The sequence below is a fragment of the Bacillus sp. EKM202B genome (assembly GCF_011066025.1).
GTDB lineage: Bacteria > Bacillota > Bacilli > Bacillales > Bacillaceae_G > Bacillus_A > Bacillus_A toyonensis.
On sequence record NZ_JAAMNK010000015.1, the window covers coordinates 57672 to 115342 of the forward strand.

The window sequence follows — 57671 nt, forward strand, 5'->3', positions numbered from 1 at the left end:
TGTATAATATTTAATTTAAACGTTCGTATCTCCTTAGCAGCTCGCTCTGCCTCTTTTGAGAATGCAATGAGATTGACAGTATGAATTTTATTTAAAAAGTCTGTAAACGTCTCAACAAAATAAGTAGCTTTCTTTATATCTTCCTTCTCCTTTGGAGCTAACGCATCAAGTAAAAATTGCGCATGATCACTAAGTACCTTTAGCCAAAACTTATGCTCAAACAACGCACTTTCTTCGTAATTTCTCTCCATCAAATCGCCTCCCTATGTTCCTTTCTTTCTATCACTTGAACTTTATATCCATCTGGGTCTTGTACTACAATACTCTTCGTACACTCATTTTCTGTATATACAATTTCATAAAAATCTAATTTCTTCTTTAACTTCTCTATGTTAGAAATTGAGAATTTTAGTACATCACACAAAGCTGTAATACTCTTCTCACGTCCACCTAAACTTCGATTCATTACAAAACTAACTCTCATTGAATCAGCATCATACCAAACCCCTGTTACATCTAATTGGGGTCTTTCTAAACTAGGCTTGATTCCTAAAATCCCTTCATAAAAATACAAAGTTTCCTTTAAGTTTTTCACTTCCAATACAATGAATTGTTTCACAGTCTCCACATTCATTCCCCCCGTACCTATTACTTTTTTATATGTGTCATAAATGCCTATTATGTCTGAATACAATACGTAGTGATGAAGAGTTAAGGAGGTTTATTCATGAATAAATATATGAGATCATTCGTGCCATACCATAGCCCTCAAGATCCTTGTCCTCCTATCGGAAAAAAATATTATTCTACTCCTCCTAATTTATTTTTAGGTTTTCAACCGCCAAATTTACCGCAATTCACACCAAAAGAGGCATTACAAAAAGGGACTTTATGGCCTGTTTTTTATGACTATTATGAAAATCCTTATAAAAAAGGGCGGTGACTACTGACGTGACTCAATCGCTACCAGAAGAATATTATCAACTTTTACTGGAGCTTCAAGAACTAGACTTTGTACTAGTTGAACTAACTCTTTATTTAAATACACATCCAGATGACACTGCTGCGATTAATCAATTTAATGACTTCTCCTATAAACGAAGGGTATTAAAACAAAAGATGGAAGAAAAATACGGACCACTTCAGCAGTTTGGAAATAGTTATTCTAACGCTCCATGGGAATGGAGCAAAGGTCCTTGGCCATGGCAAATATGAAGGAGAGAAAATATGTGGATTTATGAGAAGAAATTACAATACCCGGTTAAAGTAAGCACCTGTAATCCAGCCCTTGCCAAATTATTAGTTGAACAGTACGGTGGTGCTGACGGCGAACTAGCTGCTGCCCTTCGTTACTTAAATCAGCGTTATACTATCCCTGACAAAGTCGTTGGCTTGCTAACCGATATCGGCACCGAAGAATTCGCACACCTAGAAATGATCGCTACAATGATTTATAAATTAACAAAAGATGCAACACCGGAACAAATGAAAGCTGCCGGATTAGACGCACAGTACGCTAATCACGATAGCGCTTTATTTTATCATAATGCAGGTGGTGTTCCTTTTACTGCTACTTATATTCAGGCAAAAGGAGACCCTATCGCAGATTTATACGAAGATATTGCAGCTGAAGAAAAAGCGCGCGCAACATATCAATGGCTCATTAACTTATCCGATGATCCAGATATAAATGACAGCTTACGCTTTTTACGTGAACGAGAAATTGTGCATTCACAACGCTTCCGAGAAGCAGTTGAAATTTTAAAAGAAGAACGTGATAAAAAGATTTTCTTTTAACACACATATCGTAACGATATGTGTGTTTTTTTATATGTAAAGTTAAATCCTTCCTAATTAACATATAAATAGTATATTTATTCAATTTAATGCATTATTTTTTAATTTTTATAAAATTCCCTCTTGCTTTCTAGTCATCAGACCTTTAAAATAATAACAGTTACTCGACAAATTATTTGAATTTTCGACAAAAATACTCATTAGGAGGATTTTCTTTATATGCGTACAACTTTAAAACCAGCGCAAATACTTTCGATTAGTTTACTACTATTCGCAGTTTTCTTCGGTGCTGGTAATATGATTTTCCCGCCCCTTCTCGGTCTTTCTTCCGGAGAGAACATGTGGGTTTCCATTACAGGATTTATTATTACAGACGTCGGTTTATCTTTACTAGCTATCGTCGCTGTTGCCCTTGCCGGTGGTAGTTTTAACACTTTAGCAAGCCGTGTTCATCCAAAATTCGCAGCAGTATTCGCTATCATTATTTATCTTTCAATCGGCCCACTATTTGTTATTCCACGAACTGGATCTGTATCTTACGAAATTGGGATTGCACCACTTTTCCCAGATCAATGGTATTCTATGTTGGCTTTTAGCGCTATTTTCTTTACAGTCGTTTACTTCCTATCATTAAATCCATCCAAATTAGTAGATCATATCGGTAAAATATTAACGCCAATTTTACTTGTAATTATTGCAATTATGGCAACAAAAGCGATTCTTTCACCAGGATCATTCACAGAACCTATCGGTGACTATAAAGACATCCCATTTTTCAAAGGATTTCTTGAAGGGTTTTTAACGTTAGATGCAATTGGGGCGCTCGTATTATCAACAATTGTTGTAAATGCAATTCGCCAAAACGGTATACAAGATAAAAAATCCATCGCAAAATATACAATTATTTGCGGAAGCATTGCTGCCCTTTTCTTAACAATTGTTTATTTCTTACTCGGTTATATCGGGGCTTCAAACGGAAACTTAGGACAATTTGAAAACGGTGGTCAGCTATTAGCTACGATTATGTATCAATTCTTTGGGACAAGCGGTAATGTTTTATTAAGTATTGCAATTATTTTCGCTTGTTTAACGACTGCAATCGGTGTTGTAAGTGCATTCGCAAACTATTTCGCAACAGTGTTAACGAATGTTTCATACAAGAAATTGGTACTATACGTTTGTATATTTAGCTCCATCATTTCAAACTTAGGCTTAAGCTTATTAATTAAAATTACATTACCTGTATTAATTATTTTATATCCAATTACAATCATTTTAATTTTCGTATCATTTATTGATAAATATACGAAACGTAAACCTTCTGTCTATATCGGAGCAATGATTGCTGCATTCCTTATTAGCTGTATTCATGCACTTGATAATGTGGAAATGATTCCAAACTTTATCGCTAATATCGTACACACAATTCCTTTTTATAACTTAGGGATCGGCTGGATTGTTCCGGCAATTATCGGTGGTATAATCGGATACTTTATTCCGCAAACAGAAGCTGAAGGTGAAGTTTCTACGAAATAAAAAAAGAAGCAGGCATTGATTATGCTTGCTTCTTCTTTATTTTCACATCGTATGTTTAAAAGTAAATAACTCTTCTTTTGACTGCACAACAGATTGTTCTTCTTCTACAACTGGCTTCTTTATCTCTCCGCCTAACCTTACTTTTAACATCGCCTCTTCTATACTTTTTACAATCATATTTCCTGAAAAAATAGTAAGCCCGAAAAATGTAATTGGGACGAGAGGAATCCACGGATGCACTGTTAATGATCTAAAATAGACTCCTATTAACCCTGACCATTCATGTGTGTAAGAGTCTATTTCTTTTATCCCTATCGGTCCACCAAACTGGACTGTCCCTCCAAAAAACACCTCAAGTAACCCTAAATGAAGTAAAATGGTCAAGGTTTGAGTAAACTGTTGAAGAAATACAAGTATAAACGTCATATAGAGATGCGGAAAAAGATGCTTTATAACAATGTGCCTTCTCGATCCACCTAATATGCGCGCGGCATCAACAAATTCTTCTGTTTGTAATTTACGAACTTCCTTCGCAACATACAGTGCAATAACTGGCATCACAAGCATTACAAGTAATACAACTTGAAACGAAGCCCTTTCAAAAAAGCTTGTTGTTTCCTCCCCGCTTCCAAATAGATTTGCAAATTGAAGAAAAAAATACGCAATCATAACTGTTGGAATAACTGTGAAACTATCAAAAAAAGCCTCAATCTTTGAAAAACCTCTTCTTACATATGTTCCAAGTACAACACCAAAGAACACACCTATTACCATTCTAAGTGCCGCAATTAAAATAGATATACCAATCGTCCACTTCGCGCCTTCAATAACTAAATGTAAAAGGTCGTATCCTTTCCGATCTGTCCCGAGTAAAAATTGGAATGAAGGTGAAAACGGTGGCACTTGTGGATTTTCATCCGCATCATATTGCAATGTAACTTGCCTAATGTGTCCATCATTCCATAACGTATTTCCGATGCTCAAAAGAACTAATATGAGAAGAAACCCAATGCTTATCCAAAATCTTTTATCACGTTTTATATACGTCCACATATTATAATCTCTCCTTCATCGCAGCCGGAATGAGATAATGAAACAATTTAAATAAAATAAAAATCGGAATATAAATAAGCAGTACACTAACGATGAAAACCTCCACCCTAATACCTTCGTACGATTTTAAAAACATGAAAATACCACCCGTATTAAAAATCCATTCTATAATATATAAATTAGATAACATAAAAAAGATATTCGTTTTCGCAAAGAAAAGTGTACTAAGCAACACATTTCGTAAAATATGACGATTTAAAATATGAAAACGCCCCAAACCTTTCGCCTTAGCAAATAGTACATAATCTTTTTCTAATTCATTTTCAAAACGAAGCACTACCATTTTTACAAACATAATCGTAGTCGGGATGCTCAAACAAAGTATCGGCAATCCTCTAATCGACTCGCCTCCAATTGAAGCAATTTTAAAAGGTAAAAAACCTGTTTGTTTAAAAAACCATACAACTAAAATTTGTGATACTAAAATAAGAAGAATATCTGGAATGGATTCTAGGAAGATAAGAAATGATTTAATTCGATGTTGTATACGCGGTGAACTACTCATAATTACATAAACGATACAAAATGCTACAAATAATGAAATGAAAAAAGCAGCCAAAAAAATAATAATCGTTTCTTTATAATGGGCGAACAACTGTGGAAATAAAAATTTACCTCTCACATATTGCAAATTGGAAATATCCATTAAGTTCACAAACACTTCTTTTAAACTCTGTATGTACTTTGATACATCCACCTTAAATCCATAAAATAATTTCGGCAAAGCCCCTAAAATAATAATCCCCAAAATCGAAATAAGAAATTGAATCGTCACTTCCATCCCATTCAAAAATACTTTTTTGACCATTTTTCCCCTTCTCTCTCTATGATTTACCCTTTAATTTTATTCTTAATTTTCTGAATTGTAAATATTCAAACATAAAAAATCACTAGGTTATGATCCTAGTGATTCTTTATGTACATGTTTTTCTCTTTTCGCAAACGGCATATACACAATAAAACATCCAGTAAGCGCTGCGAGTTCTAATGAAATAATGTAGTAAGGATGCGGTCCTAACATATCGAGTAATGAGGCAGTTTCTGGCTTATGAGCTAAAAACATATAATTTCCACCCGTTTTGTAATTCACAAACGAAACAATTGGAATCAATATGTTTAAAAATATCATTGTGCGTTTAATAGATTGTACTGTCGGACGATACCCTTCTACCCAGGTCATAAAGAGCGGTGCCCAAATGAGCAATACATGCGCAATGAAATATTCAATGAAACGAAAATGTGGAAAAGCATACTGCAAGTTTGGCGTTAAAATGGCTTGTGATGCACCGATAATTCCTGTGAAAAACACAATCTCATATATGCGATAACTTTTCGTTACAATCATAATTGACGCTAATAATAAACTAATCGTACATAACTCAAATGGTAATGAAGTGCCTAGGTCAAAAATCCCGGCTTTCCATTCCCACATATGAAGCCCAATTTCACTTCCTATAAATAGAAATGCAATCGCATATCGAACCGTTATATTCCACTCAATTTGACGTAATACATCTTGGTATTGATATAAAAAAAAGATCCCCACCAACATAATAAATAATATAATGGCATGTTGCCTTGAGTATGGAATAAATGGTTTTAATGGGTGTGCGCTAAAATAAGTTTCCATCTTCCTTCCTCCTCTCCTTCCTACAATATTATTGTAGGAAAGAAACAACGAGTCAATTCATTTGCTTAAGCTAGGACAACCTCTACCTTACATTTACATATTCATACCTTACAAAACTGTAAGGTTATTGTAAGCTAAAACGATTTGTCAGATTCTTCACCTCTTCTATACTTAATGTAGATACTAAAACGAACGAAAAGGTGATAAATAGATGAAGAAGAAAAATAAAGTGTTAATTACTAGTGTAGTAGCAATCGGAATTGCAGCTGGATCATACTTTGCATTTGCTGGTGGTGGTGGTTCAGATGTTGCAATGGCATATAGCAGTTATAAAGTAACAGAAAAACAAATCGAAAACGCGCAAAAATTTGGCGGTGAAGTTATTCCAAACGGAATTGAAACTATTTCATTTGATCCAACAAAAGGCACGTATGAATTAGCGGTTAAAAAAGGCGATGAAGTGAAAAAAGGGCAGCTTCTGTTTAAATATAATGACCCTACTGCTAAACAAGGTGTAACGGAAGCAGAAATGCAAAAGAAAATCGCACAAAAAGAAGTAACATTGTTCCAAAAACAAATTGATGCAGCGAAACAAAAATTACAAAAAGATAAAAATGCAGGTCTTCCTCAGGAAGCATTAAAAGCATCGGAAGTCGAAGTGCAACAATTAGAATCACAACTTGAAATGAAAAAGTTTGAAGTTGAAAAATCTGATGAAATGATTAAAGCAGCAAAAGAGAAAGTAAACACTCTTTCTGTAACAAGTCCTGTTGATGGTGTAATTGATGATATCGTGAAAACTGCTGATGAAAAAACAGGTATGAGTGGCATTACTCTTCGTCATGCTGGTCAATTTAAAGTAAAAGGTCAACTTTCTGAATATGAGCTTGCTAGTATGAAAGTTGGGCAAGAAGTAACTGTTTCATCAAAAACGGTCGCTGGTAAGACTTGGACAGGAAAAGTAACGGAAATTGGTTCTACACCATTAAAGAGTATGGACGAAAATAAAACTATTTCTAACTATCAATTCACTGTCACATTAGATAATAGTGAAGAATTACAAAACGGCTTCCACGTTTATGTAACAAGTAAATCTGGCGAAGCAACTGGTACAATTGTTCCGAAAAGCAGCATCGTGAAAAAAGGTGACAAAAATGTTGTCTTCGTTGTAAAAGATGGTAAAGCGAAAGAACAAGCGATTACTGTTGAATTCGAGACAGATAGCGAAGCAAAAGTTTCTGGAGTGAAAAAAGGAGAACAAATTATCTCTAAACCTGAAAAAGACTTAAAAGATGGTATGGAGGTTGTCGCCCAGTGATTAACTTAAAAGGCATCACGAAGTCCTTCCAAAATGGTGCAGAGTCCGTTCAAATATTACACGGAATTGACGTAACACTAAACCAAGGAGAATTCACTTCTATAATGGGACCTTCTGGTTCTGGTAAATCAACTTTAATGAACATTATCGGTTGCTTAGATAAACCAACGACAGGTGCGTATGAATTAGCGGGACAAAATATTTCAAACATGTCTGAAACCGAACTTGCACGCGTTCGTAATAAAGAGATCGGGTTTGTATTTCAAAACTTCATGTTATTACCGAGACTTACAGCACTTCAAAATGTAGAACTACCTCTTATTTACGCTGGAGTCGATAAAAAAGAAAGACGTGAACGCTCATTAGCCGCTTTAACAAAAGTTGGTTTAGCGGATCGAGCTACTCACTTACCGAACGAATTATCCGGTGGTCAAAAGCAGCGTGTTGCCGTTGCCCGTGCAATTGTAAATAACCCAAAATTCATTTTAGCTGATGAACCAACGGGTGCACTTGATACGAAAACGAGTACACAAATTATGGACCTCTTTTACGAATTAAACAAACAAGGCTCAACAATCATTATGATTACCCATGATCGTGAAATCGGGGAAGCTGCAGCACGTCAAATTGTAATTCGTGACGGAAATATCGTCCAAGATTGGAGAGGTTAATTTTGAACACGAGTGAAAATATACGCATGGCCCTTTCCTCTATCTTTGCTCATAAAATGCGTTCTATATTAACAATGCTAGGTATTATTATTGGTATTAGCGCCATTATTACTATCATTTCAATGGGTGATGGTACAAATGCAAAGTTTAAAAAAGAGTTAGGCCAAGGAAAAGATACAGAAGTAACGATTTACTACAACAACCCTGATTACGGAACTGATAGTGCCAAAATTACAGCTGATATGTTAAAACGTCTTCAAACTGTGCCAGGCGTTAAAGATGTTTATCCAGATGTAAGTATGAAAGTAAAAGCATCTTCTGGTTCAAAAGATGTCTCTCTTGATTTAAGAGGTGGAACAGGCGCCTTCATGACAGATGCAAAAATAAAATTAGTTCACGGTCGTGAATTAAATGATAGTGAATTAAAGCAAGCGATTCCTGCTGTTATTTTAAATGAAGAAGCTTTCAATAAATTATTTAACGGCTGGGAATCAAATTTATACACTGATATAAAAGGAAAGCCATATAAAGTAGTCGGTGTGTATGAAACGAAAAACGATTTCGGAATGGCTATGTCAGAAGGTTATACATCACTTGAAAACGCTCCTGTAATCTCAGGAGTAACTGAGTATGACTCTGTAAGATTAATATTAACTTCACCAGCAGAACGTAAAAGTGTAGAAAAACAAGCCGCTTCTGTTTTAAACGATATGAAAGCTCCTAAATTTGAGCATAAATTTGAAGCTCAAGATATGGGTGAATTTACGAAGCAACTAGATGAATCAATCGGTATGATGAAAATGGTATTCGGTGGTATCGCTGCTATTTCATTACTTGTTGGTGGTATTGGTGTAATGAACATCATGCTTGTATCTGTAACAGAACGTACACGTGAGATCGGTATTCGTAAAGCTCTTGGTGCAACACGCGGTAAAGTATTAACGCAATTCTTAATCGAATCTTGTATTTTAACGGGACTAGGTGGTTTTATCGGATTCATGCTCGGTATCTTCTTCGCTTGGATCGTCTCAATCTTTGCCGGATGGCCACTTGTTATCTCAAAAGAACTTGGACTTCTTTCAGTAGGTATTTCAATGCTAATCGGTATTGCATTCGGACTACTACCAGCTAACAAAGCTGCAAAACTTGATCCAATTGAATGTTTACGATATGAGTAAATAAAAAACGTAGGAGTGTACACTCCTACGTTTTTTATTTACCTATCAAATTGCGTTTCTTCTATTATATATGTTTCACGTTACAACTATCTTTCTAATACTCTTCATTCTTTATAGATACTCGGGCTATTATCGAATCCTATTATTGCAAAAATAATATGTAATAGACAAAATACAAGGCGTAATTTTTTCCATGCATCGACTTATTTTGTAACAATTCTATCGATATTTCATTAAATTTCACCTCATTTATATATTTCCACAGACAAAAATATTATTATTTTATAACTAAATTTTCGTTTTGACAGTAAAACACACCATTTTTGTAATACTACAGAAAACAATCAGAAATATTACTGTAATACTATTAACGTTATAGAAATTGAAATACCACTCATTTTATGTTTCACACGCTCTAATCCTCCAAAAAACAATAAGGAAGCGCTATCAGGTTATTTATGGAATTATTACAGAATATTAATGCCCCATTACGAAAGCTTTGTAATTTTATGTTTTTCGCAAATAAGAAAATAATGGTTGCTATAATGAGGTCAACGAAAACAAATGCAATGGAGGCTATTATGAAAAAATTTATGGGTATAGCAACAGCAGCGGTTTTTGGTCTTGGGATTTTCACAACATCTGCTAAAGCAGAAACAATCGTAACGACTGACGTACTAAACGTACGAGAAAACCCAACTACTGAATCAAAAGTTGTAGGAAAATTATTAGATGGATATAAAGTAAATGTTTTACATACAGAAAACGGATGGTCAAAAGTTAAATTGAATAGCGGTAAAGAAGCTTTCATAAGCGCTGACTATACGAAAGATACTTACTACGTAACAGCAAACGTATTAAACGTACGTGCTGGAGCAAACACAGACTCAGAAATTCTTGGTAAGTTGAAACAAGATGATGTAATCGAAACAACACACGAAGTGCAAAATGACTGGATTCAATTTGAATATAACGGAAAAACAGCTTATGTTCATGTTCCTTACTTAACAGGTAAAGCACCAGTTAAAGTTCAACCAGTAGCTAAAGTTGAAAAAACGACTACAGTTCAAGATACAGCTAAAGCTCAGGAAGTAGCTGAAACTCAAGCAAAAGCTAAAGCCGCGGAAGCAACTAAAGCTCGCGAAGCAGCTGAAGCTCAAGCAGAAGTTAAAGCTCAAGAAGCGGCTAAAGCTCGTGAAGCAGCTAAGGCTCAAGCAGCAGCTAAAGCTCAGGCAGATGCTGAAGCTCAAGCAGAAGTTAAAGCTCAAGAGGCGGCTAAAGCTCGTGAAGCAGCTAAAGCTCAAGCAGATGCTGAAGCTCAAGCAGCGGCTAAGGCTCAAGAAGCAGCTAAAGCTCGTGAAGCGGCTAAAGCTCAAGCAGATGCTGAAGCTCGTGAAGCAGCTAAGGCTCAAGCAGCAGCTGAAGCTCATGAAGCGGCTAAGGCTCAAGAAGCAGCTAAAGCTCAAAAACCAGCCACACAAAAACCTGTTGCAAAAGAAACTGAAACAAGTGCACCATCATCTTCTCGTGAGTTACGTGTTGTAGCAACAGCTTATACAGCAGATCCACTTGAAAATGGTTATAAAGCAGGCGACCAAGTAAAATCAGCTTTAGGCCACAACTTAACAGCTAATCCAAACATGAAACTAATTGCAGTTGATCCAAGTGTCATTCCATTAGGTTCAAAAGTATGGGTTGAAGGTTACGGAGTAGCAATCGCTGGTGATACTGGTGGAGCTATTAAAGGAAATAAAATTGATGTTTTAATGCCAGATAAAGGTTCATCAAGTAGCTGGGGACGTAAAACAGTTACAGTTAAAGTATTAAACTAGTTACTATAAAAAAAAGAGTCAGTCTCATTGTTGAGGCTGACTCTTTTTTTACTCTATTAAACTACTGAAAAATGTCACAGTAAATGAAATTATATCAACGATTTTTCAAATATATCTATCGTAACCTACAATATATCAACGATTTTTCGAATATATCTATCGTAACTTATAATATATCAACGATTCGACAAGAAATATCGATTTATCGACAAATTTTCACATTAAAAGCACTTTACTATTAAAAAGGCGTTCCAAAATTTAGAACGCCCCCTATCTTCCCTATTCCACACAAGTAAACTGCGTCCAAGCTCCTACATAATCTAGTAAGAATAACTCCTCTTCTGCAATTGTACCGACAATATTTTTCCGTTCATCTATCGGCATTTCTTTTAGAATGATTTGCAGCTCACCTTTATACTTTCCGAATGAGTTGTTACCAATTACAACTTGCCCTCTTTCCTGTAATACACTTTCGCGCACCGGGAAGTCATAGTCTTTGTACTTTTTACGCACTTCTGTAGAACGTACCATATACTCTGTTATGTCGCCGCGTCTTACATGTAATTCTTGCAGTGTCGCTCTCTTCTCTACTTCAGTCGCTTCGTCTACAAAGTGCACTTTTAGCTGTAACATGTAGCGATTTAAATTTCCTAGTTTTTCTAACTCTTCCTCACTCGCATAAGCATTTCCGATAATGACATCATCGATTAGCCCTGTTACCCATAAATGCTTCGCTTGTACTTCAATTGGTAAATTACGATGCTCTTCTAACGTACATAATCCGTCGTTAATATCCCATGGACCGATGTTTGCGACATGTGATGTAATAAAGGCTGCACTGCGAATACCATGCTTTTTAAAGCGTTCACTGCAGCGAATGAAATAATCGTACGGAAGACCAGTGAATTTTTGCGGATAAAAATTATGGCAACCGATTAAAGCTGATTTATTCGCTTGATGCGAAAGAATATTTTCTAAGTACGCAATATCGTTACTTACATTTAACTCAATTTTTAAACCGTACGGATTATTCGTCATTTTCGCTTCCGTTAACCCGTCAAAGCCTACATCTAAACGAATACCGTCTGCGCCTAATTCTGCGAAAAATGATAGATCGCTATAACTAATACCAAGCTGATCAAATACAGCCAGAGCTACATCTAAAATAACTTCCATATTGTTATCTTTTGCATGATTAATAATCTCTTTAAATTCAGCTACAATTTCTTCTTTCGGACGATTCACAGATAATAGACATGTGAATATTCTTGAAAAACCGTGGCGTGCCGCTGCCGAAATATATGCCATATCTTTTTCTTTCGTTGAATGCTCTGGATAAAGTGAAATTCCTAATTTACGCTCCATGCTTTTGCATCTCCTTCACACGTTGTATTAATGCCATGCTCGTAAATCTATATTTTGCAGATAAACATGTTGCACATAAAATGGTCGGTATAATAATTACGTAAGGTGATTGTAAGCTTAGCATTACATATGCACCCATTGAACAACCGATAAACAAAACTGATACGAGTAGTAAGACTAATAAAGATTTACTTTGTACCCATTTCGAATAATGAGCAATGCATTGTCCGATCACAAATGTAATTAAGATGATAATTGCTCCGAGCATTCTGTTTTCTCCTCTCCTGCTATTTGTTGTTTCTCATACATTTTGAAGAATGGATAGTAAATAATAAATGAGATTACAAAGTTAATAATTACAAGTACGCCAGCCATAATTGTCCAGTCCGTACTAATCACTGCTGCAATTGGCGCTAACATCGTAAATGGCAACTTTGCCATCATAAGTGGAATCATACCTGAAACAACTGCGAAATATGATACCGTCGTTGTAACTAACGGTGTAATAACGAACGGAATAATTAAGATTGGGTTCATTACAATCGGTGCCCCGAAAATAATTGGCTCGTTAATATTGAATAAACCTGGCACGAATGATAATCTACCTAACTCTTTTAAGAACTTAGATTTAGAGAACATAAACATAATGACTAAAGCTAACGTTGAACCCGACCCACCAATCCATACGAACCATTGAATAAATTGCTCTGTAAATAAGTTTGGTAACTGATGTGCATTTCCTGTAGCTGTGAACACTTCCATATTTTCAAGAATTGCTGAATCCCACATCGGACGAATGATTGGTCCTAAAATCGCTGGGCCATGAATACCGAATGACCAGAAGAACACGATTAAAAATACTGTTAATAAACCGCCGAATAAATTGTTTCCTACTAATACTGACTTTAATGGTGCGATTAAATATGTGATCGTTGTATTTACATCAAATTTTAAACCGTAACGAATACCCCAGAATAAAAGAATAACTACTAGAGTTGGAATTAATGCTGCAAACGAGTTTGCAACTGCTGGTGGTACACTTTCTGGTAATTTAATCGAAATATTATGCTTAATCATAAAATGATAAATTTCTACTGCAATTAATGCAGTAACAATTGCGCCGAATAAAGACGTGGCACTTAATGTTCCTACTGAAATGTATCTACCCGCATCAATAACACCTGGTACAGCTTTCGTAATTTGAATTGGTTCAACTGATGCTAATAAAAAGGCGAGTACAGAGAGTAATCCTGCGCTTAATTGATTGAGCTGATAAAAATTAGCGAGCGAAGCCCCTACCCCAAAAGCTGCGTATAATGCCATTAAGCCTACTGTAAATCGGAATGGAATATCTAAAATATGACGAAACGGTGCAATCCACTCCATATATGCATCAATTGGTAAGTTTAAAAAGATAACGAAAAATGATCCGACGATCGTTAATGGTAATGTAGAAATAACCCCGTTTCGAATTGCTAATAAATGTCGCTGTCCTGCAATCTTTTGCGTTGTTGGCATAATCTTCTGTTCCATAAAACTCATAAACCCATTCATCAATAGCCCTCCTTTGTTCAATATAACCAAAAGTTATAACATTATAATGTTTATGTTTAAAAAAATATAATTACGCTAAAACTAATTCTTCTGCCTGCTTAAGTACTTTCAAACCGTCACACATGCCATAATCTCGTTGGTTTATAATAGCAACTGGTATATCGTATGACTTTGCAAGAAACGCTACGGCCGGAAATAAATATTTCACTTGCGGACCAATTAAAACGACATCTGCTTCCTTAATTTCAAGCTTCACAAGTTCTGAATCAACTGCCTTAATTTTATAATCCTTCCCTTGTTTCTCCGCCTCTTCTTGCATTTTTCTTACAACCATACTCGTTGACATACCTGCAGCACAACATAATAAAATGTACATATTATTATACTGTCACTTTCTCTTCCACACGTTTATGAAGAGCGATAAATTCTTCAGCAAGTTCTTTCACTGTAATTGCATTCATTAAATGATCTTGTGCATGCACTAACAGTAAACTTATTTCTGCATGATTTCCTCTTGCTTCCTCTTGAATTAAATCCGTCTGAATACGATGAGCTGCTGAAATTTCTTCACTAGCAAGTTCCGTCTTTTCACTCGCATTCTCAAAATCTCCTTGTCTTGCAAAAGCGATTGCTTCAAGCGCCGCGCTTCTCGCGTTGCCACCATGTAAAATTAACGCAAATGGAGTTTGCATATCAGTCATTTTAACTTCCCCCAAGCTTTGTTTTTCTATATGTTCATCTTATTATGAAAGCGCATACAATTAAACATAAAAAACTTCCGTTATGTAACGGAAGTTTTTATATACTTTTTCAATACGATAATAAAATCTCTTGAAAACCTTCAATTAATTCAGCCTGAGTTAATTTCTCTATCGTATTCTGATTAGACATAATATCATATAAAAAATCATAAAGTCGTTGCAAATCTTCATTATTATTGCGCTTCACACTAAATAAAATAATCAATTGTACTTTTTTATCTCCCCACTCAACAGCCTTATCAAGTGTACAAAACATCAAAAATGTTTCCTCACTTAATAACTGCATCGGATGCGGAATCGCCACTAAATTTCCAACCGCTGTCGGAGATGTATTTTCTCTTTCCATAACAGAAGCATAAAAATTTTCTGGCACATAGTTTTTCTCAGCGGCTTTCTCACATAAAAATTGAATAACTTCTTCTTTCGTAGAAGCACTACAATTTAAAAAGATTAAATCTTCTTTTATATATTGCTGCACACTATTATTCACATGCGTAAACAATTGCTGACCAATCGATTTAATCTCTTTATCATCAAATATTGAGTTCACTTTTATAACTGGAACAGGCAAACCACTCGGTATATGAATCGTACTAATAATACAATCTATTTTGTCTTTATAAAGGTCTTCTACTTTCAATTGATAATAGCCTGTAATACCTACAATCTCTAATTTATCTCTAAACTGTGATAAAATTTTATATTTTAATAGTTGTGCACTCCCTTGACCAGTCGCACAAACTAATAAACATCTTTTCTTTTGATTCTGCTCCTGCAAACGGCTCATCGCTCCGCCGAAATGAATAGCAATATAACCAATTTCACTTTCCGGAATCGTTTCACCCGTATATTCACCAATTATATCTCCAACGAGAACCGCAATTTCAAAAGCATACGGATAATTCTTTTTCACTTCTGCCAAAAGAGGATTTCTCGTATTTAACTTATACTTCAAACGATTTAATAACGTTTTTAAATGAACACCAAATCCAAATAATAATTCTTCATCATAATAAAAAATAAGATTCCGTTCTTCCGCTACTTTAAAAAGAATATGTTGCATAAATGCATATATATCTTTTCCTAATAGCTCTTCTACATTTTCATAGCGATCTCTCGCTGTAACAGCAGTACTTAACAAATGCACCGTCACATATAATACTTCTTCTTCTGGAAATAAAAGTTTTAACTCTTTCTCTAAATCTCCTAAAATCTGCTTAGCAATTGTATATTCTTTCTTTATTATAAGTTCTGATTGCTCTACATGCAGTCCTGTCATATAACGTTGACTTTGACAACGCTTTAATGCGATTGCAATATGAATAACTAGATTATCAATTTCTATATCAGATAAATATATTGTTCCACCCTCAATATACTTTAATATAATTGAACGAATGAGTGATATATGAGGTAACGATACATATGTATCCGTCTGCTCAAATTGCTCATGAAACGGAGTATGTTCATAACGTGGTAAACCATATTGTGATAAACAAGAACGAATATTAAATTCCTCTCCCACAATACGTATACCATAATACGGTCTCTTTTCAATTTGCAATGTATAGCGACCGCATATATCTGTAACATCTTTCATAATTAAATTTACAGTTGATTTACTCACGTAAATCTCTTCTGCTAACTGCGAAAGCTTCACATATCCTTCTGTCGTTAAAACACGTTGTAAAATATACGCAACTCTTTCTTCATAAGAAGTTGGGATCTTTTCCGTCTGTTTTTGAAATAGACTCACACAAAACTCTTCAAATATCTTCGTCTGTATAATTTCTAGTTCATATCCAGTCCCTCTTTGCGATTCGATTTTCGCTCCGTTTTCTTCCAATATATCATTTAATAATTTTATATCCTTTTGAATCGTCTTCGTTGATACATGTAATCGGTTCGCTAAAAAAGCTCGATTTAACATCGATTTCTCTTCTAAAAACTCCTCTAAAATAGAAATTAATCGCTGATGCACCTTTGTCATAGCTCTTCCTCTCGCTCTTTATATATAAAGGGGGAAAAGCTGCTGAAATCAGTAGTTTTTCCCCTTTATATTCTCTCTATTTCTTTAATGTAAATCCGAATTTATCCCAAGCTTGTAAATAATCTAGTAAGAAAATTTCTTCTTCTATAATTCGACCAACTACATTTGTTTTTCCTGTATTCACCATATCTTTTAATGCAATTTGTAATTCACCTTTATACTGGCCATATTGCTCATTATCAATTAAAAGATCGCCACGCTTAATTTCACGCGTATTATGAGGTTTAAACTCTTCTTTTTTATATTTCACACGACTTTGTGTAGAACGAATCATATATTCAGATACATCCCCGCGATAAAAATGAGGTTCTTCTAATATGATAATTCTTTCTAAATTTGTCGTTGTATCGTATAGTTCTATATCAAATGTTTGTTTCTCTTTATTTAACGCACCTAGTGCTTGTAATTCTTCTTCTGAAGCATAAGCGTTCGCAATGATAACATCATCAATTAATTCTGTCGCAAATAAATGCTTCGCTTGCGTTGTCATCGGTAATTCACGATGCTCTTCTAACGTACATAAACCTTCTGTTACTGGCCAAGGTCCGTATGTTGCATCAAATGATGAAATAAATGCAGCTGTTCTCATGCCGTAATCTTTAAATTGTTTCGAGCATGTAATGAAATGATCGTATGATAACCCAGAATAGCGGTGCGGATAAAAATTATGACAGCCAATTAAATTTTCACGATTTGGTCTATGACTCATAATGTTATCTACATACTTTGTGCCGTTACTCATATTGATTTCAATTTTTAAGCCGTACGGATTGTACGTCATAATCGATTCTTCTAATCCTGAGAACCCGACATCTAAACGAATACCGTACGCACCTAGTTCATGGAAGAACGATAAATCGTTATATGAGATACCAAGCTGTTCAAAAACAGATGGACTAATATCAACTAATACTTGGAACCCTAATGCATTCGCATGAGAAATCGTTTCTTTAAATTCTTCAATAATTTTCTCTTTTTCTCCATCCACAGATAGTAAACATGTGAACACACGTGTAAATCCGTATTTACTTGCTAATGTTACATATTCCTTATCTTTCTCTACCGTTGAATGTTCTGGATAAATAGAAATACCTAATCGTCTCATATGTACACGCCTCTTTCTTCATTGTTTTGTAAACCTTTTCAAATATATGTAGCGAAAAAGTATATATCCCCTTCTCATTCACTACCTTTTGAATCCGCTTTCTTTAAAGAAAAAACAATTTCTATCATTCATAACAACTACAAGTCTATACATCTATACTTTACATCTTTTTTTCATAGTTGTGTAGCGTTTACACAAATTTGTCAGTTTTCATCTTAAAAATTGTTATCCGCTTTCAAGACACCTTCCTTGACTGTTACATTGACCAATACATATACTCGAAAGAAAAGAGATAAAGTGAAACTTTAATCAGTGGGGGTTTTGTTCATCCCTCCACTGATTATTAGCCTTCACCAATCGGGCGTTTACGAGCAGTAGGGCTTCCACCTAACTTCTTTGCTCCAGCCAGATTTTGAGGTGGGAATTTTACTGTCCGCAAATAGCGGGAAAAAATTTATATAGGGGATGAATATATGGGAGAGGCAATACTCGTAAAACGAGAACCGTTATGGACAAAAGAGTTTGTTGCTTTAATTTTTGCAAACTTATGTATGTTTTTAGGGTTTCAAATGTTAATTCCAACTTTACCTGTTTATGTGAAAGAAATCGGTGGCACAAGTTCAAATATCGGATTGGTTGTCGGTATGTTTACCGTTGCGGCACTTTTTGTTAGACCGCTAACTGGAAACGCCTTGCAGAAATTTAATAAAAAAATCATTTTAATGATCGGTACTGCTATTTGTTTACTCGCTATGGGCAGTTACCTTTTCGCCTCTACCATTTTTCTCTTGCTTGCCGTTCGTATTTTACACGGAGCTGGCTTCGGTATTACAACGACTACATATGGAACTGTCGTTTCTGATTTAATTCCAGCAGCTCGCCGCGGAGAAGGCATGGGATATTTCGGCCTTTCTGGAACCATTGCAATGGCTCTCGGCCCACTAATCGGACTATGGCTTATGCAAGCATATAATTTCAACGTTCTTTTTTTATGTGCACTCTCATGCACAATCGTTTCATTAATTTTAACGAAACTACTTCAAATCCAAAAAACGAAACAACCACCAAAACAATCATCTGGTACTTTTCTCGATGGATTTATTGAGCGCAAAGCTTTACTTCCTTCATTATTAATATTATGTATTACATTAATGTACGGAGGAATCGGCAGCTTTATCACACTATTTGCTACCGAAGTTGGCATTGCTGATATTAGTCTCTTCTTTTTATGTAACGCGCTAGCAATCGCTGTAACTCGTCCATTTTCCGGAAAGTTATATGATGCGAAAGGCCATACATTCGTCATCATTCCAGGGGTTATTATAACGTTCGCAGGTATTATTTTATTGTCGTATACAACGACAATTCCGAGCTTAATTATTGCGGCAGCCTGTTATGGAAGTGGTTTCGGAGCGATTCAGCCTGCGCTACAAGCATGGATGATCGACCGAGTAGCACCGCACCGACGAGGAGTCGCAACAGCTACATTCTTCTCAGCATTTGACCTTGGAATTGGTGCGGGAGCGATTATTTTCGGATTCATTGCACATTTTACAAACTATGCGACTGTATATCGTTATTCTTCCCTATTACTTATTGCTTTTCTGTTCATTTACATTACAAGTATAAGAAAACAAAAGCACGGAGATAAAAATACAGAAAAAGCTGCTGGATAATTTAGCGGCTTTTTTTTCTTGCAAAAAAAGACTACTTAATAAATATTAAACCCCATGTTGGCTTTATAAAACTACATGCATTTCCCTACATATTTTTTTAACTATCATCAAAAAATATACAGTGAACTTGTAGAAGATTTCTTTGATATACAATTGAATAATACTATTCTAAAAAGTGTGATTTCTTTACAAAAACACTATTTACAAAAGACGAAAACCATTAAAATACAGCTGTTTCTTTAAAGAATTGTAAACTTTTCACCTCTTTGTAAATTTAGTGTAAATTTTACTAGCAAACCGTTTACAGTGCCTCAAGGTTTAGTTAATAATTACATCGTACATGAAATTTAAGGAGTGGAATGCGTGGAATATAATGTTCAAGAAATGATCTTCCAATTCATTGGTGGATTAGGTATTTTCTTATTCGGGATTAAATACATGGGCGATGGACTGCAACAAGCAGCTGGAGATCGTCTTCGCGATATTTTAGATCGTTTTACAACGAACCCACTTATGGGTGTACTAGCAGGTATGTTAGTTACTGTATTAATTCAATCAAGTTCAGGAACAACCGCTTTAACAGTTGGACTTGTAAGTGCCGGATTTATGACATTAAGACAAGCAATTGGTGTTATTATGGGTGCGAACATCGGTACGACAGTTACTGCATTTATTATCGGGATTAAAATCGGAGAATACGCTCTCCCAGTTATGGCAGTTGGAGCGATTTTACTATTCTTCTTTAAAAATAAAAAAGTACATTCTGTAGGTCAAGTTGTATTCGGTTTTGGTATGTTATTCTTCGGTTTAGAATTAATGAGCGCAGGTATGAAACCTCTTCGTTCATTAGAGGCATTCCAAGATTTAATGATTAGCATGAGTGATAATCCAATTTTAGGAATTATTGTCGGTACAGTCTTCACTTTAATTGTACAAAGCTCAAGCGCAACAATCGGTATTTTACAAGAATTATTCGGTCAAGGTGCAATCGATTTACAAGCTGCCCTTCCTGTATTATTCGGTGATAACATCGGTACGACAATTACAGCAGTATTAGCAGCAATCGGTACTTCAATTGCAGCAAGACGTGCAGCATTAGTTCACGTTATCTTTAATATTATCGGTACCATTATCTTTACGATTATATTGATACCATTTACAAATTTAATTCAATATTTCCAAACGTCATTAAACTTGAATCCAGAAATGACAATTGCATTTGCACATGGAACATTTAACGTAACGAATACAATCATTCAGTTCCCATTCATTGCAGTATTAGCCTGGATTGTAACAAAAATTATTCGTGGTGAAGATGCATCTATTAACTTCAAACCACAACATTTAAATCCAATCTTTATTGAACAATCTCCAGCTATTGCTTTAACAGAAGCTCAAAAAGAGATTATCCGTATGGCGGAGTTTTCATTAGATGGATTAAAAGAAGCAAACCAATTTTTAAATACACAAGACAAAAAACACGCTAATATGGCTACTCAATTAGAAGGAGCTATTAACAATTTAGATAAAAAAATTACCGAGTATTTAGTTTTACTATCAGAAAAACCACTTTCATCAGCAGATTCTGAGAAGCATTCTGTTTTAGCTGGTGTTGTTGGAGATATTGAACGTGTCGGTGATCATGTAGAAAACCTTGTAGAACTTGTAGATTTCCAAATTTCAAACCGCGTTTCACTATCAGACGACGCACTAACTGAATTAAATGAAATGCTTGAATTAACAATTTCAACATTACAAGATGCAATCAATGCTTTAACAAACTTTGACACTGAACTAGCTCAAACTGTTATTGCAAAAGAACGTAAAATCGACCAAATGGAACGTGTTCTTCGCAAACGTCACGTAATACGTCTAAACGAACGCAGCTGTTCAGGCGATGCAAGTATCATCTTCGTTGACATGGTAAGTAACTTAGAGCGTATCGGTGATCACGCTGTAAATATCGCTGACGGTGTTTTAGGTGAACAAGGAAAAATCAATTTAAAACAATCATTATAATAGGAAAGAGACGCTCAAGTTAGCGTCTCTTTTTTATTTCATATTTACAACTGTTCTTCCTTTTAACTTTCCTTGCAATATGAGCGAAAACTTCTCATCTAATTTTTCTAATGTACATTCTTCTGTATAAGATAATAGTTCTAAGTTTTTCCACTCTGTCGCTAACAATGCCCACACTTCTCTTCTCATATCTACTGGACATTGTACGGAATCTATTCCTACAAGGCTAATACCTCGCAAAATAAACGGATATACTGTTGTGTGTAATTCATGCCCTGCCACATTACCACATGTCGTTACACAACCGGCATATCGTACCAATTTCAATGCTGTTTCTAACATCTTTCCGCCCACAGTATCGATAACCCCGGCGTATATTCCTTTAAGCATTGGCCTTCCTGATTCATCACTCAACTCTTCACGCTGAATTACCTTCTTTGCTCCTAAACGTAGTAACATCTCTTCTTCTTCCAATTTCCCTGTTGCTCCGACTACGTTATATCCTAACTTACTTAAAATACTAACCGCTACACTACCTACACCGCCCGTAGCACCCGTTACTAAAACATCTCCCATATTAGGCATAATTCCTGCTCCAATGAGCTTATATACCGATAGTGCAGCTGTAAAACCAGCTGTCCCATACATCATACTTTCATTCAAAGACATTCCTTCTGGTAAAGAAACAATCCAAGATGGTGGCACGCGAATATATTCTCCGAATCCACCAGACGTATTCATACCTAAATCATACCCCGTTACAATAACTTGATCCCCTACCTTAAAGGAACCATCTTCACTACTCACAACTTCTCCTGCAGCATCGATTCCTGGCGTATGAGGATATGTTCTCGTTACACCTTTATTACCAGTAGCTGAAAGCGCATCTTTATAATTTAATGAAGAGTAATGAACTCGTATTAGCACATCTCCTTCAGGTAAACGATTGATTTCTCTCTCAACAAGCTTTCTTTCAAATTGATTATTTTCTTTTTCTTTCACGACGATTGCTCGGAATGATGTATGACCCATTATGCTCTCTCCTTCATCCGTAAAATTCTTCTTTATTATATAGAAGAAATAAGTAGTACTACCAATTTCTTATTGGCTATATTTCAACAAATCTTACTTCTCTCTCACTTTCTCACAATATATATTTTCATTTCTACTAAAAAAACATATACTTATCCTACATCTGAAAAATAACATATAGAAAATCTGACTTTTTATAAATAAATTGAATTTTTACGAAATGTAAATGATTTGTAATGTTTTTTTTCGTCAAATTTCATTATAATAAGTGGATGTGAGTGTCGTATTTCAATCCAAATGAAGGAGTACAAGAAATGGAGCAAAACCCATCTTTGCAAGAAAATACACGCAATAAACCGAAAAAAAGTAAGAAAAAAACAAAAATTATTATAAGCGTCATTCTATTCTTTTTAATAGTAGGAGGCGGTTATACGTGGTTTTTAGTAAATAAAGCATCTTCTGCTGTTCGAAATGCCGCACACGATTTAGCACGCGGTGATAAATCTGATTTACGTGATAAAGCTGTAAAACCTATTACGAACAATGTCTCTGTCTTAATAATGGGTGTTGATGAAAGCGATGTCCGAGGAAAAGAATATGGTGAAGCTATAAGAACAGATGCGCTGTTGCTTGCAACTTTTAATAAAGACAGCAAAACTGTTAAACTATTAAGTATTCCACGTGACACATATACTTACATTCCAGTAGAAAAGAAAAAAGATAAAATTACACACGCTCATGCATTCGGTTCTGCTAAAAACGGTAAAAAGGGTGGACCACAAGCAAGTATCGATGCAGTTGAAAAATTAATGAATGTTCCTGTCGATTACTTTGTAAAATTTAACTTTAAATCATTTATAAAAATTGTCGATGATTTAGGCGGCATTGAAGTCGATGTACCTGTTGAATTTTCAGAACAAGATAGTAATGATAATGCCGATGCAATTCACCTGAAAAAAGGTGTCCAAAAGTTAAATGGCGAAGAGGCTCTTGCTCTTGCTAGAACGCGACACATCGATAGTGATGCAATGCGTGGGCAACGTCAACAACTCGTTATTGAAGCTATTTTAAAGAAAATAACAAACGTTGGATCTGTAACAAAAGTTGGCAACATCATTGATGATATTAACGGACAATTCGTTACAAACTTAACATTCGATGATATGCTTTCATTCTATAAATATGGCGCAGATTCTTCAGTTGAAAAGTTACAAATTCAAGGTGATGACTGCTATATGGAAAAAGGTGATGATACATGTAGCAAATCTGCTGGTGGCGGTCGAACATATTACTACAATCCAGATAAAAAAGCACTAGCAAATGTTACGAACGAACTTCGTACTCACCTTGGACTACCTGCCTATACAAAAACTGACTTTGATTCGAAAAAAACAGATTCAGAGAAAACGAAAGACACTAACTCTGAGAGAACAAAAGACACTGACTCTGAGAAAACAAAAGACACTGACTCTGAGAGAACAAAAGACACTAACTCTGAGAGAATAAAAGACACTAACTCTGAGAGAATAAAAGACACTGACTCTGAGAGAATAAAAGACACTGACTCTGAAAATACAAACAAACGTGAGTCAAGTAACAACAACCATAATGATAATAACAATGAAGATATAAAAACATCATCTAATAACAATGAATAAAAAGAAACCGTACTCTATGGAGGTAGAGTGCGGCTTCTTTTTTTAAACATAAAAAATCAGAACTTTCCAACTATCTTTTTTAATATTTTTAAATTATAATAAATAATAGTAATCTATTCCAATTATCAGGGGGCTCATACATATGAAAGCTGCAGTAAAACATAACATTTCAGATTTTAAAGACTACTTAAAATCCAACGATATATACATGGAAGAAAATATAGATGAAAATGATGGTTCGGTACATTTTTCAGTAGGATTAGAAACAGAAGCTGGCGCAAAAATTCAACTTATCGCTGCTTTCGAAAATGAAAATCCGACTGTGGATATATACTGCTTCAATGTTGCTCACGTACCTGACGAAACATCAACAAATGACATTTTACATGTCATCAATGAATTAAACACATCTTACCGATTTGCAAAATTCACACTAAATAAGCAAAATGCAATTGATATTTCAACATCTCTTGCATTCTCAGAACCAAACTTTAATCCGGCACTTGTTTTTGAGCATACGAGAATGCTGTATAAATTAGCGAACGACGAATATAAAAACTTAATGAAAGTTATTTGGGCATAAAGTAAAACTATAATCAGTGACGTTTTACTACCCACAATTAGCGGGATAAACAAAAGGATGGGCTGCAAGCAGCACCATCCTTTTACTTCGATATCATATCAACCCACATTTTAACAGCAGTTCCTACAATTAAAGTGGACAATACATATTGCAGTACTTTTTGATTTAGCCTCTTCCCGACTCGTGCTCCAAGTGGCGCAGCAAATATACTTGCAACCGCAATAATTAGAGCTGGAATGATAACTACTTGCCCAGTAATCACTTTTCCTGTAGTAATCCCTATTGAGGAAATAAACGTAATAGCGATAGATGTTGCGATCGTCATGCGCAGTGGTAATTTTAAAATAACTAGCATAATGGGAACTAAAAGGAACGAACCTCCAGCTCCTATAATGCCTGAAGCTCCCCCTACAACGAACGCTAACAAGCTCGCTAACCATTTATTATACTTCACGTCTCCACTATTGTTTTGTTTCGGTACAAACATCATAATAGCTGCAATTGTAGCTAATGCTGCATAAACAACATTCACTGTATGTTCCTCTAATATGTTAGCACCGAAACTCCCTATGAAGCTTCCTAGTAATATACTAGCTCCCATATACATAACTAACGTTTTATTCATGTCATTACTTTTTCGGTATGCCCACGCACCTGCAAAAGTTGCAAAGAATACTTGTACCGCTGTAATACCGCTCACCTCATGTGCAGTATAACCAGTAAACCCTAGCAATACTGGAATGTATAAGATCATCGGATAATTAATAATCGCGCCGCCAATCCCAACCATTCCTGATATAAACGATCCTATAAACCCAATTATAAAAAGTAATACGACTAAGCTCACCTTACATCCCCCGCCTTCTTAAAAGAAGGTGATTTAAATGAATAAGTTTACATTCCCATCCGAAGCATCTGCTAAATATGCTCCTACCCCAGCAAACTCTACCCCTTCCATAATCTCTTCCTCTTTTAACCCTAATAAATCTACTGTCATTTGACAAGCTACAAGTTTAATTCCTTGTTCTTTCGCCAAATCAATTAAATCCGGCAAAGGCATTGCGTTATGTTTTTTCATAATGCCTTTAATCATCTTCGGCCCCATGCCAGCAAAATTCATTTTGGATAATCCCATCTTATCGGCACCACGCGGCATCATCTTCCCAAATACTTTCTCTATAAAAGTCTTCTTTACTTTCACATGCTCATCTTTTCTAAGAGCATTCAACCCCCAAAAAGTATGAAATATAGTCACTTCTTGATCATAAGCCGCTGCACCATTTGCAATAATATAGGCAGCCATCGCTTTATCATAATCTCCGCTAAATAACACGATTGTCGTTTTCTTCTGTTGTTCCATTTTGTTCCTCCTCTAAATTACCTATAGGGGTATTTAATTGTTTATAAAAAGGCTCAAATCTTTTATCTCTATGCTATATGACTTTACCTTCCCAAGCTAACATACCACCTACCATATTGATCACTTGAAAACCGTAACCTTCTAAAAATTGAACTGCTCTTGCACTTCTTCCTCCCGAGCGACAAACGATAATGTATTCATTATTTTTATCAAGCTCCTGTATTCGAAACTCTAGTAAGCCTAACCTAATATGAAGCACGCCTGGAATTTTCCCTTCCCTCACTTCTTCCACTTCACGAACATCAATTACATGTATCTCTTCATTTCGTAACAATCTTTCCTCTACTTCTCTCGCTGTAATTTCTTTCATCTTAATATTCCTTTCCTTACAAAGCGTTCATACCACCTGAAACATTTATAATGCGCTGAAATCCTAATTTCTTTAATACTTTTGCTGCTTGCTTACTTCTCATCCCGCTCTGACAAATAACGATTACTTTCTTATTCTTATTTAATTGATTTGCCTTACTAACTAACTCATTTAGCGGGATATTCTGAAAGCCCTTCATATGGTTCCCTCTATATTCGCCTACTGTACGAACATCGATAAAGTACTTCCCCTGTTTTCCCACTATACTTTTTAATTCTTTTCCATTTATATTTTGAACACCTTTAACCGGTAAGAACCGTGAAATAACAAACCATGCAGCCAATACAACGAAAAGCGTACTTACTATTGTGTTCATATAACTCCCCCTCTACATTTATAAAATTATTTCTTTACTACGCCTTCTTAATCCAAAACTTTAGTACATCGCTTTCTTCTGCATGCTTTACGATGTCATGACCAGTTTTGTTTGCCCACGCTGGAATATCCTTAATTGACCCTTTATCCGTTACATGTACTTCTAACACTTCGCCCGATTGTAAAGTATCCATCGCTCTTTTCGTTCTTACAATTGGCATTGGACATGCTAAATCTTTCGCATCTAAAACTTGTTTTATATTCATCATCTATTCCTCCAATTTGTTATTAATTATGAACTGCACAGCGGTTTGGACCAATCTCCATTTCACGTTCTTCTTCCACACTCGGATGAATTTTCCCCATATTCGTTTGACGAATTTCTTGATAAGCATTCGGCTGAGGTGGTAGATTCTCCGTTACAATTTTGCGAAATTCATTCTCATCTTTCATATTTAACCCTGCATTCACTTCAAACAATTGTTTTAAATTAGCACTCACAACCCCATTTTCATCCATTTCACTTATTTTTGAATAATGAGCTGGTAAAACAATTAACTCTTGAGATAATTCCTTATAGCGCTTATATAATGTATTTCGTAAATCGCTCACCCAATCTTCAGCCTTACCAGCAAGATCTGGACGCCCGATTGAATCTACAAATAAAATATCGCCCGATAATAAATAGGAATTATCTACAATAAATGATGTACTCCCAATCGTATGCCCCGGTGAGTATAGCGCATCCATTTCGATTTTGGTACCCCCTACCGTAATAACAGATCCTTCTACAAGTGGTTCGTATAAGAAAACGACTTCCTCCGCATCTTTTGGAGGTAACCAATACGTACCACCTACTTTTTCAGCTAACTTACGACCGCCAGAAATATGGTCTGCATGTAAATGTGTATCCATTACATTCGTAATAGTAACTCCATGCTCTTTCGCAAACTCCTCATATAATTCAATCGTTCTTACTGCATCAATAACTGCTGCTTCACCGTTAGAAACGACCATATAAGATAAACAGCCTTTTCCAAGACGATTAAATTGATATATACTCCCTCCGCCCTGTACATCTCCTACTTTGAGCGGCTTTACATATTCACTCCAAGCTTTCATCCCACCAGCTAAATAGGAAACATCGTTGAAGCCAGCATCCAACAATTGCTCCGCGACAAACTGCGAAGAACCTTCTTTTGCACATACGACTAAAATCTCTTTCTCTCTCGGTAATTCATCTACAATATGGTCTACACCATCTAACAAGTCAAAATAAGGTTTATTAATAGAAGATACTTGTTTCCCTTCAATTTTCCAATCTTCATAATCCGTCTCATTACGAACATCTAAAATAAACAACTCTCCGAATAAAACTTTCTCTGCAACATCTTTTGCTTGTAACATCTTAATGTCCATTTAATTACCCCCATAGGTATATTTTCGTTTAAAAAATTTTATTTCTCCACATTTCCTTGCCACCCTAACATACCAGGAATGACATTTTTCACATTTGAAAAACCTTTCTCTTTCAACATTTGGCAAGCTACATCACTGCGGTTACCAGTTCGGCAAACAACATAAATTTGCTTCGTCTGATCTAACGATGTACTGTCTAGTTCACCTAGTGGCACCGAAATAGCAGATGGAATATGACCAAAAGCAAATTCTGCTGCTTCACGAACATCTAATACAATGCACTCTTCTCCGTGAGATAATATATCCTGTAATTCCGCATTCGTAATTGTATGAGGATATTTCACAACTTCATTCACTTCATGTTCATGCGCTTTCCTCACATAATGCATCAATATAGCACCCTCGTGTTTCGTCCCGATATATTGATGCCCTATTTTATTCGCCCAACTTTGTATATCTACCGTAGATCCTTTATCTGTTGCCTCAATTTCAATCACTTGCCCTGATGCCAATCCTTCCATCGCCTTCTTCGTCTTTACAATAGGCATCGGACAAGCCAAACCTTTACAATCTAAACTCATATCCACTTTTATACTCATTATCGATTCCTCCATATTTTATATACACATACCTGTAGGGGTATGTTAAAACGTTTTTGAAAATCTGTCAACACTTATGTTTGACAGATTATCGGCTTTTTACAAGTAATTGAACGGCTTCTTTAATTAACTCTTCATTTGAACCATTGCCACTTTCAAACTGTTCACGTAAACATTGCTCTAAATTTGTTCCAACAACTAATCCAATTGTACGATCTAATGCAGAACGAGATGCCGTTAACTGTGTAATAACCTCTCGGCAATCTTTTCCTTCTTCCATCATACGAAGCACACCGCGCACTTGGCCTTCAATACGTTTTAATCTATTTTTCATATCTTGATTGTATTCCACTGTAGACCACCTCCGTAATTATAGCTATATTATATATTACTTTATAACCTTGTATAACATCATATACCCTTTAGGGTATATTGTAAAGGGGGATGTTTGTTTCTCAGCCTTCTAGCGGTTAAGTGGTCTACTCTACCTTATTCCTTATAAACTCTTTGTAAAAAGATAATCCATATCGCCACCTAACGCTGCAGCTGTATCACCAGTTTCTCTAAAATCATGTGTATAAATTTTCTCAAATGAACCGAAATCTACTTGCTTATAAAATTCAAAACAAGGGAATCCATCATGTTCTCCTTGAATATCGATACTACCATCCCTTTTCACACATACAGTTAATACATAGTCCACAGGAGGGGCATACACATTTAACGGATTACTAGCGCTTGCACTCATTTTGAATTGCACACCGTTAGAACTCCATACAATATGAGTACACACAATATTTTCAGTACTCGCTTTTCCTGTTCTTTTATTCACAGAACCGTCTGGATTAGTAACCTTCTCTGTCGTAATACCCGTATTTGCATATGAAAACACTTCTTCTTTATAAAAATCCACTACAACCTCTTGCTCCACTCTAGAGCGCATAGTATTTACCGCATGTGGTGTAAATTCACGTGAATCACCTTCAAATTGGATTACTTTTCCTGTTTCCATATCCTTCTTAGCTTCCGTCCAAGGCATTGGAATAAATACACTCGCTCTAATTTTTACGATATTAGTCATAAGATACACCTCTATAATTTTATTTTAGATACTGCATAATATTGAGTAAAACAGACCACAATATCGCTCCCATAATCAATAGCTTTCTCTTTTACGTTTACTACTTCCTTCTGAAAAATAGCGCTATATTTATATTTAGATTGTCGTTTTAAAACTATATTCCATTTCTCCAGCTAGTGCTGCTGGGGTATCATCCGTTTCTCTGAAGTCATGTGTATATATGAATTCAAATGAACCAAAATCTATTTGCTTATAAAATTCATAGCAAGGGAAACCATCATGTAAACCTTCAACGTGCACAGCGCCACGTTCATTAACTCGTATAGTCAAAAAATAATCAGCTGCAGGTGCTGCCGCATTTAACGGATTGCTTGCACTTGCTCTCATTTCAAACGAAACTTCATCTTCACTCCATACAATATTTGTACATACAATGTTTTCTGTACTTGTTTCTCCTTTTTGATACTCAATTGAGCCATCTGGATTTGTAATTTTCACAGTGACGATACAAGCATCTGCATATGTGAAAATTTCTCTTTTATAAAAATCAATATTCACTTCTTGTTCTAATCTTGAACGCTTTGTATTCACAGCGTATGGTGTAAACTCACGTGCATCTCCAGCATATTCAAAAACTCTTCCCGTTGCAGGATCCTGAATAGGTTTCAGCGAAGCATACGGTGCAAATACACTCCCTCTAATTTTAACGATATTAACCATGTGAAACCTCCATCGATTCTATATTATATAAATCATTATTTGTTCTACCAACATAATATAGTCAATTTGATTGACTGTATTATGTATAGTACAATAAGCATTACATATAGTCAACTTAATTGACTACAAGTGCGGAGGTTATATATATGGATCAAACATTTAACGAGTTAGATCTTACATCGCTTTTATCATTATCATTTAGCACATTAATTACTGAGCTACATGACAAATTAAGTGAATTAGGATTTGAAGATATTAGGCCAGCACATGGTTTTATGTTCAAACGCATCCTCCCTAATGGGGCAACAGGTATAGAACTAGCTGAATATTTAGGGGTTTCCAAACAAGCTGTAAGTAAAATGGTGGATTCTCTTGAGAATAGTGGCTACGTTACACGTAAAACACACCCTACTGATAAAAGGGGTAAAATCATTGTTTTAACCGAACGTGGTTTAGCAGTAATGAAAGCAAAAGAAGAAATAGTAGCTGAAATAGAGCAGCGATGGATTGAAAACATAGGTACAGAACGAATGCAAATGCTAAAAGAAGATTTGACAACATTCGTTACTACAAAAGATGCAGGAAAATTATCATCCAACATACGACCTGTTTGGTAAACAAAAACTCCATATAAAAAACGAATCCATTTTGAGTAGTCTTTTTCAAAATGGATTCGTTTTTTTTACAATGATATATCTACTATTTTCGTTTCATCTCTATCATTAATTTTAACCATCTGCGCCTCGTTATTTGGCAAAAATACGATATATTTTCCCGTTCTCACATTCTTCCAAATAACTTTTCCTTCCTCATCTGTTCTCCCTATTGAAATTCCAATTTCTTTACTGGGCTGAGGTGATTCGTCTTTCATAAGTATAATTTCAAAATCTTTTATTGGCTGTTTTTCTTTATTTTTCACGTAAAAAGTTACAGAATTAACAACCTTACTACACTTCTTTTTATTATTTTCTATATAAACATATGTAACAATAAGAACTAATACACAAACTAAAATCCATATAAGCTTACTATATTTATTCAGACCATTTTTTAAGATTATTAAAAACATCGTCTGTCACCCGGTTTGTAGAATACATCTTCTAATTCACCAAAAATATTATAAAGGGCCAACCTACATCTTATAGAAATAAAGCTATCTAATATAACTTCCCTCCTATACAAATGATAGCGAAAAATTGAAGATCCCTTTATAAATTCTAGTTTTTCTTTTTTTAGAAGTCAATGTAATTAACAAAACGATAAAATTATTTACATTCTTTACTTTGAGTTAAAAATAAACCGTAGATTCTCCAAATAAAAAGAACGGACATAGCATGCTATGTCCGTTCTTTCCATCACACATACTTCCGATGCACCATCTTCCCATCATAAGAAAACACAACGCCCTTACTCTCCACAATCGACTCCATATGCACCGTTCTTCCCCACAACTGATGAAGATATGGTAATACCTTTTCTAAGTATTTTAAATCGAGCTCGATTCCTTCGTAACTATGTTTAATGTATAATTCTCCGTTCTTTAAGTAGTCTCCATCTTCTACTACTAAGTACGGGAATCCACCATTTGTCCGCATATTTACGAGCTGATCACGTACATGTTCCCATTCTTTATCAATTACTTTATATTCTTTTCCTTGGCGCTGGAATAAGTACATATCTTCTCTCATTACGAGTTCTTTATTTAAGTAGTTTCTTAGGAATGATACGTCCCATTCAATTTCGCGTACTTCAAACATTTTCTCACGACCAGAACCAGGCTTCACACCACGCCTTTTCATTTCTTCTGTCGGGTTGTTGTAGCGTTCTTCAATATCTTCAAACATTTTAATACCGAGGTAGTATGGGTTAATGCTTGTTTTTGATGGCTGAACGACACCTGCATTTAATTTTGCGAATTCGATTGCTTCATCAGATGTTAAGTCCATTTCACGCAGTATACGTTGATGCCAGTAGGAAGCCCAGCCTTCGTTCATGATCTTCGTTTCAAGCTGTGGCCAGAAATATAACATTTCCTCACGCATCATCGTTAATATGTCTCGTTGCCAATCTTCAAGCTCACGGCTATATTCTTCAATAAAGAGTAGTAAATCTTTCTCTGGTTGCGGTGGAATCTTCTTCTTTTTGCGTATATTCGATCGCTCCCTCTTTTTATTTCGATCATCTAAATTCCATAAATCATCGTATTGTGATGCTTTTTTCTTTTCCACTTCTTCCTCTTCTAAATCATCAATACTCCATGCAAGTTTCGGACGCATAAGCGACGGATCAATATGCTCTTGAATGGCAAGTACGGCATCTAAAAATGTTTCTACCTCTGCCTTTCCGTACTTATGCTCATACGCTTTCACACGGTCCGCTGTTGCGGCCATACTCTCTACCATATCCCGCTTCGTATTTGAAAAACGAATATTATTTTTGAAGAAGTCACAGTGTGCTAAAACGTGTGCTACAATTAATTTGTTTTGGATTAAAGAGTTCGTATCCAATAAAAAGGCGTAACATGGATCAGAGTTAATAACGAGTTCGTATATTTTACTAAGTCCTAAATCGTATTGTAATTTCATTCTGAAAAATTGTTTTCCAAAACTCCAATGTGAAAACCTTGTCGGCATCCCATATGCACCAAATGTATAAATAATTTCCGCTGGACATATTTCATAACGCATCGGATAAAAATCAAGCCCAAATCCAGTCGCAATTTCCGTAATTTCCGCAATCGCATATTGCAGTGCTTTATCGTCACTTGCTCTCATTATTTTCCCTCCTTACACTTTCCCTTAAGAAAGTGTATGATGGGGAACAAGCTTTCATGAGGATTGATTGCATAATAAAAAGACACCCCCGTAAAAACGAGAATGTCTCATCTATTAACCTTCAATAATCTCCATCTTCTCCGTAATCGGTGTACGAGCTTTTCCTTCTGGTGCTTTATCGAAATAACCAATATGAAGAATTCCAACGATACGTTGGCCTCTTTTTAAACCGATTCCTTCTATAAATAATGGATTGTAGTTTAATCCGCCTGATTTCCAAACACAGCCTAAGCCGCGTTCCCAAGCAAGCAATTGGAAGTTTTGCATAAATGCGCATGTTGCAGCGTAATCTTCGTCACGCTGAATTTGACGCGGATCTTCATTCATATATACAACAATTTGTGCAGGTGTGCTTAAGAAACGATCAGATAAAATTTTACCGCGTTTCGCTCTTTCTTCTTCTGTGAAAGAGTTTAATACCGCATCTACTAATTTCTTACGGCCGTCCCCAATGTATAATTTACAATTCCATGGCTCACGGTGTTTATGATTTGGTGCCCACGTTGCATCGTTTAATAATTCAATTAATAATTCTTTGTCTACTGCTTTATCTGTAAATGTACGAACAGATCGTCTTTCTTTAATAACATTTGCGATGGAAGTATATGTAGTCATATTTTTCTCTCCCTTATTTTTCATCTATATGTATAAGTTTGTTATTGATATTGATTTTCAATTTCGATTATAACCTAGTTTTTCACTATTAATCAATGTTTTATGTTGGAAAACATATAAAAAACTTCTTTTTCTACTGTGAATAAAAAAACTTAGCTTGTTCACAAGTTTTTCACATTTTATGGAAATGATATGTGTAAAGTTTTCCACATTATCCATCTAGGAGGAGTTTACATGTACAAAAAAATCGCAGTAAGTATGACTATGGCCGCATTATTATGCGGGGTATCTACCTTCCCTGCTTCTGCTGCCACGCCAAAAGAAGTTGCAATGCATCATCATAAACCGATTTCAGAAGAAGAAATGCAGTCGCTCGAAAAACTCGGCTATAACAAACATGAAATTTGGAAAGCTGCCCACATTGCAAGAATCAGCAAAAAAGAAACTAAGGACGTTTTAGCTTACTATAAGCAAAATAAATCTTGGGAGAAAACCGCACAACATTTCGGTGTAGATCCAAGTAAGCTTAAAAAGCATCATATGAATAAGGAAACAAAAAAAGCATTACTGCAACAATTAGCAACGATACAAAAATCCACACCAGATGGACTCAAACAAAAAATGAAAGAATATAATATCGGCTTACGTCAGCTCACGGTATTAACAATCATCTCTCAAAAAAGTAATACCCCTCTTGATAATGTACTAAAAATGAAAAAAGACGGTATGGATATTAAACAAATCGCGGAAAAATTAAATGTTAAAAGAGAAGATATACGAGCAGAGATGATTAAATTAGTGAAGTCTATTAAAGAGAAGCAAACAAATTAACACGCAAAAAAGGAAGAGGTATTCACTGCTCTTCCTTTTCTTTATGAACTTTCAACTTTGAAGTATAAATTCCCGTCTTTCCCAAAAACTAACATAAACAAATGTTGTAGTAAGGGGTGAGAAAGTGTTTCGTTTATCATCTAAAAAGAAGAAAAAAACAATCTGTTCCATTCCAGATTTTATCCAAACTATGAAAGAATCTAGTGATTTCGTTTCTTATAACATCGTAGAAGATGGAACGCTATGTTTGTTTTATTATAAATCTACAGCTGAATCACTCCTCATTAATCGATTCATTTTAACACCTATAAAAAGAGAATTGGATCACATTGAAACTATAAATGATATAGCAAATATCGTCACACTCGAAGGGATTATTACCAACCCTTCTATTGATGATATTCGTGAAAAATTATTAGTTGGGTATGTACTCATACAGCTTAAAAACGATTCTCAAACAGCAGAATATGTACTTATTCGTGCTGAAAGTTCCGTTTTAGGTACACGATTATATAACGATACCGAAAATGAATATAGTGTAATCGGTCCAAAAGTCGGATTTGTTGAAAATATTGATACAAATACACACTTACTTCGCCGAAATATAGTAACAGAGCAATTAGTTTTCAAAGAAGTTATAGTTGGCTCTATATCAAAAACAAAGGTGATAGTTGCTTACATCGAAGGCATTACAAATGAACAACACATCAATACCGCAATGCAGCGCTTACAAGATGTTGACTTTGATGTTCCTTTTGATGCAACTATGATTGAACAGTTTATTAGCGATAATAGTAACTCACCCTTCCCTGTTTTACTACCTACAGAGCGGCTAGACCGCTCTGTGTACGCATTACTGAATGGAGGCGTTGTTATTTTAACAGACGGTTCACCTTACGCATTAGCTGGACCAGCGACGTTACTTGATTTCTTCGTCTCGCCAGAAGATTATTATTTACCATGGATAGCGGGCTCATTTCTTCGAATGGTTCGCTTTTTCGGAGCAGCATTCTCGCTATTTTCATCAGCTATTTATACAGCTGTATTAACGTATCACTATCAAATGATTCCTGCGGATTTACTAGGTCCGATTATTTTTTCAAGAGCTAATGTACCCTTTCCGCCCATTTTAGAAGCACTTTTTTTAGAAATCACAATCGAATTGCTCCGTGAAGCTGGAGCACGATTACCTACAAAAGTTGGACAAACAATCGGCATCGTTGGCGGGATTGTAATTGGCCAAGCATCTGTTCAAGCTGCTTTAACGAGTAACATTTTATTAATTGCAGTTGCTTTATCAGCACTCGCTTCTTTTACAACACCAACTGTAAAAATGTCTTCTACTATCCGGATACTACGATTTCCACTTATTCTTTTAGCTGGTGCATTTGGGGGCTTAGGTCTCATTGTAGGATTCGTACTCATATTAGCTCATTTAATTCGCTTAAAATCACTTGGATCACCTTATTTATTACCTCTATATCCATTTCGCGGTTTAGGGACAGCAGAAGGACTCCTTCGTTTGCCGTTTAGTCAAACTGCTGGACGTGCCTCTTTTCTGAGACCAAAAAAGAAATGGCGCTATGACCCAAACAAAGCGAAAGAAAAACGTGACGGTGAAGAGAAATGAAAAATATTTTATTATGCTTTTCCATTATCATTTTAATTGTTCAATCTGGTTGTACAGAAGCACATATAGTTGATACACAGCGAATGATTCACGTAGGTGGATTCGATATAATAAAAGATAAAAAATTTCGCGGAACCATTTTATATCCCGATTACACAAAGGGCGTACAATCTAAACCAGAAACTCAATCAACTCATGCAGGTACAATTGAAACAATCTCTTCCCTTCTAAACGCCAAATCTCCACATACGATCGCTGTAGGTCAAATGCGTGTTGTCCTATTTGGAAAAGCATTTGGTGAACATGGACTTGGAGATGTTATTAACAACTTACAACGTGATCCTAACATTGGCCGTGATGTGCAGCTAGCACTTGTAGATGGTTCAGCAGAAGAATTACTGAAACATGTCAAAACAAATGGATCACTTTATCTATCTGATTTACTGGAGCAAAATATAAAAAACGAGACAATCCCGCGGACAGCTTTAAATATTTTTTTATATAACTTCTATTCATCTGGATGCGATCCATTTCTTCCTTACATTCAAGTATCAGAAGACAAATCTGCTTCCATTAAAGGACTCGCTTTTTTAAAAAAGGATAAAGTGGTTATGTACACCGATAAAAAAGGATCTTTTTTATTAAAATTACTTATTAATCCAACGAAAAATGGTCGCTACGAAGTTCCAATACGTCAAGGTAAGCATAAAGGATTGATCGCTACTCAAAACTTATCTGGAAAAAGTGTTTGTTCTCTTTCGCAAAACGGTGATATTCTGAAAGTTAACATTCACTTAAAATTAAATGGACTCGTAAAAAATGCTCCCAGCTGGCTTGATTTATCAAAGAGTAAAAATGTAACTTACGTAAAAAGACATGTAGAAAAAACACTTGAGAAGGATTTAAACGAATTAATAAAACAATTCCAAGAAAATAAAATCGATCCAATTGGTATACGTGAAGAAATTCGTAGTCATTCAAGAAAATGGAACATAAAACAAATTCAAGACATGTATCCTGGCGTAGACGTTGCTGTTAGTGTGAAGATTAATGTCGTACAATCTGGTATCGGAGAATAGTGAGGTGCTATCATGGCTGGACAAGATAAAACACATACTGTTTCCCCTTATTTCACATTCCTTCTATTACACTCCCTTCAAATTGGAGTAGGTGTGTTAGGATACCAAAGGATTATTGCGCAATTTGCCGGTTATGATGCTTGGATTTCTCTTATTATCGCTGGTATTGCAACTCACATCGTGTTATTTTGTATGCTGAAAATGTTAGAAAAAGATAATGATTTAATGAATATTCATACGACATGTTTCGGAAAGTGGATTGGAACATTTTTTTCCGTATGCTTTGCTGCATACCTTCTATTATTTTGCCTTACTGTTCTTCGTTCATATATTGAAGTCATTCAAGTTTGGGTCTTTCCTACAATTAAACCGTGGAAATTAACTTTACTATTTTTACTTGTGGCTTATTACATAATTAGGGGTGGCTTTCGTTCTGTGACAGGAATATGTTTTTGGGGCGTCATAATCCCGATTTTCGTACTATTTTTCTTAGTTTTCCCAATGAAATACGCACATGTCCGTAACATTTTCCCAATTCTCGCTCATTCACCTTTAGACATTTTAACTTCAGCGAAAGCATCTGCATTAGAGTTTCTTGGATTTGAAGCAATCCTTATCTTTTATCCATTTATAAAAAAAGGAAAATCGTTAAATAAATGGGCACATAGCGGTATTGCTTTTACAACCATTCTATACGTAATATTAGCGATTGTGTCCATTATGTACTATAGCCAAGGGCAACTACATCATACAATTTGGCCAACATTAACAATGCTAAAAATAATTAAGGTTCCTTTTATCCAAAGGTTTGAGTACATTATTATTTTCTTATGGTATCTAATTATTTTACCTAACCTTTGTTTAACGATCTGGTCTTCTTGTTGCATTACTAAGAAATCTTTTCGCATACCATTTAACATTACACTGCCATTTTTTATCGCAACTATATTTATTTCATCCTTGTATTTCACAAACCGCGAAAGTATCAATACATTGAATACAGTACTGTCTCAAGCTGGTTTATATATTGTATACGCTTATATCCCAATCTTATTTCTATTCCATTCATTGCGGTGGCGCTTCAAAAATAAGTCGAAAGAATCTTCACCCGACACACCATGATATTTGATACAATTTGATTAATACATGTGTAAAGGGGACAAGCGTATGAAGAAATATGTATTTTCTTTACTTGCAGTACTGAGTTTAATTCTTGCTGGATGCGGAGCTACTAGTACAAATGAAAAAAAATCATCTGAATCAAAAGAAGAGCATGACCATGCATCGCACACGCAGCAAGCTGACATTCAAGAAAAAACAAAGGGAGTCGACACACTTCCGGCCTTCCTAGACAAGCTTGATCCACAAATGAAAGACATTTACACTGTCGCTGGACAAAATGCAGAGCTATTAGATTGGATTCCATGTTACTGCGGTTGCGGTGAAAGTGTAGGACATAAAAACAATAAAAATTGCTTTATTCGTGAAATTAAGAAGAATGGTGAAGTTGTTTGGGATTCCCATGCAACGACTTGCGTCAATTGCCTAGAAATCGCAGTTGAATCAGCTGCGATGAAACAAAAAGGAAAATCAACGCTTGAAATTCGTAACTATATTGACAATAAATACAAAGAAGGCTATGGCAAACCAACACCTACGCCAATGCCAAAAGCTTAAAAAACGAGGAAATACCTCGTTTTTTTTCATTCACTTTTTTTCTTAACAAATTCTTTCAAGTGTATTTCTCCTTACTTATCACACACTATATATAACTCTCGGTAAGGAGGGTACACAGTGCAAACATATAACGACTATGATAAAGCTCTCTATTACACGTATTGCTGTAATTGGGATAAATTACTCGTTCTCATGGTTCAGACGAACGATCAATTATTTTCTAAGCGTATTGAGCATTTTTTACATGCTTATCAATACAGTAAAGAGCTACCAGAAGTTGATAAACAATTGCAGCTTCTATTTCAATATATTGACCACGCATCTCAAAAGTCACATGTAGAAGAAGTAGAGCAAATTCAAATGTAAAATATAGCGCTATTCTCTTTATGAGAATGGCGCTTTTTAAAATGTCGATATCAATAAATGTTTCTCCTTATAAAACTTTTATTGATAAACATATTTTTTCTTTCTTTTCCCTACTACTTCATACTATAATTTAGTATGTAACTATTATAAGTGAGGTATAAAATATGGGACGAGAAAAAAAGCAAGAATATGCTTTACTTACTGCATGGGGAGCTTCATTTATTGCTACATTAGGAAGTCTATACTTTTCCGAAATCATGAAATTTGAGCCTTGTGTCCTTTGTTGGTATCAGCGTATTTTTATGTATCCATTTGTTTTATGGCTTGGTATCGCTGTAGTAAAGAAAGACTATCGCATTGCAAGTTATTCTTTACCAATCGCAAGTATTGGTGCTTGTATTTCTTTATATCACTATGCAATTCAAAAAATCGCAGCATTTTCAGCTGCTGGGGCAGCTTGCGGCCGCGTACCTTGTACGGGAGAATACATAAACTGGTTCGGCTTTGTGACAATCCCGTTTTTAGCACTTATCGGCTTTATCACAATCGCTGTTTGTAGCTTTATCGTAATCAAAAACAAATAAGGAGATGAAAGAATGAAAAAAATGCTTATATTTGGCGGTATTATTATCGCCTTGTTTGCAGCAATTTTCGCTGTCACACAAATGGAAGAAAAAAACGCTTCAACTAGCCAAAAAATTGATAATGCTACTGGTAGTCAAACAGATGGTGCTGACTACTACACAAATAAAATCTCTCTTTCAGATCTCCAAAAGAATTTAAAAGAGAAAAAAGAAGAAACAGTATACTTTTATCAAACATCTTGCGTTCATTGCCAAAAATTATCTCCTGTCGTAGTACCGATGGCTAAAGACTTGAATGTTGATATGAAAGTTATGGATATTGAAAAATTAGATGCTCCTTGGGATGAATATAAAATTCAAGGTACACCAACAATCATTCATTTTAAAGATGGTAAAGAAGTGAGCCGTATTAGCGGCGAACAATCGAAAGACAAATTAAAAGAATGGCTTGAGCAAACGAAGAAATAACGAGAAAAGGAAACTCCTTCTACACATGAAATGGGCGTAAAACCTCACACTAATGTATAAGGAGGGGGTTTTATGCCAGAAGTAAAATGCTCTGTTTCCAATTGCTCATTTTGGGGACAAGGTAACTTTTGTCAAGCAAGTGCTATCATCGTTCAGCCTGATGCAGATGAAGCTGGTCAAACTGAAAATGATTCGTATACAAGCGCGGTTTTAACAAACGAGACGCTAGAAAGCTCTGTAGCAACGAGTGTAGAAACTTGTTGCCATACATTTAAACCAAAATATTAAACATAAAAAGCATACGATGAATCGTATGCTTTTTTACATTCCCCTCCAAAAATCATGCATAATAAAAAAGTACAAAATAACGAGGACGACAGTCCCACATAGGGTAATGCGCCTATATATACTCTTTTCTCCTTCCCTTGCTTTTACAAAAGCCCAAATAAATCCGAAGAACAATATTAAATCAACATATGGAACATAAAAAGAAAAGACGAGAAACGCATACAAATACACAATGAATAAACAGGTCGTTACTAAGAAAACTTTAAATGCAAATTCACTTTTCATAATGTAACCGCCCCCTATCTGTATTGTATTATATTCAGCAAAATACAATAGTTGCAGTTAAACTCCAAGTAGAAATAAGCTACCGCCTATAAAACGGTAGCTATTACGGAACATTGTATTTCCGTTTATATATATTACTTAAAGTCGAAGTAGGAATTTGCTCGTAACGAATTTTTTCTCCTGTTTCATCTACAATATACAAATCGTTTCCTATATAATATATTCCATTTTTTCGTTTTGAGTACACCGTATATCTTTCATTCGGCAATACCGTTTTCACTTTTGTTAACTGCCCATTCGGTTCTTGCCAATATATATCCGCGCGATCTACTAACGTAAGTATTCCAATTTGCTCTTCTTCTACTTTACGACCATTCCAGCTCACAACACGATAACCAAGTGTATTTGCCTCATATTCCGGACTCGTATGAAAACGAGAAATGATTACTTTTGTTTGTAATTGTACTCGGTCATATAACCATTGTATATCCTTGTCATGCATGCGAATACAACCATTTGATTCCCTACTTCCAATCGTCCATTCCCGATTTGTCCCGTGAATCGCATATTCCTTTTTATCTAGTCCAAGCCACCTCGTACCGAGAGGGTTGTTTGGTGCACCACCACGTATCTTTTTTCGATGGTATTCTTTATTTTTATATTTAGTTATAATACAAAAATTACCTTCTGGCGTAGGTGTACGATCTCTTCCAGTCGTTATCGGAAACGTTCTCGTATAGTTTCCTTCTTCAAAGAAAGACAGCTGATTCGTCGTAAGATTAACTAATATTAAATGATCTGTATTAGCAAAAACGCTAGCTGGTAGGCAGAAAAATAGGATTACGATAAACAATACTTTTTTCATCTAAATCCCCCCTAGCACTAACATCATAATAAATGCAATTAGCTTTACTTTGCTCTTATAAATGAAAACTATCCATTTACGATAACGCCTCCGTTTACATGTATCATTTGCCCCGTAACATAAGATGAATCGTCAGATGCTAAGTATACGTATGCTGGTGCTAATTCATATGGCTGACCAGGTCTTTGCATCGGAACATTGCTTCCAAACTGTGACACTTTCTTCTCATCAAAGCTCGATGGAATAAGAGGTGTCCAAATCGGGCCTGGCGCAACACCATTTACACGAATTCCTTTTTGCACTAACGATTGAGAGAGAGATCTTGTAAAAGCAACGATAGCTCCTTTCGTTGCAGAATAATCAATTAAAGTTTCATTTCCTTCATATGCAACGATAGACGCCGTATTTATAATGACATCCCCTTGTTTGAAGTGAGAAAGTGCTGCTTTCGTAACGTGAAAATAAGAAAAAATATTAATACGGCATGTTTTTTCTAGCTGTTCTGCTGTAATATATTCTAGTCCTTGCTGCGGATATTGCTGTGCGACGTTATTCACAACAATATTTAAACCACCTAACTGCGAAACAGTCTCTTCCACAATATCTTTACAATGTTGTTCATTACTTAAATCTCCCGGTAGTAATACACACTTTACACCTTCTTTTTCAACACGTTGTTTCGTCTCATTCGCATCCTCCTCCTCATCTAAATAAGCAATTGCAATATTTGCACCCTCTTTTGCAAAAGCGATGGAAACAGCTCGTCCAATCCCACTATCTCCCCCTGTAATTAACACATTCTTCCCCTTTAACTTTTCACTTCCCTTATAATTGGGATCTTCAAACTGCGGAAGTGGATTCATTAATGATTCAATACCAGGCTGTTTATTTTGATGTTGGGCTGGCATTGTTAAAAAGCTTTTTTGCTGTGGCATAACTTCCTTCAGCTCCTTTTCCTTATCATGTGCACAATAAAAAACTACAATTCACACATAGTTTTACGATTAATATTCGAATTTAAGACACAAAATATGAATTGTTGTAAACTTTTTATACAAAACTATTGCAAAATAGTTAAAAAACGAATATTATATATAACTGTTGTGAAAATTATTCGTAAACAGAAAGGATGTTTATATGTTTAACCTTTCAAAACATAAAACTTCTATTAAAACTGAAATTATGGCAGGTATTATTACCTTCTTAACAATGGCATATATCATTGTCGTAAACCCTGTCATCCTTGGGGATGCAGGTGTTCCATTTGAACAAGCATTTACAGCAACAATTATCGCTGCTGTTGTCGGAACATTATTTATGGCGATCTTTACAAACTTACCAATCGCAATTGCACCAGGTATGGGATTAAATGCTTACTTCTCTTACTCTGTTGTAAAAGCTCATGAAGGCATGACTTTCGCAATTGCATTCTCTGCTGTATTCGTAGCAGGTATGATTTTAATTTTGTTATCATTCACATCTTTCCGTACAAAATTAATGGAAGCCATTCCTGAAAATTTAAAACACGCAATTACTGCTGGTATCGGACTATTTATCGCCTTTATCGGTTTACGTTTAACAGGTATCGTTACAAAAAACGATGCAAACTTAGTTGGACTTGGTGATCTTCACTCTGCTCCAGTTTTACTAGCATTAGCTGGACTTGGAATTACAATTGTCCTTATGTCTTTAAATGTAAATGGTGCGCTATTTATCGGCATGCTATTAACTGGTCTTATCGCTTTCTTCACAGGACAATTAACGTTCTCAAACGGTGTTACATCAATGCCTGGATTACCAGAAGGAATTATCGTATCAAATCCAATTACTGCTGTATCTGATGTAATTAACTACGGATTATACGGCGTTGTATTCTCATTCTTCCTTGTTACACTATTCGATACAACAGGTACACTACTTGGCGTTGCGCAACAAGGTGGATTTATGAAAGACGGAAAGCTTCCAAAAGCAGGACGAGCTCTTCTATCTGACTCATTCTCAGCAACAATCGGTTCTATGTTCGGAACAACACCATCAACAGCTTACATTGAATCTTCTGCTGGTGTTGCAGCTGGTGGCCGTACTGGTTTAACAACAGTTACAGTAGCTGTTCTATTCGCATTAGCAGCTTTCTTTGGACCATTAGTGAGCGCTGTATCTGGTGTATCAGCTATTACTGCACCATCACTAATTATCGTTGGTAGTCTTATGATGGGTTCAGTTCGCCACATCGATTGGGATTCATTTGATGAAGCATTCCCAGCATTCTTAGTAATCTTAAGCATGCCACTTACATCAAGTATCGCAACAGGTATCGCACTTGGATTTATTTCATACCCACTTATGAAAGTGGCAAAAGGTAAATTCCGTTCTGTTCACCCACTTGTGTATGTATTCGGAATCTTGTTCGCTTATCAATTGATATTCTTACCACATTAAAATCCCTCTTTCTGAGGGATTTTTTATTTTCAAAAAACATTTGACAACTGTACAGAATCATGGAATAATTCAAAATAGTTAAATATTCGATGTCTTATCAAGAGCAGGTGGAGGGATGAGCCCTACGAAGCCCGGCAACCGACCCATTTATGGGCACGGTGCTAATTCTTACAACACGTTGTGTTGAAAGATAAGAGTAATATGATAAGACGTCTTTTCTATATGAAAAGGCGTTTTTTATTTTCACTCCCTCCCCTCTCTTCTTAGTTTAGGAGGGATTTTTTTATGAAAAAATTGTGTTCCATCGTACTTATTTTTCTATTACTTACATTGACGGCTTGTACAAATGAACAAGATGCTATCTCTTCACAAAAGCAACAAACGGTGAAAAAAGTAACTACAACAGTTGAAAATCATTTACAAACAGAAATTCCAAAGCAAATAAAAAAGCCATTAAAAATCGCATTAATTATGCAAATGTCTATCGGAACTTTTTCCTCTCAATATATTGAGGGCGTCAAAAAACAAGTCGAGCTATTTGGCGGTAGTGTACAAGTCTACAATTCTGATAACGATTTAGCAAAAATGGCTGCAAATTTAGATACTGCTATTAATTCAAAAGTGGATGGTATTTTAATTGATCATGGCCGATCTGAAGCATTAAAACCTGGGGTAGAAAAAGCGTTACAGGCGAACATTCCCGTAGTCGCGTTTGATAACGATCTACGCTTACCAGGTGTAACAATTATTGATCAAGATGACTATAGTCTTGCATGGAAATCATTAAAAACGTTAGCAGAAGATTTGAATGGACAAGGAAATATCGCAGTCGTATGGGTTGGCGGATTTGCTCCAATGGAACGTCGTAACGTTATCATTGATGCTTTTTATAAACGGTATCCAAATATAAAAGAAGTTGCGCGATTCGGTACTGCTAGTAATAACACACCACTTGATACACAAACACAAGTAGAAGCTTTACTAAAAAAATATCCGAAAGAAGGAGATTTACAAGCCATTTTCGCTTCGTGGGATGAGTTTGCTAAAGGAGCTGTTAAAGCACTTGAACAAGCTGGTCGTACAGATATAAAAGTATACAGCATTGACTTAAGTAATGAAGATTTACAACTTATGCAAAAAGAAAACTCACCTTGGTCTGCTACGGCTGCAACGGATCCAGCTGAAGTAGGGAAAGTTCAAGTACGATTCTTATACAAAAAAATTGCCGGTGAACAAACGCCAGATATTTATTCACTAGAACCTTATTTAGTAAAGAAAAATAGTTTACCAAAAGAAAATATAACAATGGATCAATTATCAAAACATATAAACGGTTGGGGAGACTCGAAAGATGCGTATTCTCCTTGGATGAAAAAATTAGAGAAGGAGAAAAAATGATGACATTCTCTCTTCAAAACATTACACATTCTTATCATGCCGCTACACCTGTTCTAGAAGATGTTTCTATCCATATTCAAAAAGGAAAAGTTCATGCCCTACTAGGAATGAACGGTGCTGGGAAAAGTACTCTACTGAAAATAGCAACTGGTGAAATTCAACCAGTTGCTGGCGATATAAAAATTGATAATCAGTCTGTTTCCTTTACTTCGCCACGCGATGCAAAAAAGCACGGTATTTCTTTCGTAACACAAGAAGTAGATCACGGACTTATTCCGGGATTATCTGTATTAGAAAATGTACTTATCGATCATTTAGCAATGCAAAATAAAGTACTATTTTCAAAGTCAAAATTAGTCGCACTCGCTAAACAACATTTGCAAACTGTACAGGCTGATTTAAATATTTTTGAAGATGTTTCAAACTGCTCATTACATGAAAAACAATTACTTCTTATCGCAAGAGCTTTATCCAACAATACAAATTATCTTTTATTAGATGAGCCTACTTCTTCTCTTGGACCGAAAGAAATTGAAACCTTCGGGCAACTATTAAAAGATTTAACATCAAAAGGAATTGGCATCATCTTAATTTCTCATCGTTTATCAGAGATTCGAAATTTCGCGGATGATGTAACTGTATTACATAATGGTAAAGTCGCACTTTCTGATGCGATTACAAAGGTTACAGATCAACAAATTGTAGAATCGATGACTGGAAAACAACTTACACTTCCTATTAATGCAGCACCAAAACGAGGGAACGAAGAATTCTTTAAAGTACAAGAACTTCCATTACACAAAAACCATTCTCCCCTTTCTCTCACCGTACGGAAAGGTGAAACTGTTGTGATATACGGATTAATTGGCAGTGGCAAAACAACACTTGCTGAAACGTTATTTGGTGCTCATCATACTTATCACGCAGAAATAAACGGTCAAAATATAACGATTAAAACACCGCGAGATGCGATTAAAGCGAAAATCGCACTTGTACCAGAAGAAAGAAGAAAACAAGGCGTATTTCTTTCGGAAGATATTATAAGCCACACGAATTTACACCAATCAGGTTGGAGACGAAAACAAACCGAATTAAATAATGCTACTGCGGCAATTTCTTCTTTCAGCATTTCACCGAATGACCCAAAAGCCTTTATTCATTCACTTAGCGGTGGAAATCAACAAAAAGTCTCGATTGCAAAGTGGCATGGATTCAAACCGAATCTCTTTCTTTTAGACGAGCCAACTAAAGGTGTAGACATAGCTGCAAAACAAGACATTTTTCAATTCATTCGTAACATTACTGAAAACGGGAGTTCCGTAATTTACTTCACAGGAGAACAAGATGAAGCACTACATATCGCTGATCGCATTCTTATACTGGCAAACGGAGAATTTGTAGGTGAATACTTACCAAACGAACTATCTCCTGAACAGCTTTTACATTTATCTGAAGGGAGTTATTCCATTGAATCTCGTTCATAAAACAAAAACTAAGAAACTATATTTACCTACTCATCTTTTTTATCAATTTAGTACGATTGCTATCATTATAGGTGTTACAATTTTCTTCTCTATCGTCAACGATTCTTTTTTAACGTACAACAATATTAGTGATATTTTACGCTCCATTTCTATCGTAACGTTACTTGCAATTGGTGTTACCTTTACATTAATTGTAGATGGGTTTGATTTATCAGTCGGCTCTACCGCTAGTTTAGCAACCATTGCAGCTGCTTCCTGTCTCGTTTTATATCGACAAGAACTATTAGTCACACTCCTTGTTCCTATTCTTTGTGGGCTATTAGTTGGATTATTAAATGCACTACTCGTTATCCGAATTAAACTACCAGATTTACTAGCTACATTAAGTATTATGTATATCGTGAATGGACTACACTTAACATTTTCAAAAGGATCTTCTATTTATGAAGGAATGTCTGGTGCCAAAGGACATTTTATTCCATCCTTTTTATTTATCGGTCAAGGTTCTGTCTTAGGAATTCCAGTCCCTGTCATTATCATGCTTATTGTCGTTTTGATTGCATATGTATTTTTAGAAAAAACAACGTACGGTCGTTTCTTTTATATGACAGGTGGGAATCGAGAAGCTGCTAGACTAGCTGGTATTCCTACTGATCGTTACCGTGTATATGCCTATATGATTAGCGGTTTACTTGCCTCTATTGGCGGAATTATTCTATGTAGCCGCGTTGGCACAGGACAAGTTTCAGCTGGCGCCCCATTATTAATGGATGCAGTTGCCGCTGCCTATATCGGTTATGCAATGTTCGGTGCTAAGAAACCAAATGTCATCGGAACATTTCTTGGTTCCATATTAATCGGGATCATATTAAACGGCCTTACAATGATGAACGTTCCTTATTATGCACAAGATATCATTAAAGGCAGTATTTTAATTGCTGCTTTAGCCTTTTCATTTATTAAAAAGAAACGTAAATAAAGTGAAACTTTAATAAGTGGGGGTTTTCTTCCCCCCACTTATTATTAGGCTTCACCAATCGGGCATTTACGGGCAGTTGATCCCCCACCTAACTTCTTTGCTTTCGCCGAATTTTGAGGTGGGGGTCTTACTGCCCGTTAATGCGCTACTTTCCTTTTGCAACAATCACACGAACTACTTCAACGCAAGGAGCAGAAGACCGTTTGCTATTGCTATAACACCTAAGAAGATTGCTATCATCAGCTCTCCCATTCCATTATTAAATACATAAATAATAGAAGAAATGAAAACCTCCTCTACGACCAAACTAATTAAAAGAGGTTAGAAACCTTTAATATTTCTCATTTACCTGTAATTCTTTACTATACTTTTGAATGAACACTGATGAAATAATCATTACCATTCCTATACTAAAACCAATAAGCTGATCTAATAACATTTCATCATGCATGAGCAAACGAAATAAAAATACACCACCAAAAATAAGCAACATAGTAAATCCAGTATGTCTAAGTCCTTTATATACATTTTCCATATGTATCACCTCTCTACATACCTTTATCCATATTATACCATATTCCGAAAATTTGTATAACCAACATTCGGTATTGAAACCACTAATAAAAAAGACTGCAGAGAAATTCTTCTCCGCAGCCTAATATTTATTTTTGCAAAAACGCCTGTAAATCTGCAAATTGTCTCTTTGCATCCTCATAGCCTTGCTCATATAAACTTTGTAATTTTGCTGTATCTTTTTCCATACGATCTACTTGAAGCGGCACTTCTGGGCGAATAACAAATAAATTCCCAGCTTGTTCTTCTTTTTCAATGTAGTGAAGTGTTTCATTATACACTTCATAACGATTCAGCATCGTGTTAACAAGGTTCGGATATTTTTTATAAGCTTTCGCTGCAACCCATCCAAACTTTGATTTTTTCTTTGCGTAACCATGATTTCTCGTTAAAATAACGACTGACTTTTTAAATCCGTCTTCTTGCGCTTTACGAACTGGAATCGGATCAGAAATCCCGCCATCTAACAATTGCTTACCGCGGTAATTTACTACCGGTGCAATGAAAGGCAATGAACTAGACGCTTGTAATAAATTTAGCGCATCATCATTCGTTCCTTCTTTTTCAAAATAAACAGATTGCCCTGTTTCACAATCTGTTGTCCCTACAAGGAAACGCTCTGGACTATTGAAGTATGTTTCAAAATCAAACGGCACATGCTTTTCTGGAATTTCATGAAAAATGAAATCCATATCGAATAGTTGACGTTTTTTCCACAAATTTTTATACGATAAATATTGTGGATGTGATGCATAATCAATATTGACTGTTTTATTTCTATTTCTTTGTCTGGAAAGATACGACGCTGCATGACAAGCACCAGCCGAGACACCAATCACATATGGAAAATATAAATCTTGTTCCATAAAATATTCTAATATCCCGCCCGTATATACACCACGCATACCGCCGCCTTCTAATACTAACCCCGTATTTTCAAGCATGTTACTCTCTCCTCTATATATATTGACTCTTTAATTATTCACTATGTTAAGTATCTTTTTCTATTATATATGAGTTCTTTCAGAAATTATATTCAAAAGGCTTGAGAAAAAAGTATTTTTTCTTCCAATTATATTTCCAAATGATCAGAGACATCCTTTATAAACCTTTGAATAAAATCTTGCTCTTCTTTCGTATATCCATCTAAAAGTAACAGCCACTTTTCTTCCGCTTGTTTATGCAACTTTTCATGAGCTTTATATATTTCATTTCCTCTTTCCGTTAAGCGGAAGAAAATTTCTTTTTGATTATCTAACATTTGCATCTTCTCAACGAACTGCTTTTGAAATAACTTTGTACAAATTTTAGAGATCGCGCCCTTCGTCATTCCCATTTCTGTCGTAATAGCCGTTACATTCATGAGACCATTTTGTCCGATACACTCGATAACATGTAACTCAGATAAAGACATACCACTTACACCTGTTTCACGAAGAAACTTCTCATTATTTTCTTTCAAATGCTCTTCTTTTTTATGAAAAAGTGTACGAATATCCGAAATTATTTCCATTTGTTTCGCTGTACGTTCCAATCCATTCGCCTCCTAAGTTTCCAAAGAAACAATTTAACTATATACCATTTTAAAATCATTTCTCCATCTTTACAAGTGAGAAAATCATGTTAAAATAAATTTAGTTTCCTAGGAAACTAAAAATAAGGAGGTTAGCATTATGGAAAAAACCAAACTGAATTTCATTTTATATGTTGTCTGTATGAGTGCCTTACTCAGTTCCTTCGCTCAAAATATTTACACACCGATCTTACCGATGATTCAAAATTCGTTTCATACTTCTCTTTATCTTGTAAGTTTAACCGTTTCACTTTTCACATTCATTCTTGCGATTATGCAGCTCATATACGGACCTTTAATTGATACAAAAGGAAGAAAATCTGTCCTTATCCCTAGTTTAATTATTAGTACAATCGGCTCAATTGGTTGTGCTTTCTCACCAAACATTTACTTATTTCTATTTTTTAGAGCTGTTCAAGCTATAGGAATAGCGGCTATACCTGTAGTTGCAGCAACGATTATCGGTGATTTATTTGAAGGAAAAGAACGCGGAGAAGCGATGAGCCTTTATCAAATGTTACTTGCTCTCGCACCTGCGATCGGCCCTCTTATAGGCGGTTATCTCGGCAGTATACACGGCCACTTATCTGTATTTCTGTTTTTATCTACAATTGGCATCATCTTATTAATTATAAACATTTCACTACTTCCAGAAACAAAACCAAATGTAATTAAACAACCTAAAGTAAAAAAGAATTACTGGCTTATCTTAAAAAATAAAACTGGATTTTCTATTACACTTATTGGCTTTATTCAATTTTGTATGTATTTCTGTTTCCTGGTTTTTTTGCCTAGCATATTAACAAATATATATCATCTACACGCAAGTGAAATTGGTCTTATGTTTGTACCAATGTCCCTTTCTATTATGTTAGGAAGTTATTGCTACAAATTTTTGCAAAAACAGTTCACAACAAAGCAAGCTTTATTCATCACTAGTTTCTTCAATATTATATGTATCACTTTATTCTCTTTCGCATATAGCAACAATATCCCAACCGTCATTATCGTTACCTCTTTATACGGTTTTAGCATGGGACTTTCTATGCCAACTCACACTACTTTATTAACGGAAGAATTCGTACAAGAACGCGCAACAGCTATCGGTATGTACAACTTCATTCGCTATTTTGGCATGGGTACAGGACCTATTGTAGGTGGGTTTCTTTTATTTAATCAAAATTACTTTTGGATTTTCTTTATAGGAGCAGTTACATTTCTACTTATAGTTTTATACGCAATAAAAATGTTACGTTTCTCTACCGCACAAAAGGCAAAATAGAGCCCCCGAAAGGTGGGCTCTATTTAAGCTCTTTGATCCGCAACAATATGAATATCAATATACTTTGTTTGTCTCATAATTTCATTTACAATAGAACCTTTTCGTATTTCTTCCCATCTTGTTCTCGCTGATTGTCCGAGTAAAACTTGTGTTACTTGTAGTCTCTGGGCAACTTCGATAATAACATCAGCTGGTTTTCTTCCTTTTGCTTCTTCTAATACAAAACTCGCATCAAATTGATTGGTTAACGATTTCCACTCTTCAATCGTCTGCTTTTTTTCAGCTGAAATAGAATCTATATTTTCCCTCTCAACGTTTAATACGTACAATTCAGCATTTAACCGATCAGCCATGCGCCATCCCCGTCTTATTAATTTCTCCGCTGTTGAACTGTATTGTACACAAACGAGAATTTTTTCTTTTACGCCAATTGGTTCTATTACTGTTTGGCTAATTTTCTCGTCCATATCATCAGCAACTTCTCGAAGTGATAATTCCCTAAGTGCCCCTAGATTATTAAGCGTAAAGAAATTTTGTAAGCTCTGCTGAATTTTTTCTTCCTTATATATCTTTCCATCTATTAATCTCTTCCTTAATACCTCAGGCGTTGCATCAACGAGCTGAATTTCATTTGCTTTTTGTAAAATAAAATCTGGAATACGTTCCCGTACTTTTACATTCGTAATTTGAGCTACAATGTCATGAACGCTTTCTAAATGTTGAATATTAAACGCAGATAATACAGATATACCGGCATCTAACAATTCTTGCACATCCATGTAACGCTTCTTATTTGTAGACCCAGGAATGTTACTATGTGCAAGTTCATCCACTACAACTACTTGCGGGCCACGCTTTATAATTCCTTCTACATCAAGTTCATAAAATACTTTTCCTTTATACTCTATTTCTTTTAAAGGAACTTTTTCTAAATCAGCAATTGCTTCTTCCGTCTCTTTTCTACCATGTGTTTCAATTAAACCAATTACAATATCAATGCCGTCTTTTTTCATCTCTCGTGCATCAAAAAGCATTTTATAACTTTTCCCTACGCCTGGGGCAGCCCCTACGTATAGCTTTAATTTTCCACGATTTTGTTGACGAATGTATTCTAAATATTCCTCTGGCGTTCGCCTTTGAAACGTCGGTTTATAATCATCCGCATACAAAACACTCACAACCCTTCTTGCGAAACAACACTACCTCAATCCGTTAGATTGAGGTAGTACTGTTACTATTTCATTAATTTCTGTAATTCTAAGTTTAACTTTAAGACGTTTACGCGATCTTCTCCAAATAAACCGAGGGCAGCACCTTCTGTTTGTTCCTTAATCAATTGATTTAACTTTTCTTTCGGAATATTCGTTAATTTAGAGATGCGATCTACCTGCACAGACGCTGCCTTTGGACTAATGTCAGGATCAAGCCCTGAACCTGAATTCGTCACTAAGTCTATCGGTACTTCTGTAACTGGAACGGTTGGATTTTGTTTCTTCCAGTCTTCCATACTTTTCTCTACTCGTTTCTCTAAATCTGGATTAGACGGTGCATAGTTATTTGAACCAGATGCTTCTGCTTTATATTCTATACTAGAGACACGTCCATGAAAATAACGTGGATCTGTGAAATTTTGACCGATTAACTTCGAACCAACTATTTCATCCTTATCATTATATATAAGACTTCCATCCGCATTATCCTTCATTACCGCTTGTGCAATACCAGTTACAATAAGCGGGTATACGAGGCCGCACAAAACTAAAAATGTAAAAGTAATACGAATAATTGGTGATAGTATACTTTGTTTCTTCGCCATCTTTTTCCCCTCTTCCTTATATGAACAAGCCGACAATCATATCAATTACCTTAATTCCAATGAACGGAACGATAACCCCGCCAAGCCCGTAAATGAGTAAGTTTCTGCTAAGCAATGCATTAGAGCTCATCGGTTTATATGCGATTCCTTTCATCGCTAATGGAATAAGTAATGGAATAATAACAGCGTTAAATATTAATGCTGATAAAATTGCTGACAGTGGTGACGTTAATTTCATAATGTTCAATGCTTCCATTTGCGGAATCGCAAGTGTGAACATCGCTGGAATAATTGCAAAATATTTTGCTATATCATTCGCAATACTAAACGTTGTTAACGCCCCGCGCGTCATTAACAATTGCTTACCAATTCCTACAACCTCAATAATTTTCGTTGGATTCGAGTCTAAATCAATCATATTTGCTGCTTCTTTTGCAGCTGTCGTACCGCTATTCATCGCTAATCCAACGTCGGCTTGCGCTAACGCCGGCGCATCATTTGTACCATCACCTGTCATCGCTACAAGCTTCCCTTTATCTTGCTCTGCTTTAATAACTGCAATTTTATCTTCTGGTTTACACTCGGCAACGAATTCATCTACACCTGCTTCTTTTGCAATTGTTGCTGCTGTTAATGGGTTATCCCCTGTACACATAACCGTTTTAATCCCCATCTGACGTAATTGTTCAAAACGCTCACGCATACCAGGTTTTACCGTATCCTTTAAATAAATTAAACCGTAAATACGATCATCTACTGCCACTACAAGTGGTGTTCCACCCTCTTTTGAAATGAAATCTGCTTTTTGATTTACATCTTTCGGAATTGTTCCGCCTTGTGACCCAACCCATTCAATAACGGCACCTACAGCACCTTTTCTCACTTTCGTTCCGTCCTGTAAATCGACACCACTCATTCTTGTTTCTGCTTTAAACGGAACGAACTCCCCTTGTTCTGCAAGTTCTCGATTATACGATATAGATTTCGTTTGCACATATTCTATAACAGATCGGCCTTCTGGTGTTTCATCTAAAACAGAACTAATAGCAGCCCACTTTCCAACTTGCTCAATCGTTTCATTTCCTACTGGAAGCAGTGTATGTGCCATTCGGTTCCCGAAAGTAATAGTACCTGTTTTATCTAAAATAATTGTATTAATATCGCCCGCAGCTTCTACTGCTTTCCCTGACATTGCTAACACGTTAAACTTTGTCACGCGGTCCATCCCAGCTATACCAATTGCCGATAATAACCCACCAATTGTCGTTGGAATTAAACAAACTAACAATGCTACAAGTACAGCTGTATCAATTTGAAACCCTAAATAATTCGTGAAAATTGGCAACGTCACAACAACGATTAAGAAAATAAGCGTTAAACTCGTTAATACTGTATTTAAAGCAATCTCATTCGGCGTTTTTTGACGAGCAGCCCCTTCTACTAATGAAATCATTTTATCAATAAATGATTCTCCAGGATTACTTGTAATAACAATTGTAATTTCATCACTTACGACCATCGTTCCGCCTGTTACGGAACAAAAATCGCCACCCGCTTCCTTTATAACAGGGGCTGATTCTCCTGTTATTGCAGATTCATCGACAGACGCTAACCCTTTTATTACTTCACCATCATTTGGAATCATTTCCCCTTGTTTTACGATAACAACGTCACCTTTTCTCAGATCAGTTGCTGAAACTTGAACAATGTCTCCATTTTCTTTTACGACATTTGCAAACACATCTTTCTTCGATTGTTTTAAAGAATCGGCTTGCGCTTTACCACGGCCTTCAGCTAACGCTTCTGCAAAGTTAGCAAATAAAACTGTAAATAATAGAATGAGAGAAACCGTTATATTAAACCATCCTGGTACACTACTAGAACTGCTTGGGAGAAAAGATAAAATGAACGTAATGATAAACCCAATTTCCACAATGAACATAATCGGATTCTTTATCATTACTTTCGGATTCAATTTCGCAAAGGATTGTTTCATCGCATGCGTCACGATATCACGATCCAACGTTTTCGCTTGTCTAACTTCATCTTCTACAGCATGTATTTGTGAATCGTTCAATTGTTTTTCTTTTACTACTACCGGTCTCATTATTTACCCTCCATTACTTCAATGTAAGAAATTCTGCAATTGGGCCCAGTACTAACATCGGGAAAAATGTTAATGCACCAACAATTACAATCGTTCCAATAAAGATTCCTCCAAATAAACCATTATCCGTACGGAACGTTCCGACTGTTTCTGGTACTACCGTCTTCTCTTTCAATGAAGCTGCTACAGCTAGCATCGTAATTAAACTGAAATAGCGTCCTAAAAACATAACTAAACCAGTCGTAATATTCCAAAACGGTGTATTATCTGCTAATCCTTCAAATCCAGATCCATTATTCGCAGCTGACGATGTGTATTCATATACAACTTGCGTTAAACCGTGAAAACCGGAATGAGAAATCGCATCCGTTCCTAAACTTGTTGAAAGAGCTAATGCAGAAAATCCTAAGATAAGTAATGGATGAAATAGAATCGTTACTGCAATTAATTTCATTTCCTTACCTTCAATCTTTTTACCTAAAAACTCTGGTGTTCTTCCGACCATTAATCCAGATATAAAAACTGCAATAATTGCATACATAATAATATTAATAAAGCCCGCTCCAACACCGCCGTATACTGTATTCAACATCATATTTACGAGTGGAACTAAACCGCCAATTGGCGTTAACGTATCATGCATCGTATTAACGGCCCCTGTTTCAGCAGCTGTCGTTACTGTTGCGTATAGTGAAGAAAATACTGTTCCAAATCGTACTTCTTTCCCTTCTGTACTTCCTTGTACATGTTCGATACCCATTCCATTTAATGTCGGATTCCCGTTTAGTTCAGATGTCGTAATCGTTATAAATCCTAGTAAAAACACCATGAATAGTGAAACGAAAAGGATACGCCCTTGTTTTTTATTTCCTACCATTCGTCCGTACGTAAATGGAAGTGCTGTTGGTAATAACATCATAAGCATCATTTGCAAAATATTACTCATTTGTCCTGGATTTTCAAAAGGATGTGTAGAGTTTGCCCCGAAAAATCCACCGCCGTTATTCCCAAGTTCCTTAATAGAAACGAATGATGCAACAGGCCCGCGTAAAATACTTTGTTTTGCTCCATCAATCGTTTGTGCTGTAACCGCCCCATCTAACGTTTGTGGTACGCCAAGTGCAACAAAAACTAGTGCCGCAATAAATGCGATAGGAAGAAACACTCTCGTTAACGCTCTCGTAAAATCAACGAAAAAGTTACCAAGTTCTTTTCCAGCAAGTCCTCTTATAAAAGCCATAACGAGCGCTAACGTCGTTGCTGGTGCCGCAAACATTAAAAATGTAATCCCGATTAATTGTGATAAATAAGATAAACCATTTTCACCGCTGTAATGTTGTAAGTTTGTATCAGCCATAAAACTAATCGCTGTATTAAAAGCGAGCGTAGGCTCCATCCCTTCAATATGCGCTGGATTTAATGGCAATACACCTTGTAATCTAAAAATGAAATATACAACGACAATCATAAATCCGTTGAGTAGAACTAATGATAATGCATACTGTTTCCACGTTTGATTGTATCCTTTTACACCTGTAATTTTAAAAATAAGTTTCTCAAAAGGCCCGAATACTTTATCTAGCATTTTGCTACCTTGAAAGGTTTTCTCTAAATAAATCCCCGTTGGCTTTGCTACTAAAATAAACAAGAGCATTGTAATAATGACTGCAACCCAAATCATAATGAATGATTCCCC

The 57671-nt window shown here is 35.7% G+C and carries 63 protein-coding genes and 1 riboswitch (1 of these 64 only partly in view); of the genes, 27 read left to right on the forward strand and 36 right to left on the reverse strand.

What is annotated here, in order from left to right; all coding sequences use genetic code 11:
- On the reverse strand, nt 1-251 hold the beginning of the coding sequence (locus tag G9F74_RS18090; protein WP_016107876.1) for a DUF2935 domain-containing protein. The gene continues 529 nt to the left of window position 1, outside the view; the window shows 251 of its 780 coding nt (coding positions 1-251); the start codon lies at nt 249-251; the stop codon falls past the left edge of the window.
- Nucleotides 251-694, reverse strand: coding sequence for a VOC family protein (locus tag G9F74_RS18095; RefSeq protein ID WP_131202412.1), 444 nt, complete (start codon nt 692-694; stop codon nt 251-253). The genes G9F74_RS18090 and G9F74_RS18095 overlap by 1 nt, the downstream gene beginning before the upstream one ends.
- 33 nt (nt 695-727) lie before the next feature.
- Between G9F74_RS18095 and G9F74_RS18100 the strand changes: the two genes are divergently transcribed.
- From G9F74_RS18100 to brnQ2, 4 genes are all read left to right on the forward strand, one after another.
- Nucleotides 728-943 carry a spore coat associated protein CotJA gene (locus G9F74_RS18100; protein ID WP_001046260.1) on the forward strand — a complete coding sequence of 72 codons (216 nt, stop codon included), beginning with the start codon at nt 728-730 and terminating at the stop codon, nt 941-943.
- An 8-nt stretch (nt 944-951) separates the two neighbouring features.
- Nucleotides 952-1215, forward strand: a complete 264-nt coding sequence (locus tag G9F74_RS18105; protein ID WP_016107874.1) for a spore coat protein CotJB — start codon at nt 952-954, stop codon at nt 1213-1215.
- 12 nt (nt 1216-1227) lie between these two features.
- A complete protein-coding gene (gene cotJC / locus G9F74_RS18110) occupies nt 1228-1797 on the forward strand; it encodes a spore coat protein CotJC (protein ID WP_000265285.1) in 570 nt (189 codons plus the stop codon).
- A gap of 219 nt (nt 1798-2016) precedes the next feature.
- Nucleotides 2017-3333 (forward strand): branched-chain amino acid transport system II carrier protein BrnQ2, encoded by a 1317-nt coding sequence (brnQ2, locus tag G9F74_RS18115; protein ID WP_016107873.1) that lies wholly within the window; start codon nt 2017-2019, stop codon nt 3331-3333.
- A gap of 42 nt (nt 3334-3375) precedes the next feature.
- Here the strand turns inward: brnQ2 and G9F74_RS18120 are convergent, their stop codons facing one another.
- The 3 genes from G9F74_RS18120 to G9F74_RS18130 all read right to left on the reverse strand — a co-directional run bounded on the left by G9F74_RS18120 (nt 3376) and on the right by G9F74_RS18130 (nt 6076).
- Nucleotides 3376-4386, reverse strand: a complete 1011-nt coding sequence (locus G9F74_RS18120) for an ABC transporter permease (protein WP_016107872.1) — start codon at nt 4384-4386, stop codon at nt 3376-3378.
- A 1-nt stretch (nt 4387) separates the two neighbouring features.
- Nucleotides 4388-5254, reverse strand: coding sequence for an ABC transporter permease subunit (locus G9F74_RS18125; RefSeq protein WP_016107871.1), 867 nt, complete (start codon nt 5252-5254; stop codon nt 4388-4390).
- Between the two features lie 87 nt (nt 5255-5341).
- Nucleotides 5342-6076, reverse strand: coding sequence for a YwaF family protein (locus G9F74_RS18130; protein ID WP_016107870.1), 735 nt, complete (start codon nt 6074-6076; stop codon nt 5342-5344).
- Between the two features lie 211 nt (nt 6077-6287).
- Between G9F74_RS18130 and G9F74_RS18135 the strand changes: the two genes are divergently transcribed.
- The 4 genes from G9F74_RS18135 to entC all read left to right on the forward strand — a co-directional run bounded on the left by G9F74_RS18135 (nt 6288) and on the right by entC (nt 11075).
- Nucleotides 6288-7394 carry an efflux RND transporter periplasmic adaptor subunit gene (locus tag G9F74_RS18135; protein WP_016107869.1) on the forward strand — a complete coding sequence of 369 codons (1107 nt, stop codon included), beginning with the start codon at nt 6288-6290 and terminating at the stop codon, nt 7392-7394.
- Nucleotides 7391-8065, forward strand: a complete 675-nt coding sequence (locus G9F74_RS18140) for an ABC transporter ATP-binding protein (protein ID WP_000609098.1) — start codon at nt 7391-7393, stop codon at nt 8063-8065. Before G9F74_RS18135 ends, G9F74_RS18140 begins: the two co-directional genes overlap by 4 nt.
- Nucleotides 8066-8091: 26 nt before the next feature.
- A complete protein-coding gene (locus tag G9F74_RS18145; protein ID WP_002038017.1) occupies nt 8092-9243 on the forward strand; it encodes an ABC transporter permease in 1152 nt (383 codons plus the stop codon).
- Nucleotides 9244-9701: 458 nt separating this feature from the next.
- Nucleotides 9702-11075: a cell wall-binding protein EntC gene (gene entC / locus G9F74_RS18150; RefSeq protein ID WP_016107868.1), complete on the forward strand. Its 1374-nt coding sequence runs from the start codon at nt 9702-9704 to the stop codon at nt 11073-11075.
- 279 nt (nt 11076-11354) lie between these two features.
- Here the strand turns inward: entC and G9F74_RS18155 are convergent, their stop codons facing one another.
- The 7 genes from G9F74_RS18155 to G9F74_RS18185 all read right to left on the reverse strand — a co-directional run bounded on the left by G9F74_RS18155 (nt 11355) and on the right by G9F74_RS18185 (nt 17910).
- Nucleotides 11355-12440: a DUF871 domain-containing protein gene (locus tag G9F74_RS18155; RefSeq protein ID WP_016107867.1), complete on the reverse strand. Its 1086-nt coding sequence runs from the start codon at nt 12438-12440 to the stop codon at nt 11355-11357.
- A complete protein-coding gene (locus tag G9F74_RS18160; protein ID WP_000900041.1) occupies nt 12430-12708 on the reverse strand; it encodes a hypothetical protein in 279 nt (92 codons plus the stop codon). Before G9F74_RS18160 ends, G9F74_RS18155 begins: the two co-directional genes overlap by 11 nt.
- Nucleotides 12684-13994 carry a PTS sugar transporter subunit IIC gene (locus tag G9F74_RS18165; protein WP_001013063.1) on the reverse strand — a complete coding sequence of 437 codons (1311 nt, stop codon included), beginning with the start codon at nt 13992-13994 and terminating at the stop codon, nt 12684-12686. Before G9F74_RS18165 ends, G9F74_RS18160 begins: the two co-directional genes overlap by 25 nt.
- A 70-nt stretch (nt 13995-14064) precedes the next feature.
- Nucleotides 14065-14370, reverse strand: a complete 306-nt coding sequence (locus G9F74_RS18170) for a PTS sugar transporter subunit IIB (protein ID WP_016107866.1) — start codon at nt 14368-14370, stop codon at nt 14065-14067.
- 4 nt (nt 14371-14374) lie between these two features.
- Nucleotides 14375-14695: a PTS lactose/cellobiose transporter subunit IIA gene (locus tag G9F74_RS18175; RefSeq protein WP_016107865.1), complete on the reverse strand. Its 321-nt coding sequence runs from the start codon at nt 14693-14695 to the stop codon at nt 14375-14377.
- A gap of 109 nt (nt 14696-14804) precedes the next feature.
- Nucleotides 14805-16745 (reverse strand): BglG family transcription antiterminator, encoded by a 1941-nt coding sequence (locus G9F74_RS18180; RefSeq protein ID WP_016107864.1) that lies wholly within the window; start codon nt 16743-16745, stop codon nt 14805-14807.
- A 76-nt stretch (nt 16746-16821) separates the two neighbouring features.
- Nucleotides 16822-17910 (reverse strand): DUF871 domain-containing protein, encoded by a 1089-nt coding sequence (locus G9F74_RS18185; RefSeq protein WP_001253370.1) that lies wholly within the window; start codon nt 17908-17910, stop codon nt 16822-16824.
- 473 nt (nt 17911-18383) lie between these two features.
- On the opposite strand from G9F74_RS18185, the gene G9F74_RS18190 reads away from it, so the two are divergent.
- Both G9F74_RS18190 and G9F74_RS18195 read left to right on the forward strand, forming a co-directional pair.
- On the forward strand, nt 18384-19586 hold the full coding sequence (locus tag G9F74_RS18190) for an MFS transporter (RefSeq protein WP_000503250.1): 1203 nt from the start codon (nt 18384-18386) through the stop codon (nt 19584-19586).
- A gap of 363 nt (nt 19587-19949) precedes the next feature.
- Nucleotides 19950-21605, forward strand: a complete 1656-nt coding sequence (locus tag G9F74_RS18195) for a Na/Pi cotransporter family protein (protein WP_000456282.1) — start codon at nt 19950-19952, stop codon at nt 21603-21605.
- Nucleotides 21606-21638: 33 nt separating this feature from the next.
- Here G9F74_RS18195 and G9F74_RS18200 read toward each other — a convergent pair whose 3' ends face one another.
- Nucleotides 21639-22703, reverse strand: coding sequence for a YhdH/YhfP family quinone oxidoreductase (locus G9F74_RS18200; RefSeq protein WP_303745124.1), 1065 nt, complete (start codon nt 22701-22703; stop codon nt 21639-21641).
- A 248-nt stretch (nt 22704-22951) separates the two neighbouring features.
- Between G9F74_RS18200 and G9F74_RS18205 the strand changes: the two genes are divergently transcribed.
- Both G9F74_RS18205 and G9F74_RS18210 read left to right on the forward strand, forming a co-directional pair.
- Complete coding sequence (locus G9F74_RS18205) at nt 22952-24295, forward strand: LCP family protein (RefSeq protein ID WP_016107862.1); 1344 nt, start codon at nt 22952-22954, stop codon at nt 24293-24295.
- A gap of 142 nt (nt 24296-24437) precedes the next feature.
- Entirely contained in the window at nt 24438-24878 is a 441-nt protein-coding gene (locus tag G9F74_RS18210) for a hypothetical protein (RefSeq protein ID WP_000642358.1), read from the forward strand.
- An 82-nt stretch (nt 24879-24960) separates the two neighbouring features.
- Here the strand turns inward: G9F74_RS18210 and G9F74_RS18215 are convergent, their stop codons facing one another.
- From G9F74_RS18215 to G9F74_RS18260, 10 genes are all read right to left on the reverse strand, one after another.
- On the reverse strand, nt 24961-25725 hold the full coding sequence (locus tag G9F74_RS18215; RefSeq protein WP_016107861.1) for a sulfite exporter TauE/SafE family protein: 765 nt from the start codon (nt 25723-25725) through the stop codon (nt 24961-24963).
- Nucleotides 25726-25758: 33 nt separating this feature from the next.
- Nucleotides 25759-26238 carry a DsrE/DsrF/DrsH-like family protein gene (locus tag G9F74_RS18220; protein ID WP_000437728.1) on the reverse strand — a complete coding sequence of 160 codons (480 nt, stop codon included), beginning with the start codon at nt 26236-26238 and terminating at the stop codon, nt 25759-25761.
- A gap of 73 nt (nt 26239-26311) precedes the next feature.
- Nucleotides 26312-26608 (reverse strand): rhodanese-like domain-containing protein, encoded by a 297-nt coding sequence (locus tag G9F74_RS18225; protein ID WP_016107860.1) that lies wholly within the window; start codon nt 26606-26608, stop codon nt 26312-26314.
- 16 nt (nt 26609-26624) lie between these two features.
- Nucleotides 26625-26984, reverse strand: coding sequence for a rhodanese-like domain-containing protein (locus tag G9F74_RS18230; RefSeq protein WP_016107859.1), 360 nt, complete (start codon nt 26982-26984; stop codon nt 26625-26627).
- A 37-nt stretch (nt 26985-27021) separates the two neighbouring features.
- On the reverse strand, nt 27022-27252 hold the full coding sequence (locus G9F74_RS18235) for a sulfurtransferase TusA family protein (RefSeq protein WP_002038023.1): 231 nt from the start codon (nt 27250-27252) through the stop codon (nt 27022-27024).
- A gap of 19 nt (nt 27253-27271) precedes the next feature.
- Nucleotides 27272-28402 (reverse strand): MBL fold metallo-hydrolase, encoded by a 1131-nt coding sequence (locus G9F74_RS18240; protein WP_016107858.1) that lies wholly within the window; start codon nt 28400-28402, stop codon nt 27272-27274.
- Between the two features lie 38 nt (nt 28403-28440).
- The gene (locus G9F74_RS18245) at nt 28441-29016 is read right to left on the reverse strand and encodes a sulfurtransferase TusA family protein (protein ID WP_106081034.1); all 576 of its coding nucleotides are present in this window, start codon (nt 29014-29016) and stop codon (nt 28441-28443) included.
- A 73-nt stretch (nt 29017-29089) separates the two neighbouring features.
- Nucleotides 29090-29353, reverse strand: a complete 264-nt coding sequence (locus G9F74_RS18250) for a metal-sensitive transcriptional regulator (protein ID WP_000456206.1) — start codon at nt 29351-29353, stop codon at nt 29090-29092.
- A gap of 144 nt (nt 29354-29497) precedes the next feature.
- Nucleotides 29498-30082: a DUF3238 domain-containing protein gene (locus tag G9F74_RS18255; RefSeq protein WP_016107856.1), complete on the reverse strand. Its 585-nt coding sequence runs from the start codon at nt 30080-30082 to the stop codon at nt 29498-29500.
- 135 nt (nt 30083-30217) lie between these two features.
- A complete protein-coding gene (locus tag G9F74_RS18260) occupies nt 30218-30802 on the reverse strand; it encodes a DUF3238 domain-containing protein (RefSeq protein ID WP_000247268.1) in 585 nt (194 codons plus the stop codon).
- 146 nt (nt 30803-30948) lie between these two features.
- Here G9F74_RS18260 and G9F74_RS18265 point away from each other — a divergent pair, with 146 nt between their 5' ends.
- On the forward strand, nt 30949-31419 hold the full coding sequence (locus G9F74_RS18265) for a MarR family winged helix-turn-helix transcriptional regulator (protein WP_016107855.1): 471 nt from the start codon (nt 30949-30951) through the stop codon (nt 31417-31419).
- Between the two features lie 65 nt (nt 31420-31484).
- On the opposite strand, the gene G9F74_RS18270 is transcribed toward G9F74_RS18265, so the two are convergent.
- The 3 genes from G9F74_RS18270 to G9F74_RS18280 all read right to left on the reverse strand — a co-directional run bounded on the left by G9F74_RS18270 (nt 31485) and on the right by G9F74_RS18280 (nt 34251).
- Entirely contained in the window at nt 31485-31871 is a 387-nt protein-coding gene (locus G9F74_RS18270; RefSeq protein ID WP_016107854.1) for a DUF2606 family protein, read from the reverse strand.
- A gap of 286 nt (nt 31872-32157) precedes the next feature.
- Nucleotides 32158-33576, reverse strand: a complete 1419-nt coding sequence (spoVR, locus tag G9F74_RS18275; RefSeq protein WP_001202697.1) for a stage V sporulation protein SpoVR — start codon at nt 33574-33576, stop codon at nt 32158-32160.
- Nucleotides 33577-33690: 114 nt separating this feature from the next.
- Nucleotides 33691-34251, reverse strand: coding sequence for a nitroreductase family protein (locus G9F74_RS18280; RefSeq protein WP_016107853.1), 561 nt, complete (start codon nt 34249-34251; stop codon nt 33691-33693).
- Between the two features lie 234 nt (nt 34252-34485).
- On the opposite strand from G9F74_RS18280, the gene G9F74_RS18285 reads away from it, so the two are divergent.
- The 9 genes from G9F74_RS18285 to G9F74_RS18325 all read left to right on the forward strand — a co-directional run bounded on the left by G9F74_RS18285 (nt 34486) and on the right by G9F74_RS18325 (nt 41174).
- Nucleotides 34486-35082, forward strand: coding sequence for a hypothetical protein (locus G9F74_RS18285; RefSeq protein WP_016107852.1), 597 nt, complete (start codon nt 34486-34488; stop codon nt 35080-35082).
- A gap of 124 nt (nt 35083-35206) precedes the next feature.
- Complete coding sequence (locus G9F74_RS18290; protein WP_016107851.1) at nt 35207-36712, forward strand: spore germination protein; 1506 nt, start codon at nt 35207-35209, stop codon at nt 36710-36712.
- Nucleotides 36709-37791 (forward strand): spore germination protein GerYC, encoded by a 1083-nt coding sequence (gerYC, locus tag G9F74_RS18295; RefSeq protein WP_016107850.1) that lies wholly within the window; start codon nt 36709-36711, stop codon nt 37789-37791. Before G9F74_RS18290 ends, gerYC begins: the two co-directional genes overlap by 4 nt.
- A 12-nt stretch (nt 37792-37803) precedes the next feature.
- Nucleotides 37804-38913 (forward strand): GerAB/ArcD/ProY family transporter, encoded by a 1110-nt coding sequence (locus tag G9F74_RS18300; protein ID WP_016107849.1) that lies wholly within the window; start codon nt 37804-37806, stop codon nt 38911-38913.
- 45 nt (nt 38914-38958) lie between these two features.
- Complete coding sequence (locus G9F74_RS18305) at nt 38959-39468, forward strand: PCYCGC domain-containing protein (RefSeq protein ID WP_000761015.1); 510 nt, start codon at nt 38959-38961, stop codon at nt 39466-39468.
- Nucleotides 39469-39585: 117 nt separating this feature from the next.
- Entirely contained in the window at nt 39586-39834 is a 249-nt protein-coding gene (locus G9F74_RS18310) for a YhdB family protein (protein WP_001195459.1), read from the forward strand.
- Between the two features lie 164 nt (nt 39835-39998).
- Nucleotides 39999-40418, forward strand: a complete 420-nt coding sequence (locus tag G9F74_RS18315; RefSeq protein WP_000532269.1) for a disulfide formation protein C — start codon at nt 39999-40001, stop codon at nt 40416-40418.
- Nucleotides 40419-40430: 12 nt separating this feature from the next.
- The gene (locus tag G9F74_RS18320; protein ID WP_000738433.1) at nt 40431-40886 is read left to right on the forward strand and encodes a thioredoxin family protein; all 456 of its coding nucleotides are present in this window, start codon (nt 40431-40433) and stop codon (nt 40884-40886) included.
- A gap of 72 nt (nt 40887-40958) precedes the next feature.
- A complete protein-coding gene (locus tag G9F74_RS18325) occupies nt 40959-41174 on the forward strand; it encodes a DUF1540 domain-containing protein (RefSeq protein WP_001115393.1) in 216 nt (71 codons plus the stop codon).
- Between the two features lie 33 nt (nt 41175-41207).
- Here the strand turns inward: G9F74_RS18325 and G9F74_RS18330 are convergent, their stop codons facing one another.
- The 3 genes from G9F74_RS18330 to G9F74_RS18340 form a co-directional block, all read right to left on the reverse strand.
- Nucleotides 41208-41459 carry a hypothetical protein gene (locus tag G9F74_RS18330; protein WP_000834196.1) on the reverse strand — a complete coding sequence of 84 codons (252 nt, stop codon included), beginning with the start codon at nt 41457-41459 and terminating at the stop codon, nt 41208-41210.
- Between the two features lie 103 nt (nt 41460-41562).
- A complete protein-coding gene (locus tag G9F74_RS18335) occupies nt 41563-42324 on the reverse strand; it encodes a L,D-transpeptidase (RefSeq protein WP_016107848.1) in 762 nt (253 codons plus the stop codon).
- 68 nt (nt 42325-42392) lie between these two features.
- Entirely contained in the window at nt 42393-43259 is an 867-nt protein-coding gene (locus G9F74_RS18340) for an SDR family oxidoreductase (RefSeq protein ID WP_016107847.1), read from the reverse strand.
- Nucleotides 43260-43461: 202 nt separating this feature from the next.
- Between G9F74_RS18340 and G9F74_RS18345 the strand changes: the two genes are divergently transcribed.
- The 4 genes from G9F74_RS18345 to G9F74_RS18360 all read left to right on the forward strand — a co-directional run bounded on the left by G9F74_RS18345 (nt 43462) and on the right by G9F74_RS18360 (nt 48624).
- Nucleotides 43462-44763: an NCS2 family permease gene (locus G9F74_RS18345; RefSeq protein WP_000482720.1), complete on the forward strand. Its 1302-nt coding sequence runs from the start codon at nt 43462-43464 to the stop codon at nt 44761-44763.
- A gap of 91 nt (nt 44764-44854) precedes the next feature.
- A riboswitch (SAM riboswitch) is annotated at nt 44855-44960 on the forward strand.
- Nucleotides 44961-45048: 88 nt separating this feature from the next.
- Complete coding sequence (locus G9F74_RS18350; RefSeq protein ID WP_000732072.1) at nt 45049-46161, forward strand: sugar ABC transporter substrate-binding protein; 1113 nt, start codon at nt 45049-45051, stop codon at nt 46159-46161.
- Nucleotides 46158-47645, forward strand: coding sequence for a sugar ABC transporter ATP-binding protein (locus G9F74_RS18355; RefSeq protein WP_016107846.1), 1488 nt, complete (start codon nt 46158-46160; stop codon nt 47643-47645). The genes G9F74_RS18350 and G9F74_RS18355 overlap by 4 nt, the downstream gene beginning before the upstream one ends.
- Nucleotides 47629-48624: an ABC transporter permease gene (locus G9F74_RS18360; RefSeq protein WP_016107845.1), complete on the forward strand. Its 996-nt coding sequence runs from the start codon at nt 47629-47631 to the stop codon at nt 48622-48624. The genes G9F74_RS18355 and G9F74_RS18360 overlap by 17 nt, the downstream gene beginning before the upstream one ends.
- 331 nt (nt 48625-48955) lie before the next feature.
- Here G9F74_RS18360 and G9F74_RS18365 read toward each other — a convergent pair whose 3' ends face one another.
- The 3 genes from G9F74_RS18365 to G9F74_RS18375 all read right to left on the reverse strand — a co-directional run bounded on the left by G9F74_RS18365 (nt 48956) and on the right by G9F74_RS18375 (nt 50731).
- A complete protein-coding gene (locus G9F74_RS18365) occupies nt 48956-49159 on the reverse strand; it encodes a hypothetical protein (protein WP_000432816.1) in 204 nt (67 codons plus the stop codon).
- A gap of 127 nt (nt 49160-49286) precedes the next feature.
- Nucleotides 49287-50141, reverse strand: a complete 855-nt coding sequence (locus G9F74_RS18370) for a patatin-like phospholipase family protein (protein WP_000892699.1) — start codon at nt 50139-50141, stop codon at nt 49287-49289.
- Nucleotides 50142-50269: 128 nt separating this feature from the next.
- Nucleotides 50270-50731 carry a MarR family transcriptional regulator gene (locus G9F74_RS18375; protein WP_000442447.1) on the reverse strand — a complete coding sequence of 154 codons (462 nt, stop codon included), beginning with the start codon at nt 50729-50731 and terminating at the stop codon, nt 50270-50272.
- Nucleotides 50732-50870: 139 nt separating this feature from the next.
- On the opposite strand from G9F74_RS18375, the gene G9F74_RS18380 reads away from it, so the two are divergent.
- Nucleotides 50871-52052, forward strand: coding sequence for an MFS transporter (locus G9F74_RS18380; RefSeq protein WP_016107844.1), 1182 nt, complete (start codon nt 50871-50873; stop codon nt 52050-52052).
- A gap of 23 nt (nt 52053-52075) precedes the next feature.
- Here G9F74_RS18380 and kdpDN read toward each other — a convergent pair whose 3' ends face one another.
- From kdpDN to kdpA, 4 genes are read right to left on the reverse strand one after another with little or no spacing between them, the layout of a single operon-like run.
- Nucleotides 52076-53230, reverse strand: a complete 1155-nt coding sequence (gene kdpDN / locus G9F74_RS18385; protein WP_080119665.1) for a KdpD-like non-kinase potassium sensor — start codon at nt 53228-53230, stop codon at nt 52076-52078.
- Nucleotides 53231-53286: 56 nt separating this feature from the next.
- A complete protein-coding gene (gene kdpC, locus G9F74_RS18390) occupies nt 53287-53868 on the reverse strand; it encodes a K(+)-transporting ATPase subunit C (protein WP_001085547.1) in 582 nt (193 codons plus the stop codon).
- A gap of 16 nt (nt 53869-53884) precedes the next feature.
- On the reverse strand, nt 53885-55975 hold the full coding sequence (gene kdpB, locus G9F74_RS18395; RefSeq protein WP_016107842.1) for a potassium-transporting ATPase subunit KdpB: 2091 nt from the start codon (nt 55973-55975) through the stop codon (nt 53885-53887).
- A gap of 13 nt (nt 55976-55988) precedes the next feature.
- A complete protein-coding gene (gene kdpA, locus G9F74_RS18400) occupies nt 55989-57656 on the reverse strand; it encodes a potassium-transporting ATPase subunit KdpA (RefSeq protein ID WP_016107841.1) in 1668 nt (555 codons plus the stop codon).
- Between the last annotated feature and the right edge of the window lie 15 nt (nt 57657-57671).

Excerpts from the sequence above, each read along its gene's own strand:
- G9F74_RS18245 (WP_106081034.1), bottom strand. The coding sequence starts at position 29,016 with ATGGAGGAATCGATAATGAGTATAAAAGTGGATATGAGTTTAGATTGT.
- kdpA (WP_016107841.1), bottom strand. The coding sequence starts at position 57,656 with ATGATTTGGGTTGCAGTCATTATTACAATGCTCTTGTTTATTTTAGTA.
- G9F74_RS18335 (WP_016107848.1), bottom strand. The coding sequence starts at position 42,324 with ATGAAAAAAGTATTGTTTATCGTAATCCTATTTTTCTGCCTACCAGCT.
- G9F74_RS18320 (WP_000738433.1), top strand. The coding sequence starts at position 40,431 with ATGAAAAAAATGCTTATATTTGGCGGTATTATTATCGCCTTGTTTGCA.
- G9F74_RS18350 (WP_000732072.1), top strand. The coding sequence starts at position 45,049 with ATGAAAAAATTGTGTTCCATCGTACTTATTTTTCTATTACTTACATTG.
- brnQ2 (WP_016107873.1), top strand. The coding sequence starts at position 2,017 with ATGCGTACAACTTTAAAACCAGCGCAAATACTTTCGATTAGTTTACTA.
- G9F74_RS18190 (WP_000503250.1), top strand. The coding sequence starts at position 18,384 with ATGGGAGAGGCAATACTCGTAAAACGAGAACCGTTATGGACAAAAGAG.
- G9F74_RS18325 (WP_001115393.1), top strand. The coding sequence starts at position 40,959 with ATGCCAGAAGTAAAATGCTCTGTTTCCAATTGCTCATTTTGGGGACAA.
- G9F74_RS18315 (WP_000532269.1), top strand. The coding sequence starts at position 39,999 with ATGGGACGAGAAAAAAAGCAAGAATATGCTTTACTTACTGCATGGGGA.
- G9F74_RS18235 (WP_002038023.1), bottom strand. The coding sequence starts at position 27,252 with ATGATGAATATAAAACAAGTTTTAGATGCGAAAGATTTAGCATGTCCA.
- G9F74_RS18305 (WP_000761015.1), top strand. The coding sequence starts at position 38,959 with ATGAAGAAATATGTATTTTCTTTACTTGCAGTACTGAGTTTAATTCTT.
- G9F74_RS18270 (WP_016107854.1), bottom strand. The coding sequence starts at position 31,871 with ATGTTTTTAATAATCTTAAAAAATGGTCTGAATAAATATAGTAAGCTT.
- G9F74_RS18135 (WP_016107869.1), top strand. The coding sequence starts at position 6,288 with ATGAAGAAGAAAAATAAAGTGTTAATTACTAGTGTAGTAGCAATCGGA.
- G9F74_RS18170 (WP_016107866.1), bottom strand. The coding sequence starts at position 14,370 with ATGTACATTTTATTATGTTGTGCTGCAGGTATGTCAACGAGTATGGTT.
- G9F74_RS18240 (WP_016107858.1), bottom strand. The coding sequence starts at position 28,402 with ATGGACATTAAGATGTTACAAGCAAAAGATGTTGCAGAGAAAGTTTTA.
- G9F74_RS18220 (WP_000437728.1), bottom strand. The coding sequence starts at position 26,238 with ATGGAACAACAGAAGAAAACGACAATCGTGTTATTTAGCGGAGATTAT.
- G9F74_RS18185 (WP_001253370.1), bottom strand. The coding sequence starts at position 17,910 with ATGAGACGATTAGGTATTTCTATTTATCCAGAACATTCAACGGTAGAG.
- G9F74_RS18100 (WP_001046260.1), top strand. The coding sequence starts at position 728 with ATGAATAAATATATGAGATCATTCGTGCCATACCATAGCCCTCAAGAT.
- G9F74_RS18355 (WP_016107846.1), top strand. The coding sequence starts at position 46,158 with ATGATGACATTCTCTCTTCAAAACATTACACATTCTTATCATGCCGCT.
- G9F74_RS18285 (WP_016107852.1), top strand. The coding sequence starts at position 34,486 with ATGTACAAAAAAATCGCAGTAAGTATGACTATGGCCGCATTATTATGC.
- G9F74_RS18330 (WP_000834196.1), bottom strand. The coding sequence starts at position 41,459 with ATGAAAAGTGAATTTGCATTTAAAGTTTTCTTAGTAACGACCTGTTTA.
- G9F74_RS18380 (WP_016107844.1), top strand. The coding sequence starts at position 50,871 with ATGGAAAAAACCAAACTGAATTTCATTTTATATGTTGTCTGTATGAGT.
- cotJC (WP_000265285.1), top strand. The coding sequence starts at position 1,228 with ATGTGGATTTATGAGAAGAAATTACAATACCCGGTTAAAGTAAGCACC.
- kdpC (WP_001085547.1), bottom strand. The coding sequence starts at position 53,868 with ATGGCGAAGAAACAAAGTATACTATCACCAATTATTCGTATTACTTTT.
- G9F74_RS18370 (WP_000892699.1), bottom strand. The coding sequence starts at position 50,141 with ATGCTTGAAAATACGGGGTTAGTATTAGAAGGCGGCGGTATGCGTGGT.
- G9F74_RS18365 (WP_000432816.1), bottom strand. The coding sequence starts at position 49,159 with ATGGAAAATGTATATAAAGGACTTAGACATACTGGATTTACTATGTTG.
- G9F74_RS18230 (WP_016107859.1), bottom strand. The coding sequence starts at position 26,984 with ATGAACACAATAGTAAGTACGCTTTTCGTTGTATTGGCTGCATGGTTT.
- G9F74_RS18255 (WP_016107856.1), bottom strand. The coding sequence starts at position 30,082 with ATGACTAATATCGTAAAAATTAGAGCGAGTGTATTTATTCCAATGCCT.
- G9F74_RS18120 (WP_016107872.1), bottom strand. The coding sequence starts at position 4,386 with ATGTGGACGTATATAAAACGTGATAAAAGATTTTGGATAAGCATTGGG.
- G9F74_RS18280 (WP_016107853.1), bottom strand. The coding sequence starts at position 34,251 with ATGACTACATATACTTCCATCGCAAATGTTATTAAAGAAAGACGATCT.
- G9F74_RS18145 (WP_002038017.1), top strand. The coding sequence starts at position 8,092 with ATGGCCCTTTCCTCTATCTTTGCTCATAAAATGCGTTCTATATTAACA.
- G9F74_RS18300 (WP_016107849.1), top strand. The coding sequence starts at position 37,804 with ATGGCTGGACAAGATAAAACACATACTGTTTCCCCTTATTTCACATTC.
- G9F74_RS18225 (WP_016107860.1), bottom strand. The coding sequence starts at position 26,608 with ATGAAAGAAATTACAGCGAGAGAAGTAGAGGAAAGATTGTTACGAAAT.
- G9F74_RS18265 (WP_016107855.1), top strand. The coding sequence starts at position 30,949 with ATGGATCAAACATTTAACGAGTTAGATCTTACATCGCTTTTATCATTA.
- G9F74_RS18260 (WP_000247268.1), bottom strand. The coding sequence starts at position 30,802 with ATGGTTAATATCGTTAAAATTAGAGGGAGTGTATTTGCACCGTATGCT.
- G9F74_RS18165 (WP_001013063.1), bottom strand. The coding sequence starts at position 13,994 with ATGAATGGGTTTATGAGTTTTATGGAACAGAAGATTATGCCAACAACG.
- G9F74_RS18180 (WP_016107864.1), bottom strand. The coding sequence starts at position 16,745 with ATGACAAAGGTGCATCAGCGATTAATTTCTATTTTAGAGGAGTTTTTA.
- kdpB (WP_016107842.1), bottom strand. The coding sequence starts at position 55,975 with ATGAGACCGGTAGTAGTAAAAGAAAAACAATTGAACGATTCACAAATA.
- G9F74_RS18340 (WP_016107847.1), bottom strand. The coding sequence starts at position 43,259 with ATGCCACAGCAAAAAAGCTTTTTAACAATGCCAGCCCAACATCAAAAT.
- G9F74_RS18205 (WP_016107862.1), top strand. The coding sequence starts at position 22,952 with ATGGAGCAAAACCCATCTTTGCAAGAAAATACACGCAATAAACCGAAA.
- spoVR (WP_001202697.1), bottom strand. The coding sequence starts at position 33,576 with ATGAGAGCAAGTGACGATAAAGCACTGCAATATGCGATTGCGGAAATT.
- G9F74_RS18345 (WP_000482720.1), top strand. The coding sequence starts at position 43,462 with ATGTTTAACCTTTCAAAACATAAAACTTCTATTAAAACTGAAATTATG.
- G9F74_RS18175 (WP_016107865.1), bottom strand. The coding sequence starts at position 14,695 with ATGACTGATATGCAAACTCCATTTGCGTTAATTTTACATGGTGGCAAC.
- G9F74_RS18210 (WP_000642358.1), top strand. The coding sequence starts at position 24,438 with ATGAAAGCTGCAGTAAAACATAACATTTCAGATTTTAAAGACTACTTA.
- G9F74_RS18130 (WP_016107870.1), bottom strand. The coding sequence starts at position 6,076 with ATGGAAACTTATTTTAGCGCACACCCATTAAAACCATTTATTCCATAC.
- entC (WP_016107868.1), top strand. The coding sequence starts at position 9,702 with ATGGAATTATTACAGAATATTAATGCCCCATTACGAAAGCTTTGTAAT.
- gerYC (WP_016107850.1), top strand. The coding sequence starts at position 36,709 with ATGAAAAATATTTTATTATGCTTTTCCATTATCATTTTAATTGTTCAA.
- G9F74_RS18155 (WP_016107867.1), bottom strand. The coding sequence starts at position 12,440 with ATGGAGCGTAAATTAGGAATTTCACTTTATCCAGAGCATTCAACGAAA.
- G9F74_RS18160 (WP_000900041.1), bottom strand. The coding sequence starts at position 12,708 with ATGCTCGGAGCAATTATCATCTTAATTACATTTGTGATCGGACAATGC.
- G9F74_RS18125 (WP_016107871.1), bottom strand. The coding sequence starts at position 5,254 with ATGGTCAAAAAAGTATTTTTGAATGGGATGGAAGTGACGATTCAATTT.